This window comes from Thermoanaerobaculum aquaticum, assembly GCF_000687145.1.
In the GTDB taxonomy this organism is placed as follows: Bacteria; Acidobacteriota; Thermoanaerobaculia; order Thermoanaerobaculales; family Thermoanaerobaculaceae; genus Thermoanaerobaculum; species Thermoanaerobaculum aquaticum.
Genome location: NZ_JMFG01000010.1, coordinates 1 through 54,427, shown reverse-complemented (window position 1 = coordinate 54,427; position 54,427 = coordinate 1). Strand labels below are relative to the sequence as shown.

45 protein-coding genes and 1 other RNA gene are annotated in these 54,427 nt (G+C 62.4%); 19 read left to right on the top strand and 27 right to left on the bottom strand.

Annotated elements, in window-relative coordinates; all coding sequences use genetic code 11:
• Positions 1-325: 325 nt before the first annotated feature.
• Entirely contained in the window at positions 326-2,641 is a 2,316-nt protein-coding gene (locus EG19_RS04620) for a PAS domain-containing hybrid sensor histidine kinase/response regulator (RefSeq protein WP_053334895.1), read from the bottom strand.
• Between the two features lie 363 nt (positions 2,642-3,004).
• Entirely contained in the window at positions 3,005-4,375 is a 1,371-nt protein-coding gene (locus EG19_RS04615; RefSeq protein ID WP_038048057.1) for a tryptophanase, read from the bottom strand.
• A gap of 186 nt (positions 4,376-4,561) precedes the next feature.
• Between EG19_RS04615 and pal the strand changes: the two genes are divergently transcribed.
• From pal to EG19_RS04585, 6 genes are all read left to right on the top strand, one after another.
• Positions 4,562-5,137, top strand: a complete 576-nt coding sequence (pal, locus tag EG19_RS04610; RefSeq protein WP_038048055.1) for a peptidoglycan-associated lipoprotein Pal — start codon at positions 4,562-4,564, stop codon at positions 5,135-5,137.
• A complete protein-coding gene (gene ybgF, locus EG19_RS04605; RefSeq protein ID WP_038048054.1) occupies positions 5,134-5,931 on the top strand; it encodes a tol-pal system protein YbgF in 798 nt (265 codons plus the stop codon). Before pal ends, ybgF begins: the two co-directional genes overlap by 4 nt.
• A 12-nt stretch (positions 5,932-5,943) precedes the next feature.
• A complete protein-coding gene (rpsT, locus tag EG19_RS04600; RefSeq protein WP_038048052.1) occupies positions 5,944-6,234 on the top strand; it encodes a 30S ribosomal protein S20 in 291 nt (96 codons plus the stop codon).
• Positions 6,224-7,123, top strand: coding sequence for a phosphoribosylaminoimidazolesuccinocarboxamide synthase (locus EG19_RS04595; RefSeq protein WP_038048050.1), 900 nt, complete (start codon positions 6,224-6,226; stop codon positions 7,121-7,123). The genes rpsT and EG19_RS04595 overlap by 11 nt, the downstream gene beginning before the upstream one ends.
• Positions 7,124-7,166: 43 nt before the next feature.
• Positions 7,167-9,266: an elongation factor G gene (fusA, locus tag EG19_RS04590; RefSeq protein ID WP_038048048.1), complete on the top strand. Its 2,100-nt coding sequence runs from the start codon at positions 7,167-7,169 to the stop codon at positions 9,264-9,266.
• A 109-nt stretch (positions 9,267-9,375) separates the two neighbouring features.
• Positions 9,376-10,014: a DedA family protein gene (locus EG19_RS04585; protein ID WP_038048046.1), complete on the top strand. Its 639-nt coding sequence runs from the start codon at positions 9,376-9,378 to the stop codon at positions 10,012-10,014.
• On the opposite strand, the gene EG19_RS04580 is transcribed toward EG19_RS04585, so the two are convergent.
• Positions 9,980-10,588, bottom strand: coding sequence for a DNA-3-methyladenine glycosylase (locus tag EG19_RS04580; RefSeq protein ID WP_038048098.1), 609 nt, complete (start codon positions 10,586-10,588; stop codon positions 9,980-9,982). The genes EG19_RS04585 and EG19_RS04580 overlap by 35 nt on opposite strands.
• A 34-nt stretch (positions 10,589-10,622) precedes the next feature.
• On the opposite strand from EG19_RS04580, the gene EG19_RS04575 reads away from it, so the two are divergent.
• Both EG19_RS04575 and EG19_RS04570 read left to right on the top strand, forming a co-directional pair.
• Positions 10,623-11,558, top strand: coding sequence for an NAD-dependent epimerase/dehydratase family protein (locus EG19_RS04575; protein ID WP_038048044.1), 936 nt, complete (start codon positions 10,623-10,625; stop codon positions 11,556-11,558).
• A 28-nt stretch (positions 11,559-11,586) separates the two neighbouring features.
• Positions 11,587-12,987: a sodium:solute symporter family protein gene (locus EG19_RS04570; RefSeq protein ID WP_152543913.1), complete on the top strand. Its 1,401-nt coding sequence runs from the start codon at positions 11,587-11,589 to the stop codon at positions 12,985-12,987.
• Here the strand turns inward: EG19_RS04570 and EG19_RS04565 are convergent.
• Together EG19_RS04565 and EG19_RS04560 are read right to left on the bottom strand one after the other, a co-directional pair.
• A complete protein-coding gene (locus tag EG19_RS04565; RefSeq protein WP_081799914.1) occupies positions 12,977-13,846 on the bottom strand; it encodes an NYN domain-containing protein in 870 nt (289 codons plus the stop codon). The two genes, EG19_RS04570 and EG19_RS04565, sit on opposite strands and share 11 nt — an antisense overlap.
• 72 nt (positions 13,847-13,918) lie before the next feature.
• On the bottom strand, positions 13,919-14,254 hold the full coding sequence (locus EG19_RS04560) for a 4a-hydroxytetrahydrobiopterin dehydratase (protein ID WP_038048040.1): 336 nt from the start codon (positions 14,252-14,254) through the stop codon (positions 13,919-13,921).
• Positions 14,255-14,347: 93 nt separating this feature from the next.
• Between EG19_RS04560 and EG19_RS04555 the strand changes: the two genes are divergently transcribed.
• Positions 14,348-16,399 (top strand): ATP-dependent helicase, encoded by a 2,052-nt coding sequence (locus EG19_RS04555; RefSeq protein ID WP_200867117.1) that lies wholly within the window; start codon positions 14,348-14,350, stop codon positions 16,397-16,399.
• Between the two features lie 22 nt (positions 16,400-16,421).
• On the opposite strand, the gene EG19_RS04550 is transcribed toward EG19_RS04555, so the two are convergent.
• On the bottom strand, positions 16,422-16,913 hold the full coding sequence (locus EG19_RS04550) for a DUF2147 domain-containing protein (RefSeq protein WP_152543912.1): 492 nt from the start codon (positions 16,911-16,913) through the stop codon (positions 16,422-16,424).
• Between the two features lie 59 nt (positions 16,914-16,972).
• Here EG19_RS04550 and EG19_RS04545 point away from each other — a divergent pair, with 59 nt between their 5' ends.
• On the top strand, positions 16,973-18,301 hold the full coding sequence (locus tag EG19_RS04545) for an NAD(P)/FAD-dependent oxidoreductase (RefSeq protein WP_038048038.1): 1,329 nt from the start codon (positions 16,973-16,975) through the stop codon (positions 18,299-18,301).
• Positions 18,302-18,307: 6 nt separating this feature from the next.
• Here EG19_RS04545 and EG19_RS04540 read toward each other — a convergent pair whose 3' ends face one another.
• Both EG19_RS04540 and EG19_RS04535 read right to left on the bottom strand, forming a co-directional pair.
• The gene (locus tag EG19_RS04540; protein WP_038048089.1) at positions 18,308-18,718 is read right to left on the bottom strand and encodes a cobalamin B12-binding domain-containing protein; all 411 of its coding nucleotides are present in this window, start codon (positions 18,716-18,718) and stop codon (positions 18,308-18,310) included.
• 339 nt (positions 18,719-19,057) lie between these two features.
• Positions 19,058-19,885, bottom strand: a complete 828-nt coding sequence (locus EG19_RS04535) for an MBL fold metallo-hydrolase (protein WP_038048037.1) — start codon at positions 19,883-19,885, stop codon at positions 19,058-19,060.
• 57 nt (positions 19,886-19,942) lie between these two features.
• On the opposite strand from EG19_RS04535, the gene glmS reads away from it, so the two are divergent.
• A complete protein-coding gene (gene glmS / locus EG19_RS04530) occupies positions 19,943-21,733 on the top strand; it encodes a glutamine--fructose-6-phosphate transaminase (isomerizing) (protein WP_038048087.1) in 1,791 nt (596 codons plus the stop codon).
• A 44-nt stretch (positions 21,734-21,777) separates the two neighbouring features.
• On the opposite strand, the gene EG19_RS04525 is transcribed toward glmS, so the two are convergent.
• Entirely contained in the window at positions 21,778-23,886 is a 2,109-nt protein-coding gene (locus EG19_RS04525) for an alpha-ketoacid dehydrogenase subunit alpha/beta (RefSeq protein ID WP_038048035.1), read from the bottom strand.
• A gap of 138 nt (positions 23,887-24,024) precedes the next feature.
• Here EG19_RS04525 and EG19_RS04520 point away from each other — a divergent pair, with 138 nt between their 5' ends.
• On the top strand, positions 24,025-24,870 hold the full coding sequence (locus tag EG19_RS04520) for a universal stress protein (RefSeq protein WP_038048034.1): 846 nt from the start codon (positions 24,025-24,027) through the stop codon (positions 24,868-24,870).
• A gap of 18 nt (positions 24,871-24,888) precedes the next feature.
• Here EG19_RS04520 and EG19_RS04515 read toward each other — a convergent pair whose 3' ends face one another.
• The gene (locus EG19_RS04515) at positions 24,889-25,404 is read right to left on the bottom strand and encodes a peroxiredoxin (protein WP_161685386.1); all 516 of its coding nucleotides are present in this window, start codon (positions 25,402-25,404) and stop codon (positions 24,889-24,891) included.
• A gap of 185 nt (positions 25,405-25,589) precedes the next feature.
• Between EG19_RS04515 and EG19_RS04510 the strand changes: the two genes are divergently transcribed.
• Positions 25,590-27,044, top strand: a complete 1,455-nt coding sequence (locus EG19_RS04510) for an ATPase domain-containing protein (protein ID WP_038048032.1) — start codon at positions 25,590-25,592, stop codon at positions 27,042-27,044.
• A gap of 58 nt (positions 27,045-27,102) precedes the next feature.
• On the opposite strand, the gene EG19_RS13620 is transcribed toward EG19_RS04510, so the two are convergent.
• A complete protein-coding gene (locus EG19_RS13620) occupies positions 27,103-27,531 on the bottom strand; it encodes a hypothetical protein (RefSeq protein ID WP_161685382.1) in 429 nt (142 codons plus the stop codon).
• Here EG19_RS13620 and EG19_RS13615 point away from each other — a divergent pair.
• Both EG19_RS13615 and EG19_RS04500 read left to right on the top strand, forming a co-directional pair.
• Positions 27,415-28,188, top strand: coding sequence for a sensor histidine kinase (locus tag EG19_RS13615; RefSeq protein ID WP_327138680.1), 774 nt, complete (start codon positions 27,415-27,417; stop codon positions 28,186-28,188). The two genes, EG19_RS13620 and EG19_RS13615, sit on opposite strands and share 117 nt — an antisense overlap.
• Positions 28,185-30,653: a response regulator gene (locus EG19_RS04500; RefSeq protein WP_053334890.1), complete on the top strand. Its 2,469-nt coding sequence runs from the start codon at positions 28,185-28,187 to the stop codon at positions 30,651-30,653. The genes EG19_RS13615 and EG19_RS04500 overlap by 4 nt, the downstream gene beginning before the upstream one ends.
• A gap of 97 nt (positions 30,654-30,750) precedes the next feature.
• Here the strand turns inward: EG19_RS04500 and EG19_RS04495 are convergent, their stop codons facing one another.
• From EG19_RS04495 to EG19_RS04485, 3 genes are all read right to left on the bottom strand, one after another.
• On the bottom strand, positions 30,751-33,438 hold the full coding sequence (locus tag EG19_RS04495) for a M16 family metallopeptidase (protein ID WP_200867116.1): 2,688 nt from the start codon (positions 33,436-33,438) through the stop codon (positions 30,751-30,753).
• A gap of 120 nt (positions 33,439-33,558) precedes the next feature.
• Positions 33,559-34,278 carry a hypothetical protein gene (locus EG19_RS13610; protein ID WP_038048026.1) on the bottom strand — a complete coding sequence of 240 codons (720 nt, stop codon included), beginning with the start codon at positions 34,276-34,278 and terminating at the stop codon, positions 33,559-33,561.
• A gap of 49 nt (positions 34,279-34,327) precedes the next feature.
• A complete protein-coding gene (locus EG19_RS04485) occupies positions 34,328-35,533 on the bottom strand; it encodes a 2,3-bisphosphoglycerate-independent phosphoglycerate mutase (protein ID WP_038048024.1) in 1,206 nt (401 codons plus the stop codon).
• Positions 35,534-35,639: 106 nt separating this feature from the next.
• On the opposite strand from EG19_RS04485, the gene EG19_RS04480 reads away from it, so the two are divergent.
• The gene (locus tag EG19_RS04480; RefSeq protein WP_081799911.1) at positions 35,640-37,103 is read left to right on the top strand and encodes a PilT/PilU family type 4a pilus ATPase; all 1,464 of its coding nucleotides are present in this window, start codon (positions 35,640-35,642) and stop codon (positions 37,101-37,103) included.
• Here EG19_RS04480 and tsaE read toward each other — a convergent pair.
• Positions 37,093-37,575, bottom strand: coding sequence for a tRNA (adenosine(37)-N6)-threonylcarbamoyltransferase complex ATPase subunit type 1 TsaE (gene tsaE / locus EG19_RS04475; RefSeq protein WP_053334889.1), 483 nt, complete (start codon positions 37,573-37,575; stop codon positions 37,093-37,095). The genes EG19_RS04480 and tsaE overlap by 11 nt on opposite strands.
• Positions 37,569-39,107, bottom strand: coding sequence for a bifunctional ADP-dependent NAD(P)H-hydrate dehydratase/NAD(P)H-hydrate epimerase (locus tag EG19_RS04470; RefSeq protein ID WP_038048022.1), 1,539 nt, complete (start codon positions 39,105-39,107; stop codon positions 37,569-37,571). Before EG19_RS04470 ends, tsaE begins: the two co-directional genes overlap by 7 nt.
• Before the next feature lie 121 nt (positions 39,108-39,228).
• Here EG19_RS04470 and EG19_RS04465 point away from each other — a divergent pair, with 121 nt between their 5' ends.
• Positions 39,229-40,650: a sodium:proton antiporter gene (locus EG19_RS04465; protein ID WP_081799909.1), complete on the top strand. Its 1,422-nt coding sequence runs from the start codon at positions 39,229-39,231 to the stop codon at positions 40,648-40,650.
• A 7-nt stretch (positions 40,651-40,657) separates the two neighbouring features.
• The gene (locus EG19_RS04460; protein WP_038048019.1) at positions 40,658-41,215 is read left to right on the top strand and encodes a hypothetical protein; all 558 of its coding nucleotides are present in this window, start codon (positions 40,658-40,660) and stop codon (positions 41,213-41,215) included.
• A 16-nt stretch (positions 41,216-41,231) separates the two neighbouring features.
• Here the strand turns inward: EG19_RS04460 and EG19_RS12400 are convergent, their stop codons facing one another.
• From EG19_RS12400 to hrcA, 11 genes are all read right to left on the bottom strand, one after another.
• Positions 41,232-42,689 (bottom strand): pentapeptide repeat-containing protein, encoded by a 1,458-nt coding sequence (locus tag EG19_RS12400; RefSeq protein ID WP_053334888.1) that lies wholly within the window; start codon positions 42,687-42,689, stop codon positions 41,232-41,234.
• Positions 42,690-42,708: 19 nt separating this feature from the next.
• Positions 42,709-44,799: an ATP-dependent DNA helicase RecG gene (recG, locus tag EG19_RS04445; RefSeq protein ID WP_038048017.1), complete on the bottom strand. Its 2,091-nt coding sequence runs from the start codon at positions 44,797-44,799 to the stop codon at positions 42,709-42,711.
• Positions 44,796-45,587 carry a cyclic nucleotide-binding domain-containing protein gene (locus EG19_RS13890; protein WP_053334887.1) on the bottom strand — a complete coding sequence of 264 codons (792 nt, stop codon included), beginning with the start codon at positions 45,585-45,587 and terminating at the stop codon, positions 44,796-44,798. The genes recG and EG19_RS13890 overlap by 4 nt, the downstream gene beginning before the upstream one ends.
• Complete coding sequence (locus tag EG19_RS04435) at positions 45,580-46,494, bottom strand: S66 peptidase family protein (RefSeq protein ID WP_081799906.1); 915 nt, start codon at positions 46,492-46,494, stop codon at positions 45,580-45,582. Before EG19_RS04435 ends, EG19_RS13890 begins: the two co-directional genes overlap by 8 nt.
• Positions 46,495-46,573: 79 nt before the next feature.
• An RNA gene (gene rnpB / locus EG19_RS12405) (RNase P RNA component class A) lies at positions 46,574-47,048 on the bottom strand.
• 76 nt (positions 47,049-47,124) lie between these two features.
• Positions 47,125-47,838 (bottom strand): RsmE family RNA methyltransferase, encoded by a 714-nt coding sequence (locus EG19_RS04430; RefSeq protein ID WP_161685376.1) that lies wholly within the window; start codon positions 47,836-47,838, stop codon positions 47,125-47,127.
• Entirely contained in the window at positions 47,835-48,683 is an 849-nt protein-coding gene (locus EG19_RS12390) for a 50S ribosomal protein L11 methyltransferase (protein ID WP_053334884.1), read from the bottom strand. Before EG19_RS12390 ends, EG19_RS04430 begins: the two co-directional genes overlap by 4 nt.
• The gene (gene dnaJ, locus EG19_RS04420; RefSeq protein ID WP_038048015.1) at positions 48,680-49,789 is read right to left on the bottom strand and encodes a molecular chaperone DnaJ; all 1,110 of its coding nucleotides are present in this window, start codon (positions 49,787-49,789) and stop codon (positions 48,680-48,682) included. Before dnaJ ends, EG19_RS12390 begins: the two co-directional genes overlap by 4 nt.
• Positions 49,790-49,792: 3 nt before the next feature.
• Complete coding sequence (gene dnaK / locus EG19_RS04415; protein WP_053334883.1) at positions 49,793-51,646, bottom strand: molecular chaperone DnaK; 1,854 nt, start codon at positions 51,644-51,646, stop codon at positions 49,793-49,795.
• On the bottom strand, positions 51,634-52,287 hold the full coding sequence (grpE, locus tag EG19_RS04410) for a nucleotide exchange factor GrpE (protein WP_053334882.1): 654 nt from the start codon (positions 52,285-52,287) through the stop codon (positions 51,634-51,636). The genes dnaK and grpE overlap by 13 nt, the downstream gene beginning before the upstream one ends.
• On the bottom strand, positions 52,274-53,338 hold the full coding sequence (hrcA, locus tag EG19_RS04405) for a heat-inducible transcriptional repressor HrcA (protein WP_038048013.1): 1,065 nt from the start codon (positions 53,336-53,338) through the stop codon (positions 52,274-52,276). The genes grpE and hrcA overlap by 14 nt, the downstream gene beginning before the upstream one ends.
• Before the next feature lie 45 nt (positions 53,339-53,383).
• Here hrcA and EG19_RS14255 point away from each other — a divergent pair, with 45 nt between their 5' ends.
• Positions 53,384-54,217, top strand: a complete 834-nt coding sequence (locus EG19_RS14255; RefSeq protein ID WP_053334881.1) for a Rossmann-like and DUF2520 domain-containing protein — start codon at positions 53,384-53,386, stop codon at positions 54,215-54,217.
• Positions 54,218-54,427: the final 210 nt, after the last annotated feature.

Sequence of the window (54,427 nt, the reverse complement as noted above, 5' to 3'; positions counted from 1 at the left end):
CGGCCCCACAGCAGGAGCGCCGGCCCCACAGGAGCGCGCGTCCAGCTCTGCTGGCGCGCGCGTGGGGGTTCGGGGGGCCAAGCCGGCCACGGATGGGCGGGGGAGCGTGGCCGTGCCCCCCGCGTCAGATAGCCGGCGGTCCCACAACAAGAAAAAAAAGTGGGATTCGCGCTGAAAAATGTGGGACCCGCGCTCCGTCGCGGGTCTTTTTTCTCTAAGCCGGCGCAGGAGCGCCGGCCCCACAAGTGGAGCGGCGGCCCCACAGCAGGAGCGGCGGCCCCACATTGCCTGCGGCGGCGCCAGGATTCTGGGGTGAAAAGTTCGGCTAAATCTTCCCTTCTTTCTTTTGGTCGAGGATTTCGCGGACTTTGCGGGCGAGGGAGTCCAAACCGTAAGGTTTGGTGATGAGAAACACCCCTTCTTTTTTCTTGAAATCGACATGCACGGCGTTTTCCGAATAACCTGTGGAAAAAAGGAAACACACGTGCGGGGCTTTTTCCTGGACCTTCTGGTAAAGCTCCCAGCCGCCCATGCGGGGCATAACCACATCCGAAACCACCAGGTCCACAGCAAAACTTCTTTCCTCCAAAAGCTGCAGCGCCTCTTCTCCGTCGGCAGCGGTGAGCACCTCGTAACCCAAGGCAGCCAAGGACTCCGCGAGAACTTGCCGCACCACTTCTTCGTCTTCCACGAGCAAAATCCGTTCGCTCCCGCCCACTACCGGTCCTTCAACTTTGGGACCCACTTCTACGGCTCGACGCTCTACCACCGGGAAATAGATTTTGAAGCTGGTGCCCCTTCCGGGCTCGGAATACACGTGAATCATGCCGTCGTGTTGCTTAACGATGCCGTACACGGTTGAAAGACCCAGCCCTGTACCCTTTCCCGGCTCTTTGGTGGTGAAAAAAGGCTCGAAAATCCGCTGGCGGGTGGCTTCGTCCATGCCAACGCCGGTGTCGCTCACCGTAAGCAGGACGTAACGACCCTGTTTCGCCCACGGGTGTTGGCGAACGTACTCGCCGTTAATCAGCACGTTTTCCGTTTCAATGGTCACGGTGCCCCCATTGGGCATAGCGTCACGGGCGTTGACCAGCAAGTTCACCAAAATTTGGTCCAGTTGCCCGGGATCGGCCATGATGGTGCCCAATTGGCGGGCAGGAATGAAATCTAGGCGAACGGTTTCTGGCAACAACCGCCGGAACATTTGCAGGCTTGCCTCCAGGTGTTTGTTGAGGTCTAGTGGCTGGAGTTCAATTACTTGTCGCCGGGCGAACGCTAAAAGCTGCCGGGTTAAGGTTGCAGCGCGCTGGGCGGATTGCCGCAAGCTTTCCAAATCCTGCAAGAGGGGATCGTTGGCAGGAAGCTTTCTTTCCATGAGGTCCACCGTCCCCATCATGGCCGTAAGGAGGTTGTTGAAATCGTGGGCCACGCCGCCGGCCAGTTGCCCCAAGGCTTCCAACCGCTGCGAAAGGCGGAGTTGTTCTTCCATCTTCTTAAGGCCGGTGAGGTCCGCCATGGCTCCCACCATCCGCACTGCCTTTCCTGCCTGGTCTTTTTCCACAATACCGCGGTCGAAAACGTGGGCGTAGCTGCCATTGGCACGGGCGAAGCGGTATTCCGCCTCAAAAGGGGCACCGCTGGCCAACGATTCAGCCAAAACCCGGGTTACTCGTTCCCGATCCTCGGGATGGATGCGTTCGGTCCATTCAACGATACCACCCATCTCCTCTGGGGTTAATCCGAACGATTTGAGCACAGCGCGGCTCCAGGTAATTTCGCCAGTGCGCACGTTCCAGTCGTACACCACCTCACCGGTGGCTTCCAGGGCAGCCGCGTAGCGAAGCCGCTCCTCTTCCAAAATGCGCCGGGTTTCGTGGAGCTCGGAAATGTCCAGCAAATAGCCGTCAAACCCTATAACCCGGCCCTGGCCGTCTCTCAAGACCACCGTGCGATCCAAAACCCAACGGATTTTTCCGTCGAGGCAAACGATTCGGTACTCGTGGCTCCAGCTATTGGCCCCCTGTGAAAAGAAACGGCGCGCTTCTTCTTGCACCCGTTCCCGATCTTCTGGGTGAACCAGCTCGTGAAAAGATCGGGGGTACGCCATTAGCTGTTCCGGCTCAAACCCCCAAGCCCTGACGTTATCCGTGACAAACGACACGCTGCGCTCCGGTGCCGGTCGCCATCGAAAGAGCACCACCGGACCCTGGGAGAACAGCTGAAATATAGCTTCCCGTTGTGCCTCAGCAGCTTTGCGCTCCGAAATGTCCGCAAAAACCCAAACGGTAGCTGGTTTTTCTGCCCAAACGACGTGATGGACCCGACATCCCACCCACAGGCGGGAACCGTTGGCCCGGAGGAGCTCCAGCTCCACTCCCTGCGCCCCGTGGCTGGAGCGGCAGCCAGGATCCAACAGTTTTTCCCGATGTTCGGGGGCTACCAAATCGCGAATTGCTTGGTTTTTAAACCCAGTTTCGTCCAGGTCCACCATCCGCAAAAAAGCACTGTTCACGAAAGCAATACCCTTCTCTTGCTCCACCACCACTCCCACAGGTAGGCGCTCCAAAAGCTGCTTTAGCCTGTCCCTTTCCAGCGAAGTGAGTTCGCGAGCATGAGCAAGGTCAACTTGCTCCCGTGCCATGCGTGTAAACATTCTTCCGGAAAGAACAACACCAACCAAAAGCAAGACGCTAACTGCGAAAACAATAGTGGTCTCGGCGCCGAGATAAGGTGAACGGCTCGGTTCTGACGCCATAGACAGCTCGTACCAATGCAGAACTCGACGTACGAACATAACCGCTGCTGCGAGAGAAAAAAACATCCAAGGGCTCTTTTCATTAGTTCGTCGCATCAACCACAGCGCCCAAGCTACCGTGACTAACTGCAGTGTCACTGCAAGGAAAGCGACCCACTTCATGCCCTCACCCCCCCAGCAATTTGAGTCGCAAATCGCATTGCTCGTGGAAGCTCATGACAAGATTTTAGTCAAAGCCGGTAAGCAGCGCTAGCTCCGCAACCGGAAACGCGCGGAAAAGTGAGGCAAGACGTCAGGGCGGTAGACGAACTCCAACCCGGGGATGCTTTGGCGCTGCTGGTAAAGCTCACCGATGGCTTCCACCACGTAGTCCATGTGGCTTTGGGTGTACACACGCCGGGGAATGGCCAGGCGCACCAGGTCCAAAGCCGGCCACTGCCAGGAGCCATCGGGCAGCTTCTTGCCAAACATCACGTTGCCAATTTCGCAGGCGCGGATACCGGCGTGCTCGTACAAGGCCACCGACAAAGCCCAGCCTGGGAGCTGTTCATCAGGCAAATGCTCGCAAAAGCGGCGGCCGTCCAGGTAAATGGCGTGGCCGCCAAAGGGCTTCAAAAGCGGCACACCGAGCTCGTCCAGGTGCTGGCCCACGTAGGCTGTGGAGGCAATTCGGTAGCGCAGGTAGTCTTCCTCCAGCACTTCCTCCAGGCCAATGGCCAAAGCTTCCAGATCCCGGCCGGCAAGACCGCCGTAGGTCACAAAGCCTTCGGTGAGGATCAGAAGGGTGCGGATCTTTTCCGCCCAGGCGTCGGAGTTCAAAGAAATCACCCCGCCGATGTTGCCAAAGGCGTCCTTCTTCATGCTCATGAGCGCGCCGTCGGTGTAGGAAAACATCTCCTGGGCAATTTCCCTGGGCGTCTTGTCCTGATAACCCGGCTCCCGCAGCTTGATGAAGTAGGCGTTTTCCGCGAAGCGGGCGGCATCCAGAAACAGCGGGACGCCAAAGGCATCGCAAACCTTCTTGGCTTCCCGAAGGTTGGCCATGGAAACCGGCTGGCCCCCTCCGGAGTTGTTGGTGGCGGTGATGAGCACGAAAGGCACCCGGTGGTGTTCTTTGTTCAGCAAATCCTCGAGCTTTTGCAAATCCATGTTGCCCTTGAAGGGGTGCAGGTTTTCGGGATCCCGGGCTTCGGGAATGGGCAAATCCACCGCTTCCGCATGGGATGCTTCAATGTTGGCGCGGGTGGTGTCAAAGTGGGTGTTGCCCGGGATCACATCCCCCGGTTTGACCACCGCCGCACACAACAAGCGCTCGGACGCCCGCCCCTGGTGGGTGGGGATCACGTGCTTGTGGCCAAACACGCTTTTCACCGAAGCTTCGAAACGAAAAAAAGACCTGGCTCCAGCGTAGGACTCGTCCCCTTCCATGACCCCGGCCCACTGGTGGGTGGACATGGCGCCGGTGCCGGAATCGGTGAGCAGGTCAATGAGCACGTCTTCGGCTTTCAGGCGGAACGGGTTGTACTCGGCTTCGGCGATTTTCCTCTGGCGCTCTTCCCGGGTGGTCATGCGGATGGGTTCCACCACTTTGATCCTGAAAGGCTCAATGATGGTTTTCATCGGCCTCGCCTCCGGCCTCATGGTAGCGCAGGTGAGCGGACTGCGGGCATTTCTGGTGCGGGTTTTGGCCTCCCCACCGCCCGGAGGCCGCTCAAAGCCTGCCGGCTGGAGGGCCAAGCTTTGGTGACCCCGCGACTTGTCCCCCCCTGCAAGTTCGTGTAAGCTTGCCCAGCTTGGAGGTGGCCCATGCGCCGAGCCTGGGGTGTTGGGATGCTTGTGGTTCTCGCGTTGGCGGCTGGCTGCGCCCGGCCAAAACCGGTGGTGGCGCCGGAGGTGAGCCGTCCGTCCCAGGCTGCAGCTCCCGCGGCCGAGCCTGCGCCCAGCCGCGAGGTGGCCCCTGAGCCGGCGGTGCAGCCGGCCTCCCTCCCGGAATCCGAGGTGAGCGCTTCCGAGCTTCCCGCCGATGTGGAGGCCATTAACAAGGCGGGCTACCTCAAGGACGTGTTCTTCGATACCGACAAGTCCGAGCTGCGCCCCGATGCCCGCGATCTCCTGGCTCAAAACGCCCGTTGGCTGCAGCAGCACCCCACGGTGAAGATCCTCATCGAGGGGCACTGCGACGAGCGCAACACCAACGAGTACAATCTGGCCCTGGGCTGGCGCCGGGCCAACGCGGCCAAGGACTACCTGGTTTCCCTGGGGGTGGCTGCCGATCGCATCAGCACCATTTCCTACGGTGAGGAGCGGCCCTTTGCCACTTGCCACGACGAGAGCTGCTGGTGGCAAAACCGCCGGGCTCATTTTGTGGTGACAGGAAAATGAAATACCAATTGGGCTTTTCCGCTTTGGTTCTGGCTTCTTTTTTGGCCTACGGCTGCGTGTCCAGCGGGGATATCGAGCTTTTGCACAGGGAAATCACCGATGTGGGCAAGCGGGTGGACGATTTGGCCCGGGCCACGAGCGGCAAGGAAGACGTGGCGGCTCTTTCCCGCACCATAGGCCAGCAAACCTCGCAGCTTTTGAAGTCCAACGCCGATATCCAGCAGGAAATTCGCGCCCTGCGGGAGCAAATGGAAACCCTGCAGGCGGCTTTAGAGTCCACCAACCAGCGCCTGGGGCAGCTCTCCCAGGAGCTGGCTGCCGCACGGGAAAAGCTCCAGGCTTTGGGAGCGGCTCCCGCTGGCGCACCGGCGCCTGCGGGAACACAGCCCGCTCTGGGAACGCCAGCTTCCGAGCCGGCTCAGCTTTACAACAGCGCCTACGAAGATTACATGCGTGGCAACTACGATTTGGCCATCCAGGGGTTTTCCGAGTACCTGCGGCGCTACCCCGACACCGAGCTTTCGGACAACGCCCTGTACTGGATCGGCGAGTGCCACTACTCCAAGAAGGACTACGACAGGGCCATTGACACCTTTACCCAGCTTTTGAACAGCTACAAGACCTCAGACAAAGCAGCCGCTGCGCTGTTGAAGAAGGGCTTTGCGTACCTGGAAAAGGGCGACAAGTCGCAGGCGGTGATTAACCTGCAGTACGTGGTTTTCGAGTATCCAGCAAGCCCGGAAGCCAGCCTTGCCAAGGAGCGGCTGGCCAAGTTGGGCGTGAAAATCAAGTGAGAGGGAGCAGGAATGGCTAAAAGGATCAAGTCGGGTTTGAAGAGAAAGAGGCAAAACGAGGTCCGTCGGCTGCGCAACCGCGCGGTACGGACCAGGGTTCGCAACGCCGTCAAGGCCTTGCGGCAAGCGCTCACCAGCGGCGAGGCGAAGACCGTCAAGGAGCTTTTGCCGCGCACGGTTTCGGTGATTGACGTAGGCGTGCGGAAGGGTGTTTTCCACAAGAACACCGCCGCCCGTCTCAAGTCGCGCCTGACTTCGCAAGCGGCAGCCCTGCTGAAGGGCCAAGCTGCCCATGGCGCGTGAGCCTTATCGCGCCCCCAGCACCTTAAAACCGCACCTTCTCCGCCAGGGAAAGGTGCGGGATATTTACGGCACTGCCGACGGGAACCTGGTGCTGGTGGCCACCGACCGCATCAGCGCTTTTGATGTGGTCTTAAGCCCCGGCATTCCCGGCAAGGGGATCATCCTCACCCAGCTTTCCAACTTTTGGTTTGCCCACTTTGCCCCACTGGTGCCCAACCACCTGCTGGCCACCGAGCGGGAAAAGCTGGGCGAGCCTTTTTCCCGGGAAGAGACCCTTGCGGGAAGGGCGGTGCTGGTTAAGAAACTCACCATGGTGCCGGTGGAATGCGTGGTGCGGGGCTACCTGGTAGGGAGCGGCTGGAAGGAGTACCGGGAAACCGGCAGCGTCTGCGGTATTCCCCTGCCCGCCGGCCTCCGCCAGGCGGACGAGCTTCCAGCCCCCATCTTCACACCGGCCACCAAGGAAGAAACCGGGCACGACCAGAACATTAGCTTTGACCGCATGGTGGAGCTGGTGGGTGGGGAGCTTGCCGAAAAGCTGCGGGACCTCTCGCTAGCCATTTACCGGCAGGCAGCCGCCTACGCCCGGGAGCGGGGCATCATCATTGCCGACACCAAGTTTGAGTTTGGCCTGGATGAGCAGGGGCAAGTGGTGTGGGCGGATGAGGCGCTCACCCCGGATTCATCGCGGTTCTGGCCGGTGGAGCATTACCAGCCGGGGGGAAACCCGCCGTCTTACGACAAGCAGTTCGTGCGGGACTTTTTGGAGGGCTGCGGCTGGGACAAGAACCCACCGGCACCGGAGCTGCCGGAAGAAGTGGTGGAAGGAACGAGGGCGCGGTATTTGGAAGCCTACGCGAAGCTCACCGGACAGGTGCTGCGAATCTAAAACCGATTCCCAAGGGTGAAGCCCTTGGCAGAGGGAGGATTTGATGGCGGAAAAACCTTTTGCCACTGAAAACATCCGGAACGTCGCGGTCGTGGGTCACTCTTCCACCGGCAAAACGTCGCTGGTTTCGGCCATGCTGTTTTGCGCCAAAGAAACGCCCAAGCTGGGCAAGGTGGACAAGGGCACAGCCATCACCGATTTTGACGACGAGGCGGTGGAGCGCAAGATCACCATTGCCGCTGCTGCGGCCTTTGCCCGTCACAAGGGGTGCAAGGTGAACCTGGTGGACACCCCGGGGTACGGCATCTTCCTCACCGAAGCGCTGCAGGGCGTGAGGGTTTGTGAGGCCGCCCTCATCACCGTTTCGGCGGTGGCGGGCGTGGAAGTGCAAACCGAGAAGATGTGGAAGGTTTGCGCTGAGTCCGGTAAGCCGGTGCTTTTCGTGGTGAACCTCATGGACCGCGAGCGCGCCTCCGCCGAGCGCACCCTCGCCCAGCTGCAAAAGCGCTTTGGGCGGGAGGTGGTGCCGGTGCAGGTGCCCATTGGTGAAGAGGCGGGCTTTTCCGGGGTGGTGGACCTTCTTAGCATGAAAGCCCTCACCTCCCCCGCCGATGAGAGCGGGACGGTGACGGTGGGTGATATTCCGGCGTCAGTGGCGGAAGCCGCCGAGGCGGCCCGCTCGGCGCTTCTGGAAATGGTGGCCGAGCAGGACGAGGCGCTTTTGGAAAAGTTCTTTGCCGAAGGCACGTTGAGCTCGGAGGAGCTGGCTTCCGGCCTTAAGACCGCCTTCCGCCAGCGCAAGATCTTTCCCGTGTTTTTCACCAGCGCCACCCGCGTGCAGGCCATTACCCCGCTTCTGGATGCCCTGGTGGATCTGGTGCCTTCGCCCGCTGAGGTGGAAAACGCCTTCCTCCGGGATGACGGGCAAGAAGTCACGCTTTCGGCTTCCCTCGACCAGCCGGCGCTTTCCTACGTGTTCAAGACCATTTCCGACCCTTACGCTGGCCGCATTTCGCTCATGCGCGTGTACCTCGGCAGCTTCAACCCCGACGGCACCTACCAGAACAAGACCCGGGATGTGGCGGAGCGTTTCGGCGCGGTGAACTGGATTCAAGGCAAAGAGCTCATCCCCACCGAAAAGCTGGTGGCCGGCGACATTGGCGCAGTGGCCAAGCTCAAGGAAACCAAGACCGGCGACACGCTAGCGGCCAAGGAATCGGCGCTCAAGGTGCCTCCGGTGCGTATCCCCGAGCCCACCATTTCCTTTGCCATCACCCCCAAATCCAAGGGTGACGAGGACAAGATTGCCGGGGCCCTGGCCAAGATCCAGGACGAGGACCCCTCCCTGCAGGTTTCCCGCGACCCCCAAACCAAAGAGCTGTTGCTTTCCGGTTCGGCACAACTGCACGTGGAAATTGCGGTGGCCCGCCTTTCCAAGCGCTACAAGGTGGAAGTCACCCTCCAGCCGCCCAAGGTGCCCTACCGGGAAACCATCACCAAGACCGCCGAAGTCACCACCCGGCACAAGAAGCAAACTGGCGGCCACGGGCAATTTGCCGAAGCCAAGATCCGCCTGGAGCCTCTGCCCCGGGGGTCTGGCTACGAGTTCGTGGACAAGATCTTTGGCGGTGCCATCTCGCAAAACTACCGCCCCTCGGTGGACAAGGGCATCCAGCATGCGGCGCAAACCGGTCCCCTCGCCGGTTACCCGGTGGTGGACTTCCGGGTGGTGTTGCTGGACGGAAAAGAACACCCGGTGGACTCCTCGGACATGGCGTTCCAGATTTGCGGCCGCAAGGCCTTCCGGGAAGCGGTGAAGCTGGCCGGCCCCACGCTTTTGGAACCGGTCATGCAGGTGGAGATCACCACCCCCGATGAGTTCCTGGGCGACGTCATGGGCGACCTCAACTCCCGCCGGGGTCGGGTGCAGGGGATGGAGCCTTCGGACGGGCAAACGGTGGTGAAGGCCCAGGTACCTCTGGCGGAAATGCTCACCTACTCCCAGACCCTCCGCTCCATCACCGGCGGGCGCGGCGATTTCCACATGGAGTTTTCCCACTACGACGAGGTGCCCAAGCAACTGCAGGAAAAGATCATTGCTGCCGCGGGGGCGGTGGCTGCGGAAGAGGAGGAAGAGGAGTAATTACAAGGGCAAACTGCAGCTTGCGGGCGGTTGGGGTGCGAGCTTCCGTCCCAGACCGCCCGCAGTTTGCCAGTAGCGGAAGGCGGCTCCTCCCCGGGGGAAAAACGGCATGAGCTACATTCTGAAGTTCTTCGATTTCCTGCTGCACCTGGACGTGCACCTGGACACGCTCATTCAAACCCACGGCAGCTGGGTGCACGGCATCCTCTTCGTCATTGTCTTTTGCGAGACCGGCTTTGTGGTGACGCCCTTTCTCCCCGGTGATTCTTTGCTCTTTGCAGTGGGCACCTTTGCCGCCCGGGGAAGCCTGGATCTCATTACCGCCCTGGTGGTGCTTTCTGCGGCCGCCATCCTCGGGGACACCGTCAATTACTGGATTGGCCACTTCGTGGGGCCCCGGGTGTTCCACCGCGACGATGTGCGCTGGCTTAACCGCAAGCACCTGGACCGCACCCACGAGTTTTTTGAAAAGTACGGGGCAAAAACCATTATCCTGGCGCGCTTTGTGCCCATCGTCCGCACCTTCGCCCCGTTTGTGGCTGGTATTGGCGCCATGACCTACGGCAAGTTCCTGCTTTACAACGTGGTGGGTGGCTTGCTCTGGGTGCTTTCCATAACCCTGGCCGGCTACTTCTTTGGCAACATCCCGGTGGTGCGCCGTCACTTTACCCTGGTGATCATCGGCATCATTGTTGTTTCGGTGCTACCCGCCATCACTGAGACCCTCCGCCACCGCCGGAAATCCTGACCCCCACTGCAGGAAACCCCCGCACCACCCAGCGCAAAGGCCAGAAAGCCGCTTCCCCCGCGTAGGCCACGCCCACCCGGGGGAGCTGCAGGACTTCCTCCTCCGCAAAGGAAAACCCGTCATCGGCAATAAACACCGCTTCTCCGGTGGTGAGGTCGTAGCCGTTTTCTTCCCGCCCCAACCCCAGGGCCTGGCAGAGCTTGGCAGGACCGTTGCAGTCCAGGCGGCCCCCCCGGCGCCTCCTGACCACCTCCTCGCCCAAAACCACCACACCTCCGCGCAGCAAAACAGCTTGCGGGTCCCCGGGCCTTCTGGTCACCACGTTGGCGCAGTAATGCATGCCGTAGGTGAAGTACACGTACAGGTGGCCCGCTTCCCCCCACATGACCTCGTTTCTGGGGGTCCGCCGCCCACCGGCGGTGTGTGCTGCCGGATCCCCCACCCCCAGGTAGGCTTCCACCTCCATAAGCCGCAGCACCACCATTCCTTCCGGCAGCCGTCGCACCAGCAGCTTCCCCAGAAGCTCCCGGGCCACGGTTTCCGTATCCCGCTGGTAAAATGCCCGCGGCAGCACGGCGTGGTGCAACTTTTCCCAAAGGAGGTCAGAAGTGGAGCTTTCCAAAGCTTGTGTGACGGGTGGTGCAGGTTTCATCGGTTCTCACGTGGCCGAGGCGCTTTTAGCCCGCGGCTTCGAAGTACTTATTGTGGACGACCTCTCCACCGGGCGCAAGGAGAACATCCCCGCCGGAGCCCGCTTTTTCCAGATGGACATCCGCTCTCCGCAAGCGGGCCAGCTTCTCGCTGACGAAAGGGTGGAGCTTCTGGTGCACCACGCCGCGCAAATGGACGTGCGCAAAAGCGTCGCCGATCCCCTCTTTGACGCCGACGTCAACATCCTCGGCACCTTGAACTTACTGGAATCAGGGCGGCGTTCGCGCTTGAAGCAGGTGATCTTTGCCTCCACCGGCGGCGCCATGTACGGGGAGCAGGAGGCGTTTCCCGCCACCGAGACGCACCCGGCGCGCCCAGTTTCCCCCTACGGTGTTTCCAAGCTTTCGGTGGAGCGCTACCTGTACTTTTACTGGAGCGAGTACCGGCTTTCCGCTACCTGTTTGCGGTACGCCAACGTGTACGGGCCCCGGCAAAACCCCCACGGCGAAGCGGGCGTGGTGGCTATCTTTTTGAACCGCCTGCTCAGCGGAGAGCCCTGCGTCATCAACGGCGACGGCCTGCAAACCCGGGATTACGTGTACGTGGGCGATGTGGTGGCCGCCAATCTCGCCAGCATCGGTAGGAAGGGCTTTTTCGTGTACAACGTGGGCACCGGTCGGGAAACCAGCGTGGTGGAGCTTTACTGGCTCCTGGCCAAAGCGGTAGGGGTAGAAAAACCGCCGGTGCATGGGCCGGAAAAACCCGGGGAACAACGCCGATCGGCCATCTCCTCGGAGCTCATGCGCCGGGAACTGGGGGTTTACCCCTCGGTTTCGCTGGAAGAAGGGTTGGCCATCACCGCCCGGTGGTTTGCGGAAAGGGAAACGGCGTAGGGTTGCCATCCTTGTTTAAAATGTGACCATGGATCTTTTAGCCTGGTTGGGGGGAACGCTTCTTGCCCTGGGCATGCTGGCCTTAGGCCTGTGGGCCGGCATTGCCGAGCGCCGGCACGGCGCCGATAGCGAGGGCTTTTGGACCGCCCACCGCTCGCTTTCGGGCTGGAGCCTGGGCATGAGCCTTTCCGCCTCCATGCTTTCGGTGTCCTGGTCGCTGGTTTACGGGGTGGAGCTCCTGTACCGCTACGGCTGGGGTGGGCTCTGGCTTTTGGCGATTCCCTGGCTTGTGACCTTGGGGCTTTTTTACCTTTTGGTACCGCGTTTGCGTGCCTTCGGTGCTTTTTCCCAGGGGGAGCTCTTTGGCCAGGTGCACGGCCGAAAGCTCCAGCTTTTGACGGCTCTGGTGTTGAGCGTGGTGTTTTTAGCCTGGTGCGGCGCGGAAATTGCCGCCGCTGGCGAGCTGCTGGCCCCCATGCTGCAAGCGCCAGCCCCGCTGGTGATGGCGGGGCTGGCACTTCTTGTGGCGGCTTACTCCTGGGCTGGCGGTTTTCGAGCGGTGGTGCTCACCGACGTGGCCCAGTTCCTGCTCATTGCGGTGTTTTTGGTTTTTTTGGCGGTGAGGTCCTGGCAACCCCAGGGTTTATCCCCGCTGGCGCCCATTCCAGCCCCTTCCTTGTGGCTTGTGCTGGTCACGCTTTTGGTGTACGTCACGGGTTGGCTTTCGGAAGCCGACATCTGGCTGCGCTTCACCGCCGCCAAAAGCGACACCCACGCCCGCCTGGCCATGGCCTTTACCGCCGGCGTTTCCCTGGTGCTGGTCATTGGGGTGCCGGCGCTATTAGCGGCGGCAGCCCGGACGCTTTTGCCCCAAAGCCAGGACCTGGTGTTTCCCAGGCTTCTCGCCCACCTTCTCCCCCCTCAGCTGCACATCCTGGTTTTGGGGGGCTTTGCGGCGGTAGCCCTGTCCACCATTTCCACCACCGCCAACGTGGTGGCGGTCACCTGGGCCCGGGATTGGCCCCGGGAAAAAGCCCATAGCAGCAACTTGAGCTGGGCACGATGGGCTTCCGCTCTGGCGGTGTTTGCGGCGCTGGTGGTGGCCTGGCTTTCCCGCTCGCTTTCCGAGCTTTTTTACCTTTCGGCAGGGTTGTTGTCCGCCGGGCTTTTCTGGCCGACCCTGGGCCTCTTTTACCCGAGCCTGCGGGAAGCCGCACGTGTCGCAGCGTGGGTTGGCTTTTTTGCGGTTTTGGCTAGCTTCCTTTTGGAGCGCTCAGGGCTTTTCCGCTTTGCCGCCGATCCCGGGCTTAATGAGCTCGCCATTGGCTACATTCCGCCGGCGCTGGCGGTGGGTGTCCTGGCGCTGGCGGGAAGCTGGCTGTGGATGAAGGTCAAGAAGCCGCAGGAAGCACCGCAGCCTAGGCAGTAGTGGACGACGACTCCCCTTCGGCGCTTGTGGTCTTCCGCCGCCGCCGCCGGCGCTTGGCCGCGGGCTTGGGGGCTTCCTCGGCCACTGCTGTCTCACCACCCGAACCGGTATCAAAGCCGGTCACCACGTAGGTTCCCGAGCGCTCGTCCTTGCGCAGCTTGACGATGTGGTGGGTTTCGGCGTCCTTGAGGAGTGCGGTGAATGTGGGATAGCCGTAGTACTCCTCGTTGAACTCCGGCTTTTTTCGCTGCATGGTTTGCTTGATCATGGAGCCCCAGAGCACCTCTTTGCCGTCCCGCATGAGCGCCTTAATGGCATCCACCAGCAAAGCAAAGCACTCCTGCTTTTTTTCCGGGAGACCGGCAAGGGAGGGGGTGGTTTCCGCCAGCGAGCGGATGAGGTCCTCGTAAAAGATGAACTCGTCGCAGTTGGAAATCAAAAGCTCCGAGGTGGAGTTCTTCACGCCAATGCCAATAACGTACTTATCGTTTTCCCGCAGCTTGGAAACCAGCGGCGAAAAGTCGGAATCCCCGGAGCAAAGGGCGAAGGTGGTGACGAACTCCTTGGCGTAGCACAAATCCAAAGCATCCACCACCATGCGGATATCCGCCGAGTTCTTCCCCGAGTAGGCTTTCAGGGGAACGTCTATGAGCTCAATGGCCGCTTCGTGAAATGCGCGCTTGTACTGACCGTAGCGCTCCCAATCGGCGTAAGCCCGGCGCACCACCACCTTCCCCTTTTCCAAGAGCCGGGCCAAAACCAGGTTGATGTCGAACTGCTTGTACCCGGATTCCCGCAGGCCCAGGGCGATGTTTTCAAAGTCAATGAACAGGGCAATTTTGTGTTCTTCAATGGGCATCCGCCTTCTGCCTCCGGGCAGATGCTACCGCTTCTTTACCACCGGGCGCAAATGAAGCCGGGAAAAGCGAGATCAGGGGCCAGGCAAAAGCCCGCTGACCCTGGCAGCGCAAATGAAGTCGTTTTCCGAAAGACCACTGATGGCGTGCGTCCAGTACACCACCCTTACGGTTTTGTACCCCACTTCCATAAGCGGGTGATGGTCCTGCTGGTGGGAAATCCACGCTACAGCGTTGACGAAAGCAATGGCCTGGTAGTGGTCGCGGAACACGAAGGTGCGCTCCAGCTTGCCGTCCTTCAGGGCCCAGCCCGGAAGCTGGGCCAACAACCCCGTAGCTTGCTCCCGCGAAAGGGGAAGGGTTCCCCCTTCACATGGCACACAGCGCTTAGCGGCAAGGTCTTCCGGCACCGTTCTGTTCCCTCTTGGTTAAATCCAAACACCCCTCCCGTTATTCCCGGTGCTGGAGCCTGCAAGCGCCAAATTTTTCTGTATGCTGAAGCCGTGAGCGAGGGTTCGAAGCCGGTGAGGCTTTCGCCGGAAAAAGCTGTGACCAAGCGGGTGGACTACGCCTCGGCCCTAAACCCCGAGCAGCTGGCGGTGGTGATGCACCCCGGCGGCCCCATGCTGGTGCTGGCGGGAGCGGGTTCAGGAAAAACGCGAACTGTGGTGTACCGCGTGGCCCGGCTTCTGGAGGACGGGGTGGAGCCCTCGTCCATTTTGATGCTCACCTTCACCAACCGCGCTGCCCGGGAGATGCTCACCCGAGTGGAAACCCTGCTGGGGCGTGACGCCTCCCGGGTCATGGGCGGCACGTTTCACTCGGTGGGCAACCGCATCCTGCGCCGCTACGGGGAAAGGCTGGGCTATCCCAGCAACTACGGCATCCTTGACCGGGAGGATGCCCAGGAGCTCATGGGGCAGGCGGCCAGCGACGTACTGCCGCAGGTGCCGGACAAGAGGCTGCCGGGAGCGGCCGTGCTTTTGGAGGTGTACTCCTTCGTCATCAACACCGGCCGCAGCCTGGAAGAGGTGGTTTCCTGGAAGTACCCGCAGTTTTTGACCGATCAGGAGTTTATGCAGGCGGTCTTCCGCCGCTACCTGGAGCGCAAAAGACAGGCCCACCTCATGGACTACGACGACCTCTTGCTCAACTGGCTGCTGCTGCTGCGCCAACACCCCGAGGTGCGGCAGGCACTGGCCACCCGCTTCCGCCACATCCTGGTGGACGAGTACCAGGACACCAACAAGCTGCAAGCGGAAATCGTGGATTTAATGCTGGGGGCCGAGCGCAACCTCATGGTGGTGGGCGACGACGCCCAATCCATTTACGCCTTCCGCGGGGCCGAGTACGCCAACATCCTCACCTTTCCCCAGCGCTACCCGGATTGCACGGTTTTTCACCTCAACACCAACTACCGCTCGCTACCCCCCATCCTGGAGTTGGCCAACGCTTCCATTGCCCACAACCAGAAGCAGTTCCCCAAACACCTGCAACCGGTGCGACAAGGGGGGGAAAAGCCGGCGGTGGTGGCGGCCCCTTCCCCGGAGCTCCAGGCGGCCTTCGTGGCCCAGCGCATCCTGGAGCTTTTGGACGAAGGTGTGCCCTTAGGTGAGATTGGCGTTTTGTACCGCAACCACTCCCACTCTTTGGAGCTGGAAGTGGAGCTCACCCGCCGCTCCATCCCTTACGAGGTGCGCTCGGGCTTGCGGTTTTTCGAGCAGCGGCACGTGAAGGACGTGCTCGCCCACCTGCGCTTTGTGGCCAACCCTCGGGATGAGGTGGCCTTTTTCCGGATGGCCAAGCTGCGGCCGCGCCTGGGCCAGCGCTTGGTGGCCCGGGTTTGGGAGGCGTTTCACACCTCCCCCGAGCCCCTGACCGCTTTCCTGCAGCTGGATCCTGCTAGCTTGAGTTTGCCCCAGGCTGCCGCCCACTCCCTCCAGGAGCTCCAGGGGCTGGTAGGCAAGCTCACGCGATTGCAGCAGCGCCCCGGGGAGATGATCCGCGAGGTGCTGGCCTCCGGCTACCGGGAGTACGTGCGCTCGCAGCTGGACAACGCGGCTTCTCGTCTTGACGACCTGGAACAGCTGGCCATCTTTGCCGATGGTTACGACAGCCTGCCGGCCTTCTTGGACGAAGTGACGCTCATGAACGAGCTTTCCGGTGAAGACGTGGCGGCCCTGGAGGGCGAGCGGGAGCGGGTCACGCTTTCCACCGTGCACCAGGCCAAGGGCCTGGAGTGGCGGGTGGTTTTCGTCATTTGGCTTTCGGAGGGGCGCTTCCCCACCGCCCGCGCCGAGGATGTGGAAGAAGAACGGCGCCTGTTTTACGTGGCCTGCACCCGCGCCAAGGACGAGCTTTACCTCTGCTACCCGCTGGTGGCCCGGGACCGCTACCGGATGGACATCATCACCGAACCGTCCCGCTTCTTGCAGGAGCTGCCCGAGGAGCTGTACCAGCGCTTGCTGGTGGAAGCCCCGCAGGAAAACCTGGAGCTGGAAGCCGGCGGGAACTACGAGCTGCCGGCGTTCTTAAAGCCGCAAAAACCCAATTAAGCGGGCTGCCGTGTGTTCTTCTTCACGGAGAAGAACCGGGAGCGGTCTGGCTTTCCGGCACGCCCGGCACCCGGGTCCAGACCTCGGTGCGACCCAAAAGCGGAATGCCCACGTAACCCCGCAACCGCAAGCGGTCCTGGCCTTCCAGGGTGATGGTGGCGCGGTAGGTGTTGCCACTGACCGGATCGTAAATCTCCCCGTCTACCCACCGCTTCCCGTCCCAGCGGAATCCGGTGAGGATCTCCAGGCCCATAACCGGCCGGGTGCGCAGGTTGGGGTCGGGGTTTTCCCGATCCACCTTGGGTTTTCCCGCGGCCGGATGATCCGGCGGATAGACCGGCTTTTCCAGCCACACGATCCGCCCGGAAAGGCCCTCCCCCTTTTGCCGGATTTCCACGATGGCCGCACCGTTTTTTGCATCCGGGGGTGTGTGCCAAAAGCCCAGCACCGCTTCCCTTTCCCCTGCTCCCACCACGCTGGCGCACAGGAACAAGCCCACCAACACGCGCTTCATGGTGCCCTCCGGCTCCAGTGTAGCGTTTTCCACCGACGACCTGCGTGTAAGCTACCGCCATGGCAGAAGCGACGACTCCCAAGGTAGCCATGGTAGGTGCGGGCTTAACCGGCCTGGTGGCCGCCTGGCGGCTGGTGCAAGAAGGCGTGCCGGTGACCATCTTCGAGCGCTACCCCCAGGCCGGAGGCCTGGTGGCCACCTTTCGCGTGGGCGGTGAGGAACTGGAGTGCTTCTACCACCACCTGTTCACCACCGACCGCGACTACGTGGCCTTGGCGGAGGAGCTGGGGCTTGGAGATAGCATCCGCTGGCTTGCCTCCAGCATGGGCATTTACACCGCCGGCAAACTCTATCCCTTTGGCACGCCGCTTTCGCTTTTGCGGTTTTCTCCTTTTTCGCTGGCGGACAAGCTGCGCTTTGCCCTTTCGGTGCTTTACCTGGGGAGGGTTAAAAGCCCCCAGCGGTTTACCGGCGTTCCCGCCTGGCAGTGGATCCGCCGCTTTGCGGGCAAAAGGGTTCTGGATTTGGTGTGGGGGCCGCTTCTGGAGCAAAAGTTTGCCGAACGAAAGCATGAGGTTTCCATGGCCTGGCTCTGGAAGAAGGTGCAGCTCCGGGGCCAGTCCCGGGGCGCCGGGGGTTTCAAGGAAGCCTTAGGCTACATGGACGGCTCCTTTGGCCGCCTGGTGCGGCTTTTGGAAGCAAAACTGCGGGAACGGGGGGTGGTCTTTCGTTACGGGGAGCCTGCTTTGAAGCTTGAAGCTACGGAAAAAGGCCTGGCGCTGCGCACCCGCAAGGGGGTAGAGCTTTTCCCCTACGTGCTCTTTACCGCATCCCCCAGGGAGCTGGTCCGGGTTGATTCCGGCGCTTTCCCCGGTTGGTACCGGCAAAAGCTGGAAGCCCTGGAGGCCACCAACGCGCTTTGCCTGGTCCTGGAGCTGGACCGGGCCTTCTTGCCCTTTTACTGGACCAACGTGGCCGATCCCTCGTTCCCCTTTGGCGGCGTCATCGAGCACACCAATTTGGTGGAAAAGGAACGCTACGGGGGTCGGCACGTGGTTTACCTTTCGAAATACCTTTTTGCCAGCCACCCCCTCTGGCAGGCCAGCCCCAAAGAGGTGTACGACGCCTTCGTTCCCCACCTCTCCCGCCTCAACCCGGCTTTTTCCGAAAGGTTTATTTTGGACTGGCACCTGTTCAAGGCCGCCGACGCTCAACCCCTGGTCACCTGTCACTACGAAGAGAAGCTGCCACCGGTGGAAACCCCCATCCCCGGGCTTTTCCACTGCTCCATGGCCCACATTTACCCGGAAGATCGGGGGCAAAACTACGCGGTACGGGAAGCCAACCGGGTGGCCAAGCTGATCCTCCAGCGGCTGCGGGCCAGCTAAAGGGCTCTAGGCTTTTTGTCCTGCGCGAGCCGCCAGCGTTTCCTTGAGGTAGTCCACGATTTCGCTGGTCGTGGCACCGGGGAGAAACAGGCGATCGATCCCCGCCGCCAAAAGCGCGGGGATGTCCTCCTGGGGGATGATGCCCCCGCCAAAAACCAAAATATCGCCGGCATCGCGTTTTCTGAGCTCTTCCACCACGGCGGGAAAAAGCGTCATGTGCGCCCCGGAAAGGGACGAAAGCCCCACCGCATCCACGTCTTCCTGCACCGCCGCATCCGCCACCATGGCCGGGGTTTGGCGCAGGCCGGTGTAAATCACTTCAAACCCCGCATCCCGCAGCGCCCGGGCGATGACCTTGACACCCCGGTCGTGCCCGTCCAACCCCACCTTGGCCAGCAAAATCCGGTACGGTCGCATCAAGCGCAGTATGCCCCAGCGCAAGCCGCTCCTCAAGAGCGGGGCCAGACGAGGACCGGGATTGAGAAAAGAAATGTCGGAGCGGCGCTCCATTGCCCATGCTAAGCCGCCGCGGAGCGGCGGCCCCACATCTCACGCGGGGGGTCGCTCGCACTCCGCCCACCTTTCCGCTCGCTTACCCCCCGCAACCCCCACCGCTCGCACCGGCAAAGCCGGATGCTCGCTTGTCTTGCCCGCCCCCGCCGCCGCAGGAGCGGCGGCCCCACAAACAAGAATGTGCAACGCGCGCTGCAAATGTGGGACCCGCGCTCCTGCGCGGGTCTTTTTCTTTCAGCCCGATTAAGCCTCCTCCGCCGGGGCTGGCCGTGTGCTTTGCGATGGCAGAGAAAAAACCGCAAGCTGGCCGGGGAAAGCATTTTGCAGGCGGTCAAGCAGCGTTGGCTCGCCCAGGCCTCCCTCGGGAAGGTGCGCCAAAACCAGAACGTCGCAGGCAAGCTGCGGAGCTAACTCGATCCAGTCCAGGATATGGGCGTGGCGGGCCATCCGAGCTGCCAGGCGGCGGTTTTCCCCCGAAAGCGAACACTCCACCACCGCCACCTGGGCGTCCAGAAGCTGAGGTTTCTTAGCAAAATGCCAGGGATCCCCGTCCCCGGCAATAACCAAAAACGGCCGGGAGCTGTCTTTCTGGTAAAACGCCCAGCCCAGAGAAGGCACGCCGTGATCGGTGGCAAAGGCCCGGGCGTGGCCCCACGGGAGGCTCACTTCGGTACCATCCCAAGCTGGCAGCAGCACCTCCTCAAGAGCTGTTCGCTTGCGCACCGAGTGCATGCCGGGGAGCACAGCAAAAGCCGCAAGGAAGTCCTCCCGCAGGGGCTCGGGAACCCAAACGGCAGTTTTTTCTTCGCGGAAAAAACGGGCCCGGGTGTTGAGGTAAGCGGCTAAAGCCGAGCTGTGGTCCAGGTGGGCGTGGGTCAAGAACACCGTGGGCTGCTGCATGATGACGGGTGTGAGGCGACCCAGGTCCAAAGCAAAGCCAAGCTCCGGCACGGCCAGGGCAGTAGCTCGGGAAGCAATGGAGGTTCCCATGAGCGTGCCAAAGGGAAAGGAAAGGCGCAGCTCCGGCGGCAGGTGGTTGGGGCAAGGATCGGCAAAGCGGGGGCCTTCCATGCCCCCATTCTAGCGGGAAGCTTGTGCCTTTCCGGTACAATGCCCCTGGAGGTGGGGATGTGCGGGATTTTCGGGATTGTGTTTGAGAACGACCGGCCTTTGGGTGAGATCCTCACGGGTGCTGCCAAGAGGCTTTCCTACCGCGGGTACGACTCGGTAGGTGCTGCAGCCATTGATTCCCAGGGCCGAATTGATTTGCGCAAGGCCCCCGGCAAGGTGGAGGAGGTGGCGGAAAAGCTCAAGTTTTCGGAACTTACCGGCTCACGCGGCATCTGCCAGCTGCGCTGGGCCACCTTTGGCGCCCCTTCCTACGAAAACGCCCAGCCCCATTTGGACTCCGACGGGGATCTGGTGGGCGCCCACAACGGCAACGTGGTGAACAACGCCGAGCTGCGTCGGCAGTTTATTGCCGAAGGCATGACGGTGCGGGGCACCAACGACGGGGAATCCTGCGTGCACGCGGTGGAGCGCTACGTCAACCGCGGTTTGAGCTTGCCCGAAGCGGTCCGGGCCGCCTACCGTGATTTGGCCGGGGATTTTGCCTTTGTCATCGGCAACAACAGGGAAAACATCCTGGTGGCGGTGAAAAAAGGCTCGGGGTTGGTGGTGGGGGTGGGTCCCGACTTTACCTGCTGTTCTTCCGACCTGCCCTCGGTCTTGCCGCTCACCCGCCGGGTGATCCCCATGGAAGACGGGGAAATGGTGGTGCTGCGGCCTCACTCCGTGGAGCTTTACCGGGTGGAGGACGGCGCCCCCATTGCCCGGGAGCCCAAGGAAGTGGGCGAGGACATGGGGGTCCCGGAAAAAGGCGGCTTTCCCCACTTCATGCTCAAGGAAATCCACGAGCAGGCGGCTGCGGCCCGGGAGCTTTACCACCTTCTGGAGCATTCGGAGCACCTGCCGCAAATCGCCCAGGAAGTGGCTAAAGCCCGGAGGGTTTTCCTGGTGGGCTCCGGCTCTTCCTACCACGCTTGCCTCATCGGCTCTCACTTTTTTTCCTCGCTGGCCGGGATTCTGGCCATTCCGGTGTTGCCCCAGCAGTTCGTGGAGCAATTCGGTCCGGCTCTGGGGGCCGACGATGTGGCGGTGTACGTATCCCAGTCCGGGGAAACCAAGGACGTGCTTAACGCCCTCAACTACGCCACCGCCAAGGGAGTAAAGGCCTTGGGCCTGGTGAACGTGCTGGGCTCCACGCTCACCAGGAAGGTGGAGCGATACCTGCCGCTGGCCTGCGGGTGGGAAATTTCCGTGCCGGCCACCAAGACGTACACAAACCAGGTCATCGCCCTCATTGCCTTAGCCGCCCGCAGCGGCGGTCGTGATTTGGGGCCGCTGGCAGCCGCTTCTTCTTGGCTTGAAAAAGCGGTGCGGGAAATGGACGGCACCGCCCGCGCCCTGGCCAAGCAGCTGGCCAAGGTCCAGAAGCTCTTCATCCTGGGTTACGGCCTGGGGCACGGGGTGGCTCTGGAGGGGGCGCTGAAGATCAAAGAGGTGACCGGTATCCCCTGCGAGGGCATGTTTTCCTCGGAGTTCAAGCACGGGCCGCTGGCCATGGTGGAGCAAGGCACGCCGGTGCTTTTCACCGCCTCCCCGGCCGGCTGCCACATGCTCACCAACCACGTCACCGAGGTAACCTGCCGCGGCGGCTACGCCATCGTTATCGCTCCGGAACACGAAAACCTGCGGGCGGAAGCCAGCCTCTTCATCCCTCTGCCGGTGGGCTCGGAGGTGGAGTACGCGGTGGTGGGGGCCGTGCCGTTCCAGTTGTTTGCTTACCACCTGGCGGTGACGTTGGGCTTTGATCCGGATTACCCGCGCAACCTCTCGAAGACGTTGACGGTGGATTAGCCTGTAGGTCCCGCCGCCATTAAAGCGGGCCGAACCTCTCGCACCTAAAAGGCCAACAGGTCCTTGGCCGCGCGGTAAACGTCCTCCACCTGGGGGAGCACCACGTCCTCCAGCTCGGGGGCGTAAGGCACAAAGCTGTCCTTGGCCGCGACCCGCCGGACGGGGGCGTCCAGGTAAGCAAAGAGCTCGTCGGCAATGCGGGCGGCAATTTCCGCTCCGTAGCCGAAGGACAGGCAATCCTCGTGCACCACCAGGGCGCGGTTGGTCTTCTTCACCGAACGGGCAATGGCCTCCCAGTCGTAGGGAGCCAGGGACCGCAGGTCCAGGATTTCCACCTCAACCCCCTCTTCGGCCAACAGCTTGGCTGCTGCCAGGCTGCGCACAACGGTTGCGCCGTAGGTGATGATGGTGAGGTCCTCCCCTTCCCGCACCGCTGCCGCCTTGCCAAAGGGGATCATGAAATCGGGGCCCGGGTACGGGGCTTTGTTGTGGGTTTGGCGGTAGAGGTGCTTGTGCTCCAGGAAGATCACCGGGTCATCGCAACGCAGGGCGGTGCGCAGGAGGCCGTTGGCATCCAAAGCGTTGGAGGGCATCACCACCCGCAAACCGGGGATGTGGGTGAAAAGCACCTCCCCCGATTGGGAATGGTACGGTCCGCCGCCCTTCAGGTAGCCGCCAATGGGGACGCGCACCACCACCGGCGCCGACCAATCGCCTCCGGAACGCCAGCGCATGGTGGCCAGCTCGTTGCGGAGCTGCATGTACGCCGGCCAGATGTAGTCGAAGAACTGAATTTCCGCCACCGGCTTCAAGCCGCGCATGGCCATGCCAATGGCCCGGCCAATGATGTTGGCCTCAGCCAGCGGGGTGTTAAACACCCGCCGGGAGCCGTAAAGCCGCTGCAAACCGTAGGTCACCTTAAAGACGCCGCCCTTGCCCTTAACCTCGCTCAGCACCTCATCGCGGGAGGCATCGGCCACGTCCTCGCCAAAAACCACGATGCGCTCGTTTCTGGCCATTTCGTCCCGCAAGCAGGCGTTGAGCAGGTCCACCATGGTCTTGGGGGCGTAGTCCTCAAACTTGGGTTCGGTGGCAAAAGCCTCGCTGGTGGGGTCCACCTCGGGCGAGTAAATCCACAGCGGCCAGGACTCCGGCGGCGGCTGCTTTTCGGCCAGAGCCGCTTCGGCGGCGGCGTTGACCTCGCGGTTGACCTCCTCCTCCAGTTGCGAAAGCTCCTCGGCGCTCACCCCGTAGGCTTCCTGCAACAGCTTGGCGGTGCGGCGCAGGGGGTCTTTTTGCGCTTCCTGCTCCCGCTCCCACTCCGGCCGGTAGAGGCGCTCATCGTCGGAAAGGGAATGGGAGTAGGGCCGCACCACGTGGGCATGTACCAGCACCGGCCCCTCCCCCGAGCGCACCCGGGCCACGGCTTCCGCCAGGGTGGCGTAAGAGGCAAGGAAATCACAGCCGTCCACCTCGTACACACCCAGGTTGGGGAAGCTTCGAACCAACTTAGAGATGGAGCCACCGGCGGTTTGCACGTCCACGGTCACGGAAATGGCGTAGCCGTTGTCCTGAATGAGGTATAGAAGCGGCAGCTTCTTGTTGCAGGCGGTGTTCAAAGACTCCCAGAACTCCCCTTCAGAAGTGGTGCCATCCCCCAGGGAGACGTACACCACCTCGTCTTCCGCCACCTCGGCGCAGCGGATGCCCTGCTCCAAAGCCAGAAAGTAACGCCCGGCTTCGGCAAAACCCACGGCCTGCAAGCACTGGGTGCCGGTGGGCGAAGAGGAGGAAGCCACGTGCAGGGCCCGCATCCCCCAGTGGGAAGGCATTTGCCGGCCTTTGGAGTCCGGCCCGCTTTCGGCGCCGATGCTGCCCAAAAACATCTGGTACGGGGTCATGCCCAGCGTGAGCATCAACGCGCGGTCGCGGTAGTAAGGGAAAAACCAGTCCTTCCTGGGCGAAAGGTGCAGGCCGGCGGCTACCTGCACCGCCTCGTGGCCGGCACCGGAAATTTGAAAGAACACCAGGTTATGCTGCTTGAGCTGGATTTCCTTGTCATCCACCCGCCGCGAGGTGAGCATCAGGCGGTAGGCGGAAAGCACTTCCTCCCGGGTCAACAAGCTTGCCAAAGTGGTCAATTCTTGCGCCATCCCCCCCTCCCCACGAAAATGCATCCGAGACGCATTCTACCGCAGCTTGCCGAATAGGAAGTCCGGACGCACATTAGAGGTGAGCGGCATGGCACTTTGACAGGTTGGAGACTCAGGGCGAAAGCCCGGGAGGTGCCTATGATCAAGCATATTGTGGTTGGCCTCGACGGCTCCACCTGTGGAGCCGCTGCCGAGCAACTGGCCATCCAGTTGGCGGCCAAGCTGGGGGCCTGCGCACGCGGTGTCCACATTCTTGATGCGGCGTTCCTCCAGGGTGCTTTCGTCAGTGACATTTCCGGCGCCATGGGGTTTGAGCCTTTTCTCCGCTTGCAAGCGCAGGTGGAGCAATCGCTGCAAGAGCTCGGCAACTTGCTGAAGGACCGGTTCACGAATTTTTGCGAGCAAGCCGGAGTCAAACACCGCTTCGTGTTGCTCCACGGGGGCGTGGTGGAGAAGCTCTGTGAGGAAGCGCAAACCGCCGATCTCCTGGTGCTCGGGCAGAAAGGCGTGGGTGCCCCCCAGCACCCGCAGTTCCTCGGACCCAACACCGGCCGCTTGCTCCGCCGCTGCCCGGTGCCGGTGCTCATCGTTCCCGAACATGGAAGCCTCCCGCAGAAGCCGCTGGCTGCTTTTGACGGCAGCCCCAAGGCCTTCCGCGCCTTGCACCTGGCCGGGGAAATCTGCGGTGCGCTGGCCGTGCCACTCAAGGTCGTGACCCTGGGAACCGACGAAGCCGCTGCTTCCTCCCTGCTGGAGCGGGCGGCCAGCTTCCTGGAGCCCTTTGCGGTGAAAGCCAGCTTTTCCTGGGAGCGAGGGGAAGCGGTGGAACAGGTGCTCCTTTCCATGCTGGACCCCGCCGAGCACGACTTTCTCTTCATGGGCGCCCACGGCCACAGCCGCGTCATCGAAACGGTTTTGGGTTCCACCACCGAGTACGTCACCCGACGCTCTCCGGTGCCGGTGCTTTGCGCCACCAGAGCTTAGGATCCAGGTTTTTACGAGCTACTTGAGGCTCTGAAGGTCTTTCAGGACCTCTTGCGCGTGGGTGGCGGGGTCCACCTTCGGGTACACCTTAAGAACCCGGCCGTCCCCACCCACCAGGAAGGACACCCGCTTGGGATAAGAAGCCTCCGGCGAATCCGCCGCCCCTACCTGCACCGCCAGCTGGCGGCTCGAATCCGAAAGCAGGCGGAAGGGAAAGCGCTGCTCGGCAGCAAAGCGGGCGTTGTCGGCAGGGGTATCGAAGGAAACCCCAAGGATCTCCACCCCCAGCTTGCGAAACTCCGCGTAGTGATCCCTCAGCTCACAGCCTTCCCGGGTGCAACCGGAGGTCATGGCCTTGGGGTAAAACCACAGCAAGTAGGTCTTCCCTGCCAGGTCCTTGGAGCTGACCTTTTGCCCCTGCTGGTCCACCAGCTCCCACTGGGGAAACGGGCTGCCTTCCGTCAAAGGACCGGCTGCCCCCGCCCCAAAAGCAAACAACACCAAAAACACAACCGAAAACACTTCCCACGACATACGAAACCCTCCCCGAGGCAAGAACAACCCCGCACCCAAGCTCATTCCCCTGAGTTTAGCGCCGCTTGACAAACGGTCACTGTGGGGCAATATTGGGTAATGATGATACATGAGGAAGTAACCAACGATCGGTCTCCTTGCCTTCCTCAGTTCCTCAATGAAAGCCGCTAGGGTGGGAAACAACCATGAATAAAGACGAGAAGTTACGCCGCTTGTCCACCGGAATTCCCGGGTTGGACGAGATTCTGGGTGGTGGCATGCTCAAAGAGCGCGCCTATTTGGTGCGAGGGGGGCCGGGGACCGGGAAAACCACCTTCTGCGCTCACTTTGCCAAGGCGGGGATCGATCGGGGAGAATCCGTGGCTTGGGTGACTCTCTCCGAGCCCCCTGGTCGGGTAAAGGAGAGCACCTCGGCAATTGGGCTCGACCTTTCAAAAGTGACTTTCTTAGACCTAACGCCGGGACCTGCCTTCTTCCGAGACCAAAAGAGCTACGACATCTTTCCACCGGAAGAAGTGGAGTCAGCGCCCCTCGCAGCAAAGATCCGCGACGTTGTTGAAAAGACAAAACCCACTAGAATCGTGGTTGATTCGGTGAGCCAACTCCAGTTCTTGTCATCGACCCCGCAAAATTTCCACAAACAGCTCCTGTCGCTGCTCGCGTACCTCACGTCAAACCATGCCACGGTTTTACTGACTTCTGAAGCAAGCCCCCAGGCTCCAGACGACGAGGTGCAGTTTTTGGTGGACGGCGTGGTAGAGCTCGAAGTTTCCGCGAACGACCGGCACCTCCGGGTGAAGAAATGGCGTGGTTCCGAACACAGCGCCGGTTGGCATTCCTACCAGATCACGCGCACGGGTCTTCAGGTTTTTCCCCGGCTGGATCCTCAGCGCGAACCCAGGGAGTTCCCGCTAGAGCTCATTTCTTCGGGTATCCCGGCGTTGGATGAGCTGCTGCAAGGGGGAATTTCGCGGGGTACGATCACGCTGATTTCCGGCCCGTCAGGCGTTGGCAAAACCACCCTGGGTTTGCAATTTATGAAAGAAGCCGCCAGCCGCGGCGAGCGGTCGGTGGTTTTTCATTTTGAAGAAGCCAGGCGCACCATCATTGGCCGGGGTGAGCGGGTCAACATCCCCATTTCCCAAATGCTGGAGCAAGGTTCACTTGAGCTAAAGCGCATCGAGCCGCTGCAGTTCAGTGCAGATCAGTTCGCTCATATGGTTCGAGAGGAGGTGGAACAACGCGGCACGAAAATGGTGATGATTGATTCCGTTGCGGGTTATCGGCTCTCGCTGCGCGGTAACGACTTGGGCGCATCCCTCCACGCCTTAACCCAGTATCTCGGGAATAAAGGAGTCACCACTCTTGTTTGCGCCGAAGTGGAAAAAATTACTGGGGACTTCCAAATCACCGAAGTGGGCATAAGCTACTTGGCCGACAACATTATCTTCATGCGCTACTTTGAAGCGGGCGGTCAGTTGCGCAAGGCTATTGGTGTATTGAAAAAGCGGCTTTCCGACTTTGAGAAATCGGTGCGTGAAATTGAAATTACCCGCTACGGCATTAAGGTGGGCCAGCCACTCACCAGCTTCAGCGGAATCTTGACCGGTACTCCTGAATTTCGAGGTTCGAGCAGCTGACGAGATCTTTCAAGCCATGTCTGCCCCCTTCGACCCAAGGGCTGAAATCACGCCCGGTTCACCAGCGCAGGAGCAGGCGAGCCTGCTGCTCTGCCTTCAAGAGGATGAAAATGCCCGGCTTCTGGGCGATTTTTTGCGCCAACACCTTGTCGTACACCACGCCTCGACCCCAGCCGACGTGGACGGTCCCTGGGACCTGTTGATCTTCGATCTTTCCTGGTTTTCCAGCTTGGGAGAAGACAACGCCCGCAAAAGAAAACTCCTTGAAGAACCGCTGCTCCTCCCCTACGTTCTTTTGGTTAGACAGGACCAATACGCCCAGCTTACAACCCGGGTTTGGAGCGTTTTCGACGAGGTCCTGCTGATACCCATGCACAGGGCGGAGCTCCTGACCAGGATTTTCCGCTGGGTTAAGATCCGCCGGCTCACGCAACGCTTGGAAGCCCAACGGGCGGACATGGAAATCTTTTCCCAAGCCATTGCCCACGAAATGCGGGCCCCTCTCCGCGCCATTTCGGGATTTGCCTCCATGCTGGTGGAGTCTCTGGATGGAGGGATTACCCCAGATTTCAAGAAAGACCTGAATACGATTGAAGATCTCTGTTCCCACGCCAACCACCTGGCTTCCCACCTCCTGGAGCTGGCGCAACTGGGAGAAGGGGGCGTACACCTGGAAGTATGGCCAGCTCGCCTTTTGGCTGAAGGCGCGGTCAAGGACTGTGAAGAGCAGATCGCCCGAACAAAGGCGCGGGTGGATGTTTGCGGCGAGGCGCCGGACGTTTTGGCCGACGCCGTGCTGGTAAATGTGGTTTTGACCAACTTTTTGCGCAACGCCTTGAAGTTCCAAAAACCCAGGGGCACTCCGGTTGTTTCCCTGCGCGTTGAAGCCCTGGGGCGGTGGTGCCGTTTTTCCGTGGAAGATAATGGCATCGGGATTCCTTCACAAGATTTGAGTAAGCTTTTCCAGCCGTTTTCCCGCTTGCATCGCAGCGATGTTTATCCCGGTTTCGGTCTGGGGCTAGCCACGGCGGCTAAAGCGGCGCAGTTAACCAGCGGGCGGGTGGGTGCCTCCTCAATCGCCGGCAAGGGAAGCATATTTAGGCTGGAAGTGCCTTGTGTGGACGCAACCGAGGATTCACCATGAGAATAATCCTGGTAGACGACAACCCGTTTGACCGTGAGCTCGTGACCCGCATGCTGCAACGGACGTTTTCAGAGGCAGACTTGTGGTCCTGTGGCTCCCTTGAGGAATTTCGCGCAGCGCTCGATAAGGGTGAACCCGATGTGGTGGTAACTGATTTTAGGCTGCAAGACACCGACGGGCTGCAAATACTTGCCGCGACCAAAGAGCGTTTTCCCCACTGTCCGGTGGTAATGTTCACCGATTCAGGGAGCGAAGAGCTGGTGGTCAAGGCCATGCGGGCGGGTCTTAGCGACTACATTCTCAAACGCCATCTTCGTACCTTGCCTCAGGTTGTTATGCGCTGTTTGGAAGAAGCTCAAGTCCGGAAAGAGCGAGATCAAGCGGTAACAGAACTCGAAGAATCAGAGCGAAGGTTTCGGGCTATTGCCAATTTGGTAAGCGACTACGCGTTTGGCTTCCTCTTTGATGAGCAAAACCTACCGAGGGTCACGTGGATTTCGCCGTCTTTTTCCCGCCGCTTGGGCTACACCCTTGAGGACTTTCGCGAACGAAACCTCCCGCTGTTGGCTATCGCCCACCCTGACGACTCACCGCTTTTGCAACAAGCCATGGAAAAGGTACGCAAGGGTGAAAGCGCCACGTTTATTCACAGGGTGCTCACCAAGACCCAGGAAGTGCGGTGGGTTCGACATTTTTGCAGCCCCCGCTTCGACAAAGACGGCCAACGCGTCATTGGTGGCGACGGCGCCGCCCAGGACATAACCGAACAAAAGGCTGCCGAAGATGCGCTGCGAGCGCGGATGGCGCAATTAGCGCTCCTCAACCAGGTGGCCCAGGCGGTTCTGGAACGCCACGACCTGGCTTCCATGTTTCACGCGGTGCTCAGCCAAATTGAGCAACACCTCCCCGTGGATCTGGCCTGGATTGGCAAAGTAGAGGCTGAGAAAGTGCAAACCCTTTGCATTACCCAACGGGGGGTCGAGGCCCTGGCCGGGTGCCTAGAAGAGAACGCCCGTCTGGCTTTGCAACCCAGGACTCTGGAGCTCTTGGCTGCGGGGCAGACTGTCACGATCAATGAAACGGAAACCCTCACCCGGGAATTGTGCCTCGATAGCACCGCCCACACTTGCAGCTCGCTGGTGATGGCGCCGATGGTCTTGCAGGAAAAGCTAGAGGGAGTGCTTTTTGCTGGACGCAAGAAGCCGCACGCGTTCCTAGCCGAAGAAGCTTCCTTTTTGAGGAGCGTGGCCGAACACCTGGCGTTGGCCTGGCGGCACGCCAAGCTTTTTGAAAGCCTGGAGATGGCCTACCGCGATTTGCAGCAAACGCAAGCAGCCATGATGCAACAAGGGCGGCTTCGGGCCTTAGGACAAATGGCTTCGGGCATCGCTCACGACATTAACAACGCGCTTTCCCCGGTGTCCCTTTACGCCAGCGTAATGCTGCGCGATCCCACCCTTCCCGAAAAGCACCGTCGCGCCGCCGAGGTTATCTTGAAAGCCGTGGAATCGGCCAGCGAAACGCTGCGCCGCCTGAAGAGCTTTTACCGCACGGCCCCGGCCACCTCCAACCTCGAGCCGCTGGACGTTGCCAATTTGGTAACCCAGGTGGTGGAGCTCACCAAGCCCAAATGGAGCGCCCTGCCTCAGCAACAGGGGGTGGTCATCGATGTGGTCACCGAAGTGGAACCCAATCTACCGCCTTTCCCCGCCGTGGAAAACGAGCTGCGGGACGCACTCACCAACTTGATCCTCAACGCCGTGGATGCTTTGCCCCAAGGGGGAACCATCACCATACGTGCCTTTACCCATGGAGCCCCAAAAGCCGGCGGCTATTTGATCCTAGAGGTGAAGGACAACGGCGTAGGCATGGGTGAGGAAACACGCCTGCACGCGTTGGAGCCGTTCTTTACCACCAAGGAGAGCGGCACCGGCATGGGCTTGGCCACCGTTTACGGCGTGGTGCAACGGCACGATGGCACCGTGGAGATTGAAAGCGAACCGGGAAAAGGCACCACCGTTCGACTGGTGCTTCCCTGGCGAGAGGTTGGGCCAGATAAAGCCGCGAGCGTAGCGCCTGTCACCTTGCCCCCGCTGCGCGTTCTCTTTGTGGATGATGAGCTGCTCATCCGTGAGAGCTTGCGCCACGCGCTGGAACAGGAAGGCCATACCCTCATCGCCTGCGAATCCGGCGAAAAAGCCCTGGAGGTTTTCCGGGATTCGCTGCATAAGGATCAAAAGTTTGACGTGGTCATCACCGATTTGGGTATGCCGGGGATGAGCGGACGCCAGCTCGCTGCGGTTCTCAAAGAGATTTCACCAACGACCCCGATTATCCTGCTGAGCGGTTGGGGAATGATGCTTCAGGCGGACACAGAACCCTACGTGGACGCGGTGCTCAGCAAGCCCCCCAACCTCAACGTGCTTAAGGCCACCATAGCGCGCTTGCTGAAGCTTGAAAACTAGCAGCTCGCGGCAGGTCAAGGAATTTCTCCAAAAGAACTGCCAAACAAAAAGGGGGTAGCCGGTGGCCACCCCCGGGCTGAATTCCTCTGCTTTTTTGCTATTGAACCGGCCTGCCGTCGCTGTCCAGGAACTTCACCGGACCCAGGTTGAGCTCGCGAATGCCGGCTTCGATCTTGCTGCGGTCCCCCACCACCACGTAAACCATGCGGGCAGGTTGAATGACCTCCGAAGCCACCCGCTGAGCCACCGGCAGCTCCACCGCGCGGATGCGCTGGGCGTAGGTCTTGTAGTAATCCAAAGGCAAGCCGAACTGCACCACCTCAAAAAGCGAGCGCAGAACTGCCTCGTTGGTTTCCCACCGGCCCGGCAGGGTGAGCGTCAGGTTGCCTTTGGCCTTGGCAAGCTCCTCGGCAGCAATGGGCTTGGCGCCCACGATGTGCTCAAACTCCTTGACGGTTTCCAAAAGCGCTTCTTTGGTTTTGTCCCCCTGCACCGGCGCCATGGCAAAAAACGGCCGCTGCCCGCGAGCGTCGGGGAACACCACCCGCGCCCCGTAGGACCAGTGCTTGTCTTCCCGCAAGTTCATGTTGAGCCGGGAGGTAAAGGAGCCGCCCAGAACCTCATGGACCAGCTTCAGCGCTTCCTCCCACGGGTCGTTCTTGGGGGGAGCCAGAAGCCCCGCCAGGATCACCGATTGCTGAGAGCCCGGCCGATCCAGGATGTACACCTCCCGGGCCTGCGGACCACCAGCCGCTTGCAACGTCTTAGCCCGGACCTCCCCCGGCTTCCAGCCACCAAACAGCTTCTCCAGGTGAGCTTTAAGCTCGGCAAGGCTCACGTCCCCCACCACCACCAGCGTGGCGTTGTTGGGTTTGAAGTAGCTCTGGTGGAAGCGAACCAAATCCTCCCGGGTCAGCTTGGCCACTGTGGCTTCGGTGCCGGAGCCGGTAAAGGGCACCGCGTACGGGTGGCCTTCCCCGTACAAAAGCGCGGGCAGCACCCGCAAGCCCATGGCCACCGGCGTCACCTTTTCCCGGGCGATGGCCGCCAGCTGCTGCTTCTTCAGCCGCTGGAAGTCCTGTTCGGGGAAGGTGGGGTTGAGGACCACGTCGGCAAACAGAGCGAGCGAGTCGGCAAGCTTTTCGGTCAATGCCGAAAGGCTCACGTAGGAGCTGTCCAGCGTGGAGCCAGTGGCCAGCTCCGCCCCCAGCTTTTGCAGCTCATCGGAAATTTGCAGGGCGGTGCGGGTCTTGGTGCCCTCGTCCAGCATGGCCATGGCCAGGCTGGCCCGCCCCAGGGTCTCGGGGGTATCGGAAGCAAACCCCGCATCAAAAACCAGCTCCATTTCCACCAGCGGCACCGCCCGCCGTTCGGCCAATACCACCTTCAAGCCGTTGGCCAGGGTGGCCGTTTGCAGCTCGGGGAAGGCCGGTTCAGGCAGCTCCCCCACCGCCGGCAAAGCCGAACGATCCACGCCCTGGCCTTTGGCTTCCAGCTTGGGGAACGGGTGAACCTCCAGGACAAAAAGCCCATCGGAAAGCCATTTTTGGGCGACCTTTTGCAGGGAGCCTGGGGATGCCTGCTGCACCGTGGCCCACTGCTTCTTGTACGCCCCGGGGTCCTTGTAAAACACCTCACCCGTGGCCAGCACGTCGGATTTGCCGCCAAAGCCGCCGATGCGCTCGATGCCACGCAGGAAATCCGCCCGCCAGGTGAGCTTGGCGCGCTCCACCTCGTCAGGCGTAGGCCCCTGCGCCAAAAGCTTTTGCAGCTCTTCGCGGATTTCCTTTTCCACCGTGGCCAAATCGCCCCCAGGCTTAGCGGTGGCGACAATCATGAACTGGCTGCCCAGCTCCTTGCCCCAGACGTAAGCGCTTACATCGGTGGCAATTTGCTCGTCGTAAACCAGCCGCTTGTAGAGCCTCGAGGTTTTGCCGTTGGTAAGAACGGAAGCCACCAGGTCCAAAAGGTCGGCTTCGGGATCGGTGAGAGGGGGCACGTTCCACACCATGTACACCCGCGCCTGCGGCACCCGATCCTGGGCCCAGGCCCGCCGTTCGCCGGTCATCTTGGCAATCCACGCGGTTTGCTTGGCAATGGGCGGTCCCGGCGGAATGTCCCCAAAGTACTTTTCCACTTTGGCCTTGACCTCCTGGGGGTTCACGTCCCCGGCCACCACCAACACCGCGTTGTTGGGGCCGTAGTAGGTCTTAAACCAGTTGTGCACGTCCTCCAGGGAAGCGGCGTTGAGGTCCTCCATGGAGCCAATGGTGGTCCAGGAGTAGGGGTGGCCAGCGGGGTAGGTGTACTCCGCCAGGAGCTGGCGCACCAGGCCGTAGGGTTGGTTTTCCCCTTGCCTCTTTTCGTTTTGCACTACGCCGCGCTGCTCGTCCAGCTTGGCCTGGTCAATGGCACCCAGGAGGTGCCCCATGCGGTCGGACTCCAAGAACAGCACGTAGTCCAGAGCGGAAGAGGGCACGTTTTGGAAGTAGTTGGTGCGGTCCGTGTTGGTAGTGCCGTTGAGGTCTGTGGCTCCCACCTTTTCCAAAGCCTTGAAGTAGTCGTCGTTGAAGTGCTCGGAGCCGTTGAACATCAAGTGCTCGAAGAGGTGGGCAAAGCCTGTCTTTCCGGGCTTTTCGTTTTTTGAACCCACGTGGTACCAAACGTTCACCGCCACGATGGGGGCTTTGTGGTCCTCGTGGATGATGAGCGTAAGCCCGTTAGGAAGCACGTGCTTTTCAAAGGGAATTTCCGGAACTGTCTGGGCAAAAGCCGTGGTGCTCATCAACACAAGCCCTCCCAGCAAAACACGCCAAGGCATTGTTCGCTCCTTTCCGGGCCGACCGGAAACGGCTTTTCCTCGCCGGTCCGCCCATTTGCCTTCCCTTTTACGTGACGAAAGCGCTTAAAGTTCACCATGGCCGGGATAGCGTACCACCTGGCCGCGGATGACCTCTCCGGGCTCGAGAGGTCGAAGGAGGTGACGAAAAGCAAGCCAGCGTCCGTCCAGGGTTTGCTCCACCCGCGCCACCACGTAAAGCTCCCCGTTGAGGTCCACCACCCGCCCGGGCTCCCAGGGGTAGCGGCGACGGCTGAGCACCTCCACGCGCCCATCCACCAGCGTTTTGAGCGTGTCCGGACGCTCCGGGCCCAAGCGCTTTTCCAGGTCCGCCTGGGACTTTTTTGCCCGCAGCCTGGAGGCTACCCGCACCAGCAGCACCACCGGACCCACCCCCGGCATGGTGCCGTGGTAAACGGCTTCCAAGGCCCGCAGCGCACCCTCCACCATGGCGTAAAGGCAAAGCCAGGCAAAGGGGGTCAAGAGGAAGCTCAGGTAGCCTATAAGCCCCGGGGCCGCCAGGTAGCGCGCGCCACTGCCCGGAACCACCGGCGGGGCGGTGAAGTAAAGCCACCCAGGCCCCACGAGGAAGCCCTGGACGTAACGCATAAAGCCCCAGAAGATCAGCAGGGCTCCAGCCGCGGTTTCCAGAATGCCGGAAACCACGTGCCAGCCCGGCGTGGCGTAGGCCTGATACGGGGGCCGCCTCTTCACGTCAGCGGGCAAAAGGGAAACGAGAAGCGACAGAAACCCGTCCAGGCCCAAAGGCAACGTCGCCAGCTTCACGAGGTCCACCTCCAGCGCTTCGCTATGGTTCCCCCACCGGGAAAACCCCTTACGCCCCGAATTTGGCGAGCTTTCCGGCGCAGGCTAACGCTTCCGCCAAAAGGAAACGCAGGGGCAACCGGCCGAGAGCGCCGGCGATGCAGGCCTTTTCCGAGAACTCCACCACGTCGTCGGCAAAAACCCTGCCCGGAGCCCACAAAAGCGCCGGTACCGGGTGCCAGGAGTGGCTCGCCAAGGCCACCGGCGTGGAGTGGTCGGCGGTCACCACCACCACATCGAACCTTGCAGCTAAAAGCTCCGGGAGCAGCCGATCCATCTCTTCCACCACGGCTTTCTTGCGCTCAAAGTCCCCATCCTCCCCGGCTTTGTCGGTGTACTTCACGTGGACGAAGGCAAAATCGTGGCCTTCCACGTGCCGGGTCAGCACCCGGGGGATGTCCGCCAATCCTTCCGGCGGTTCCACCACCTCCATCCCCACCAACCGGGCCAGGCCCCGGTACATGGGGTAGGTGGCCACGCACAGGGGGCGCAACCGAAACCGCTCCTGCATCGAGGGGATCCTGGGCAGCGAGTCAAAGCCCCGCAAAAGCAAACCCGAAGCCTGCGGCTCCCCGGCCAAAATCCTCTGGGCTTGGCTCACGAACTGGGCCACCAGGGCGGCGGTCCTTTCCGCTTCGGGGACCAGGGCGCGCACCGGCAGCGGCCGCACGCCGGTCTTTTGCGGGTCGGTGTCGGCAATCCTTGGGGAAAGACCTTCGCCCCGGAGGACCAGCACCCCGCGGTGCTCGGATTCGGTTTCCACAAAGACCTGCACGCCGGGCAGCTGAACTTCCCTGAGCTTGGCCACCAGCCGGCGGTTTTCCTCTGTGGGGATGCGGCCGGCCCGGCGATCCACGATGTGGCCCTGGGCGTCCAGGGTGCAGAAGTTGAAGCGGGCAGCCACGTCGCCGGCCTGCAGCGGAAAGTCAATCCCCACCGCCGAGAGCACCCCCCGGCCAATTTCGTACTGGGCGGGGTCGTAGCCAAACAAAGCCAAATGCCCGGGGCCAGAACCGGGGGTAATCCCCGGGCCCACCGGATCGAAGCGGCCGCAACACCCTTCCCGGGCCAGCCGGTCCAGGTTGGGCTTGCGAGCTGCCGAAAGCGGCGTTTGCCCCTGGGCGTTGGGGATATCGCCCAGGCCGTCCATGACCAACAGCAGGATGCGCGAGTCGGTTTGCTGCGCTTGCCGTTCCACCACCTGCATGGGGTCCATGCTTGCCTCCCGAGTCCGTCCGCCGCCCGATTCTAACCGAAGCCCCTTGACCTGGGTTTTAAAAACCGGGCTCCCTGGGCCTCGGGCTTGTGGTAAAGTCAAAGGGATGGAAACCGCGCTGTCCCTGGATGACCTCTTGCGCTTCATGACCAAGAAGGGCGCCTCGGACCTTCACCTGAAGCCCATGCGCCCGCCCATGGTTCGCATTGACGGCAAGCTCATGCCCATTAAATCCCCGCCGCTGAAGCCGGCGGAGGTGGAAAGCATGGTGCTGCCGCTTTTGACCCCGGCGCAAAAGCAAAAGTTCGACGAGCGCCAGTCGGTGGACATCGGCTACGGGGTGCCCGGGGTGGCGCGTTTCAGGTGCAACATCTTCCAGCAGCGCGGCTCCATTGCTGCGGTTTTCCGCCGCATCCCCTTTGAAATCAAAAACTACGACGATCTCAACCTGCCTAAAGTGGTGGCCAGCTTTGCCCAGTACCCGGCGGGGTTGGTGCTCATCACCGGACCCACGGGCTCGGGCAAATCCACGACGCTGGCGGCCATCATTCAGGACATCATTAAAACCCGCCCCTGCCACGTGGTGACCATCGAGGATCCCATTGAGTTTTTGTTTGCGGATCATCTGGCCACGGTTTCCCAGCGGGAGGTAGGCACCGACACCCCCTCCTTCCGGGAAGCCCTGCGCAACGCCATGCGCCAGGACCCCGACGTGATCATGGTGGGGGAAATGCGGGATTTGGAAACCATTGCCACGGTGATCACCGCTGCCGAAACCGGGCATCTGGTGTTTTCCACGCTGCACACCAACTCCGCCAGCCAAACGGTGGACCGCATCATTGACGCCTTCCCCCCTGAGCAGCAGGAGCAGGTGCGCTCGCAGCTAGCCCAGGTGCTGCGGGCGGTGATGTCCATGCAGCTGGTGCCGCGCAAGGACGGGCAGGGTTTGGTGCCGGCGGTGGAGGTGCTTATCAACTCGCCGAAAGTGGCCAAGCACATCGAAGCCGGTGAAATCAAGGAAATCCACGAGGAAATCGAATCGTCCGTGGCTTACTACCGCATGCAGTCCATGAACCAAAGCCTTTTGGCGCTTTTGGTCAATAACGTCATTGATTACCGCGTGGCCATGGAGAAGTCTTTGGACCCCGAAGACCTCTCCTTGAAGCTGCGCAAGATGTTCCCCAACATTGAGGAGAAGTACCGGGAGGAAGGTATGGCGCCGTCGCCCGCTGACTTTGCTGAAATCATGGAGCTCATGGAGGTCAAGAGGCTCTACGAAGAGCAAGAGGAAAGGTGGCGGCAGCGCATGCAGGAAAAGGACGAGCTCATTGCCGACCTGCAGGCGCAAATTACAAGCCTCCGCCAGGAGATGAGCTCCAACACCACGTTAGCTGCCGAGCTGCGCAACCAGCTAGAAGCCCTGCGCGCGGAAAAGGCGCGCATTGAAGCGGAAAACGCGGAAACCATCAAGCGATTGCAGGAACGCATCAAGGAGCTGAACCAGCAAATTGCTTCCCTCGGGGGGCGGGCCACTCCAGATAAGCCAACCACCGGCTTTTTCAAGCGCTAAAGGACGGGCAAGGCACCGTTTCCCACTGGGCTTCCAGCTCCCTCCCCTCCCCTTGCCAGCGCAAACGGAGGTGCAGCACCCGCGGGGCCAAACCCGCAGGGGGCAGGTCGTCCGGCCACTCCACGGCGGTGACCGCCGCCGGGTCATCCAGAAGCTCGTCCAAGCCCAGCTCGTGCCAGGGGCTTTGCTTTTTACCGCGGAGACGGTAAAGGTCCAAGTGGTGCAGCCGGCGAATGCCACCTGGTCCTGCCACCGCGTAGGTTTCCCTGAGGATAAAGGTGGGCGAGCAAACCTCCCCGGGATCCCCACCCAGGCCGCGCACCAGCCCGCGGATAAGCGTGGTTTTTCCGGCTCCCAAGGGACCCTCCAGCAAAAGCAGGTCCCCGGGGCGCAGCTCTGACGCCAAACGCTCCCCCGCAAGCTCGGTGGCCTCGGGGTCCGGGAGGAAAAGCCAACCGCCCGCCGTCACCACACCAGCTCCCGTAGCTCGGCTTCGGCCCTGGGGATCATCCGCGCCACCACCGAGGCCGGCACTGCCCCTGGGAAACGCTTGCCGGCAAGCTCGGCAGCGCGCCCGTGCAAAAACACACCCAGAGCTGCCGCCTGCTTTGCCGGCAACCCCTGCGCCAGGAAAGAGCCAATTAACCCTGTGAGCACATCCCCGGCGCCGCCGCTGGCCAGGCCCGGGGAACCCGTTGGGTTGATCCAAAGGGGGCCTTCGGCTTCCGCCACCAGGGTGTGAAAGCCCTTCAAAACCACCGTGCCACCGCAAAGCTCGGCAGCCTTCCGTGCCCAGGCCGGGCGGTCCTCCTGCACTTGCGCGGAGGTAACTCCCAAAAGCCGCGCCAGCTCCCCGGGGTGTGGGGTTAAAACGGTAGGTGCGGTTCTCCCTTTTAGCTTTTCCAGCTGGCCGGCGAGAAGCGTTAGCGCATCGGCGTCCAAAACCAGCGGCCCCGACCAGAGCTCGAGGATGCGCGAAAGCAAGCGGCGGGGACCCTCGCCCAAGCCCAACCCCGGCCCAACGGCCACCGCCGTGGCCTTGCCTAAGCTTTCCTCGATGCCCTCCCCGCTGACGCTGCCGTCTTCTCCGGTGGGCAAGGGGTCCACCATGGCCTCGGGCACCTGCGCTTGAATGGGGCTCACCGCGTCCACCGCCGTGGCAACGGTTACCAAGCCCGCCCCACCCCTCACCCCGGCTTTGGCTGCCAGCGCAGCCGCCCCGGCTCTCCCTCGCCGCCCAGCCACCAGCAGCAAATGGCCGAAGTGCCCCTTGTGGGCATCGGGGGCGCGGTGGGGAAGGAAATCCGCCACGTCCTGGTCTTCCAGGACAAAGCCGCTGGCCACCTTTTCCACGGCCGCCTGGGGGATGCCAATGTCGGCCACCACCACATCCCCGCAGCAGAGGGCCGCGGGAGAAAGCACGTGCACCCACTTCAGCGCCCCAAAGGTCACCGTGAGGTCGGCTTCCACCGCCGGGCCCAAAAGCACCCCGCTGTTGCCCGAAAGACCCGAGGGGATGTCCACCGCCACCACCTCGCCCTCCACGGTGTTGATGAGCTCCACGACCTGGGCGGGAAGGCCGGAAAGGGCCCGGTCCAAGCCAGTGCCGTAAAGGGCATCCACCACCACTGCGGCCTTCGTCAAAAGCTCCTCCAGCGCCGGTAACCCTTCCTCGGTGAGCACCCGGCGGGGTACCCCAAAACGACCCGCCAGCTCCCACTGCACGGCCGCGTCCTGGGAAAGCTCCCCGGGGTCCGCCACCAGCACCGCTTCCACCAGGCCCCCGCTGGCGTGGCGCTGACGGGCCATGGCCAGGCCGTCGCCGCCGTTGTTGCCCCGCCCGCACAGCACCACCACCAGGTCTGTGCTTTCGCATCGCTCCTCCACCGCCGCGTTCACCGCAGCGGCCGCTTGCTCCATGAGCACCAGGCTGGGCAAACCCAGCTCCTCAATGGTGTGGCGGTCGGCGGCCCGCATCCCCAGGTTATCCACCACCGGAACCATGCTTCCCTCCCCCTTTATCCTGCGCCAAAGCACAACCCTAAGCAAGCGGAAAGAGCTTTGGAAAGACGGACGGGCGGGTGTTAAGCTTTGCATCTCCGCCCTAAGGCGGAGGGAGGTGGGCATGGGGCGAATTGTGGGTTTGGTTGGTGGGTGCCTGTTGTTCTTCCCTGGGGTTCTGGCGGCCGCCGAGGGCGGTGTGGATTTGGGCACGGTGCTGCCCGCCTGGAGCGGCTTGCCCTTTGCGGGAATCTTGCTTTCCATTGCCCTTTTTCCGCTGTTGGCACCCCACTTTTGGCATCACCATTACCCGAAAGTGGCGGCTTTTTGGGCTCTCATCCTGCTGGTGCCGTTTGTAGGCACCTACGGGGCACCGGCCATCCACGAGGTGCTGCACATGGCCATCGTGGACTACATCCCCTTCATCATCCTCATTGGCACGCTTTTCACCATTGGCGGCGGCATTTACGTGCGTGGTTCGCTGCGGGGCACTCCGGCGGTGAACGCCGCCATCATGCTCATTGGCACGGTGCTTGCCTCGTGGATCGGCACCACCGGCGCGGCCATGCTGCTCATTCGCCCGCTTTTGCGCGCCAACAAACACCGCCGGTACCGTTCCCACACGGTGGTTTTCTTTATTTTCCTGGTGGCCAACATTGGCGGCGCATTGACTCCGCTTGGTGACCCACCGCTGTTTTTGGGCTTCCTTCACGGGGTGCCGTTCTTCTGGACGCTCACCATCTGGAAGGAGATGCTTCTGGTGGCCGCCATCGTTTTGGGGACCTACATCGCTCTGGACCGCTACCTTTGGTCGCGGGAAACGCCGGAAGTGCGGGAAAAGCACATGGGTGAAGAAAAGCTCCGCATTGAGGGCTGGCATAACTTCTTCTTTTTGGCCGGGGTCTTGGCTGCGGTCATCGCTTCCGGCGTTCTGCGTCTGGGCGAGGTGAACATCCTTGGGGTTCATCAGCACGTACAGAACTTGCTGCGGGACGCTTTTCTTTTGGCGATGTTTGCTGGCTCTTGGCTCACCACGCCGCGCCAGGTTCGGAAGGAAAACGAGTTCTCCTGGGAACCCATCCGCGAAGTGGCCATCCTTTTTGCCGGCATTTTTGCCACGATCATCCCTGCTCTCGCGATGCTCCGCGCCGGTGAGCACGGGGCTTTAGCCTTCATCATCAAAGCGGTGCAAACGCCGGCTCACTTTTTCTGGGCCGCCGGGAGCCTCTCCTCGTTCTTGGATAACGCCCCCACCTACTTGACCTTCCTCTCCACAGCTTTGGGCCGGCTTTATCCGGGCGTTCCGGAGCGGCAGGCCATCCTCCAGCTCATTTCCGAAAACCACGCCTACCTGCAAGCCATCGCCACCGGAGCGGTGTTCATGGGGGCGAACACCTACATCGGCAACGCTCCCAACTTCATGGTGAAGTCCATTGCCGAAGAGCAAGGGGTGCCCATGCCTTCGTTCTTCGGTTACATCTTCAAGTACACGTTGCCGGTTTTGATCCCCACCTTCATCTTGGCAACGCTGGTGTTCTTCGGGTGAGGTGCTTATGAGCTGGGAACTTTTTGTGGTCAAGGGCGACAAAGAAATCGTACGGGGCTTCGTCCACGGTTTTGTGTGGGGCGCCGGGGACCCCCAGGGCGTTTTTTGCGAAGCCGAGCTCGATTTGGAACGTGAGTCTTTGGCGAGCCTTCTGAAGCTGGGCCCTCACCAGAGGCTTTTGGTGCGGGCTAATCTCGCAAACCGTTTGGCGGAAGCGCTGGAGAAAGCCCACCAGGAGCTGCGGCTGGAGCTTAAAGAGAGGAAAACCATCGTCGAGCTCCTGTTTGAGGCCAGGGCCCGGGTTTTTTCACCCGAACTTGCCGGGCAAATCAAGAAGAGCTTCTTTTCCGAGCTACCACCAGGGGTGGAGGTCCGCAACAAGGAAGAAGAGCAGGCCCAAGACAACGCCGCCAGGGGACCCGAACTTTATGCACCGGTGCACCACTTTGAATACCGCGCGACCTGCACTTTTGCCGGGCCGGTGGAGGCCATTGTGGCCCTGCATCGCCAGCTTGCCGGTCTGGATTTCGTAGAGGTGGGACCCCTCCGTATTGGCGCTCGGTAGCGCTTCGTAGCTAGCGTCACTTCCGGGGCACGCCCGCCCGGCGAAGGATCGGGTCTTTTTCCTCCATTTCCCGCACCAGCTTGACGGTTTCCCGAATGCGCCGCTGGTGCTCCTTCTGGAGGGACTCCTGCCGCTTCCTGCGGGCGGCTACCACGAGACCGGCAAAAAACAGGAGGAAGCGCCAGTAAAAGGCCGAGGCTGGCAACTTGGTCCCCCGCACCCGACAACCCCACAGGTTGGCCCCGGACATCACCGCTTTCGAGAAATCCGCATGGCGGAGGTCCGCCCACTGCATGTGAGCGTGGCGACAGTCAGCCCCCACCAAGCGGGAAAACCGCAAGTCCGCCCGCAAAAGGTCAGCACCGGAAAGGTCCGCCAGCACCAAATCGCAGCCGGAAAGATCGGCGTCGTCCGCCTGCACCCGGGAAAGCCTGGCTTGCCGCAGCTTGGCGCCCCGCAGGGTGGCACCGGATAAAACCGCCTCGTCCAGCACCGCCGCTTCCAGGTCGGCCTCCCTGAGGTCGGCGCCCTCCAGGCGCGCTTGCTCCAAACGCATCTTGCTGAGGGTGAGGCCACGCAGCACCGCCCCGGTGAGCACCGCCCGCACCAGCACCACACCTTCAAGCTTCGGCAAGCGCAGGTCCTGCCCTGCCAGGTTGGAAGCCGCCAGTTGCACCGCGGTGAGTGAGGCGTCTCGCAGGTTGGCCTTGCGCAGGTCGCACGCCTGCATGTCGCAGGCGGTGATGCGAGCCCCCTGCAAATCGGCCTCCAGCCACGAGCTCTTGTTGGCGTCGCACTTTTCCAGCAGGGCCCCGGTAAGCTCAGCGCCCAGGAAGCTGGCCTCCCGCAGGGTGGCTTCGCGAAACACCGCTCCTTCCAGATTGGCGCGGTTGAAGTTGGCCCGCACGCCGTAAAACCCCACAAAGCTTGCGCCGGCAAGACGAAGACCGGAAAAATCCACACCCTCCGCCCACGCCTTGTCCAGGCAAGCGCCGCTTAAGTCCGCCTCCTCCAGGGAAGCCCCCCGCAAGGTGGCGCCGGCCAGGTTGGCTTTGACGAGCTTGGCCCCCCGCAACACCGCCCCTTCCAGGTTGGCCTGGGAAAGGTCGGCCTCGGAAAGGTCGGCACCGGAAAAGTCGGTGCCCCGGAAGCTGGCCTGCCGGAAGGTGGCCCGGCGGAGGCAGCACTGGCGCAGGGCGATGAGGTCCAAGCGCACGCCGGTGAAATCCACCCCTTCCAGGTTGGCCCCTTCCAGCAGGGCGCCGTCCACCACCGAAAGGCTCAGGTTGGCGCCGCTGAGGTTGGCACCCCGGAGATCGGCGTTGCGCAACACCGCCCGGGAAAGGTCCCGGCCGCTTAAATCCTGCCCCCGCAGGTCGGCACCGGTGAGGTCGGGAACGATACGGGGGTTTTGCTTGCGAAACGCTTCCCAGGAAGCGGAAAGCAGGAGGTTTACGTGTTCCGTATTCGCCACGGGCAAATTGTAGCGAACTTTACGCCGGTGGGATCTCCTGTCCCAGGGAGGGGGGAAGCAGCAGCCCCCGCTCCAGCTCCTGCTGTCGGCCCTGGGAAAAGAGCGTCCGCACCAGGCGACGGGCCAGCTCCAGCTCCTGCTGATGGACAAAGAAGCTGGCCGCCCGAAACTCCGGTCGCCCCCACTGGCGCAGGCCGGTAAACTCCCCGGGCCCGCGCAAGCGGAAGTCCTCCTCGGCCACCGCAAAACCATCGTTGGTGGCAGCGAAAAACTCCAGCCGCTTACGGGCCTCTGGGCTGACGTTTTCACCCAAAAGCAAAACGCAAAAAGAACGCCTTCGCCCCCGGCCCACCCGCCCGCGGAGCTGGTGGAGCTGGGCCAGGCCAAAACGCTCGGGGTTTTCAATGACCATGAGGCTGGCTTCCGGCACATCCACGCCCACTTCAATGACGGTGGTGGCAAAAAGCACGGAAACCTCGCCGGCGGCAAAGGCCCGCATCACCCGATCGCGGTCGGCCGCGGCCATGCGGCCATGCACCGTGCCGCAGGGGATTTCCGGCAGCAACCGCTTGAGGGCGCGTTCGTGGGCCTTGAGGGCTTTCAGGGAAAGGGCCTCGGACTCCTCAATCACCGGGAAAACCCAGTACACCCGCCCCCCTTCCGCCACTTCCCTGCGGATGAAGTCCAAAAGGCGCGGCAGCGCGTCCCGCTCCCGGATGACCGTGCGCACCGGCTTCCGGCCAGGGGGCAGCTCATCCAGGACCGAGACCTCCAGGTCCCCGTAAAGGCTCAAGGCCAAAGAGCGGGGAATGGGCGTGGCGGTCATCACCAACAGGTGTGGGGAGGCCCCCTTTTCCACCAGCTTCTGCCGCTGGCTGGTGCCAAAGCGGTGCTGCTCGTCCACCACCGCCATGCCCAGGCGCGGGAAAGCCACCGTTTCCTCCAGCAACGCATGGGTCCCCACCACCAGCGCCGGCTGGCCCTGGGCCAAAACCTCCCGCACCTCCGCCTTTTCAGCCGCGAACATGGAACCGGTGAGCACCAGCACGGGAAAGGGGGTGGGCGAAAAGAGCCGGGAAAGCGTGGCAAAGTGCTGCTGGGCCAGCACCTCGGTGGGGGCCAAAAAGGCCACCTGGTACCCCGAGGCCAACACCACCAGGCAAGCCAAGGCCGCCACCACGGTTTTGCCGGAGCCCACGTCCCCCTGCAGCAGCCGCGCCATGGGCGTGGGCTTTTGCAGGTCGGCCACGATTTCCGCCACCGCCCGCTTTTGCGCGGCCGTCAGGGGAAAGGGCAGCATGGCCCGGGCCCAGGCCCGCTCCCGATCGCTCACCTGGCAAACCGGGGCGGGGATTCGCTCCCGGGCGGCGCGAGTTTTTTCCAAAACCAGGGCCAAACCCGCAAACTCCTCCAGCGCCAGGCGACGGTGAAAGGGGGAGGTGCGCCGGGCCAGCTCCTGCCACAGGCGGGTCGCCTCGTCTTGCCCACCGGTGAGCTCGGGGAAGTGAACCCGGGCGAAGGCCTGGGCCAGCGGCGGGTATCCCGGGGGAAGCACCTCGTCCAGAAGCGACGGCCCAATATCCACCCGCTGCAGGATCCTGGCCGCCAGACTGCGCAGGAACCGGCCTCCCAGCGGACCCAAACGGCGGTATACCGGCACCACCCGTCCCAGGTGCAGGGGCTCTTTGTCCTCCTCCACCTCCCACTCCGGGGAAACCAGCTGCAAACCCCAGCCGCTTTTGGCCAGGCGAACCGTGCCGTAAAGCCACAGGCGGGTTCCGGGTTTGAGGCTTTTGGCCACGTAGGGCTGGTTAAACCACACCACCGGAATGGCGCCGGTGTGGTCCTGGACCAGCGCCTCCACCAGATGGAGGTTGCGGGTGCGGGCCCTTCGCTCCCGCACATCGCAAACCTCCCCCACCACCGTAACCGCCACATCGGGGACCGTCAGGCTCCCGATGGGTGTGGGGTTGGAGCGGTCTTCGTAGCGGTAGGGGAGGTACCAAAGCACATCGGCCACCGTAAAAAGCCCGTGTTGCCGGAGCTGTCGGGCGCGGGCCGGGCCGATGCCCGGAAGGCTTACAAGCTCGCTGGTAAGTGAAAGGCTCATGCCGCCGGCGGGCGGGGGTTGGCCAAGATGCGCACCTGCAGCAGCACGTTCCCCACCTGCACCCAATCCGCCTCCATCACCTTGTAGGGCTTGTGGGTTTCCAACCGCAGCGTGTTGAGAAACGTCCCGTTTGTATGGGGGTTTATCTCCACCAGATAAAGCCCATCGTTTTCGGCTCTGATAACCGCATGACGACGGGAAACGGAAGCCTGAGGGTCAAGGCTGGAGAGGTCCACATCCGGCGTCACCCCGGTCACCGAGTCGTGCCGTCCAATGGTGGTTTCCCCCACCGGCCGCAGCGGGAAGAATCGCCCGGAGGGCTCGTGCACCAGCACCGCCCACCCTTCAATCCCCTGACTGGCGGGCAACGGCGGCAAAAACGAGCTGGCCGGCGTGCGGGTGAGCTTGGCCAAGCGCTCGGTGGTTTCCCGCAAACGGGCGGAAAGGCGCTCCAAAAGCCCCAAGGCCGCCTTTTGGTTTTTTAAAAACTCCAAAAGCTCGGCCTTCCCCAGGCGCAAAACCTCCACCTCGGTTACGGCCTGGGCGGTGGCCGAGCGCTGGGGGTAGTCCTCTAGCACCGCCATTTCCCCGAAGAAATCGCCCTTTTTGAGCTTGGCCAGCTCCTCCTCAGCGCCAGCCACGGTGCGGGAAATGCGCACCGTTCCCGAAAAGATGATGAACATCTCGTAGCCGGGGTCGCCTTCTTTAAAAATCGTCGCCCCTGCCGGAAAGCGCTCGAGCTTTGCCTTCAAAGGTTCGGAAAGCTGCGTGGGTTTGACCTTAAGCACAGGCACCCTCCATGGTGAGCACACCTTTTTCGGTATCTAAAACCACCCCAACCCCCAGCGGGAAGGCCAGGTTGCGGCGCACGTGGCCGAAGGGCAAATCCACGACCACCGGGCAGCCCTCGGGAACCACTTCCAGCAAACGCCGGTGCCAGGCCTCGCGGAAACTTGCTTCCCCGCGTCCGCAGCGGGCCATCTTCCCCACCACCACCGCTGCCACCCGTTCCCACCTGCCGGCTAACGCCAGCTGCGTGAGCATGCGGTCCAGCCGGTACCCCGGCTCCTCCACGTCCTCCAACGCCACCACCGCCCCTTCCCAGGGGGGCTCGAAAGGTGTTCCCACCAGCGAGGCTAAGAGCGAAAGGTTGCCCCCCATGAGGAAGCCCCTGGCCACACCGGCGCGGAGGACTTTTTGTTGCGAAAAACGGAAGAGCACCGAAGGGACCTGGCCCTGCAGAAAGCCCAAGACCCGCGCGGTGGCCTCCGCTGAACGACCCAGCGAGGTAATCATAGGGCCGTGAAGGGTAGCGTAAGGAAGCCTTTCAAGCGCTGCGGCGTGGAGGGCGGTGATGTCTGAATAGCCAATGAGAAAACCGCCCCAGCCGGCCAGCACGTCCCACGGGATGGCAGGCAACAAGCGCATAACCCCGTAGCCACCCCGCACCGCCCACAGCGCTTTGCAGCCTGAGTCCAGAAGCTCGGAAAGCCCCCCAAGCCTTTCCCCGTCGCTTCCCGCCAGGTAGCCGGTTTTGGTGCCCACGTTGGCGGCCAGCTTCACCATAAAACCGGCGCGGCGCAACACCTCCACCCCCCGCTCCACCTCCTCCCACCGGGGAGCGCTGGCGGGCGCCCATACCCCGATCCCATCGCCGGGGACCAGAGGCGGAGGCAACGGCTTACTCAGGTTCACGCCGGCATTGTACCGTGAGTCCCTGGGCCGGACGGGACCAGCGCCAGAACACCACGAAGAGGCAAGAAAAAACGGCGTCGGGGAGGGCTGTAAGCCGAATTCTGTCGAGGGCACCCATTCCTCTGGGCTGGCAGTTACCTGCCAGCTCAAGCGGCCTACCCGGGGACCCGGCGCTTTTGGCGCCACCGGGGGTGGGGCCCGTTGGTCCCCCTATTTGGCCTTGCTCCGCACGGGGTTTGCCATGCCCCGGCCGTCACCGGCCGAGCGGTGGGCTCTTACCCCACCTTTTCACCCTTACCCCGCACCACTTCCCCAAGGGACGGCGGCCTCGCAGGTTTTGGCCCAGGAGGCCTTCCCTGGCGTGGTGGCCCCTTTTGGGGAAGTGGTGCGGGGCGGTATGTTTTCTGTGGCACTTTCCCTCGCGTTACCGCGGCTGGGCGTTACCCAGCGTGCTCCCACCTGGAGTTCGGACTTTCCTCCCAGCACCAACTTGACCATGCTTGGCCTAAAGCGTAGCCGGTTGCAATTTCGGCTTTGTGCCGCTGCCCTGCCCCGGCGAAACATCGTCAAGTTGGTGCTGGGCGGGCGCCTACCCTCCCCGACACCAATTCCTAAGGTAACGCCTCCCCGCTACTTTGTCCACCAACCCAGGGCCGACTGCACGAGCACCAGAGCGCTCATGGCTGCGGTTTCCGCACGCAAGGTACGGGGCCCCAGGTACACGCGGGAAAAGCCCGCTTCGACAATGGCCGCGCGCTCTTGCTCACTAAAGCCCCCTTCCGGACCCACCAGCACCACAACCCCTTCCGCATCGGCGGGGCCCAGGCGAGATACCGCTTGCCCTGCAAAATCCGCCACGAGCTTTAACCCCCGGGCTTCCGCCAGGAAGCTGCCCAGAGGCTGCGGGGCCCGCACCTGGGGGGCCAGCGAGCGCCCGCACTGGGCCACCGCAGCGCAGGCCACCCGTTGCCAGCGGGCCACCCTTTTTTCGTGGTTGCGGCCCTGCACCCTCTCCGTGAGCACCGGCACCACCGCCGTGGCCCCCAGCTCCGTGGCCTTTTCCACCGCCCAGTCGAAGGCTTGGGTATGGAGCACAGCTAAAGCCAAGGTGAGCGGCAGCGGAGGTTCCCCCCGTCCGCTCACCAGCTCAAAAACCTCCACCCAGCAGGAGCCATCGGGGTTCCAGCGGGAAAGCTTTCCCACGGCGATACGCCCGGCCAGGTCCAAAAGCTCCACCGGTTCCCCCGGGAGCACCCGGTTGACCCGGGCGTGGTGGGCCACACTGCGGGGAACCAGGGTTTCCCCCACAGCTAAAGAAGCCCCAGGGAGAACCAGCCGGGTCACCGCGGTGAGGCCACCACCGCCGCCCACTCCCCCAGCTGCTTTTCCCCCACCAGCGCAAAGCCGCTGGCCGCCAGCTCCCCTGCCACCGCTTCCTTCTGGCTCACCAGAAGACCGGAAAGGAAAAGCGTTCCCCCGGGGTGTACGAGCCGACGCAGGCGGGGCAAAAGCGGCACAAACTGCTCCACCAGCATGTTGGCCAGGATCAAATCAAAAGCCGGTCGCGGGGCCAAAGCCCGGCTGGGCCCAGCAAAAAGTGCCACCGGCCATTGCGGATGAAGATGGGCGGTTTCGCAAGCCACGAAAACCGCATCGGCGTCCACATCGAACCCCAAAACCCAGCGGGCTCCCAGGGCCCTGGCCGCCAACGCCAAAACCCCCGAACCGGTGCCCACGTCTAAAACCCGCGCCCCTACCGGCGGACGATCCTCCAACAGCAGCAGCATGAGCTGGGTGGACTCGTGGCTGCCAGTGCCAAAGGCCTGGCGGGGCTCGATGAGCAGGTGGATGCACCCCGCCGGGGGCGGGGTTGGGGTGTCGGGGTGGGGGTCAATCCAGAAGCGGTGGCCCACCCGGAAGGGGCGGGCCAGCTGCCGGTACTCGCCAATCCAGTCCAGGTCCGGCTGTGTGCCTTCCGCCAAATCCAGAGCACCGAAGCTCTTCAGGGCACCTTTCAGTTGCGGAAGCAGGGCCCGGGCCTGGTTTTGCAAAAACACCGTCACTTCCACCTCGGCGTTTACCTCCCGCACCTCGCAGCCCAGGACCGGCCAGGGGGTAAGCAGCTCCGGCAGGCTCTCCTCCTGGTGCTTGGGCAAACGGAAGGAAAGCGTCAAGAAGTGCTCCCTCACCCGTTGCCCTCCAGGAAATCCCGCACCTTGCGGAACACCGAGCTTTCCTTGCTCTGGTCTTCGGCCAGAAGCTGCCGCAGCAGCTCCCGCTGCTTTCCGGAAAGTTTCTTCGGCACCACCACCTTGAGGTGCACCACCAGGTCGCCCCGTCCCCCTCTGCCCACCCGCGGCAAGCCTTCCCCCCGCAGGATCACCGTGTCACCCGGCTGGGACCCCTCGGGGAGACGCACCGTTTGCGTCCCGGAAAGCGTGGGGACCTCGATTTCCCCACCCAGAGCGGCAAGGAAGGCAGAAACCTCCACTTCCACGTGGATGTCCGCACCCTGACGCACAAACACGTCGTGGGGTTCCACCTGAATTTGCACGTAAAGGTCCCCGGGCGGGCCTCCCCTCACCCCCTCCTCCCCCTGGCCCACCAACCGCAGGCGGGTGCCGTTTTCCACGCCGGCGGGAATGGAAAACCGCACCTCCCGCCGCCGTTCCACCCGCCCGCTGCCGTTGCATTCCCGGCAGGGTGAGGTGATCACCCGCCCGCTGCCGTCGCACTGGGGGCAGGTCCTCACCAGGGAGAAGAAGCCCTGGTTCAGGCGCACCTGCCCCCGCCCGCCGCAAACCCGGCAGGTCACCGGCTGACTCCCCGGGGCGGCCCCGGTTCCACCGCAGGTGGAGCAGTTTTCCTCCCGCGGGACGTGCAGCACCTTTTCCACGCCCGAGGCCATTTCCTCAAAGGAAATCCGCACCACGGTGCGGAGGTCTGCGCCCCGCTGGGGACCGGAAGAGGACCGGCGCCCGAAGATCCCCTCAAAGCCAAAGAAGCTGCCGAGGATGTCGGCAAAGTCTGCGAAGATATCGGGAGAAAAGCCGGTGAAGGGCTGCTCACCAACCCCGGCGTGGCCAAAGCGATCGTAATGGGCCCGCTTTTCCGGGTCGGAAAGCACCGCGTAGGCTTCGGCCGCTTCTTTGAACTTTTCCTCCGCCTCCTTGTTGCCGGGGTTCCGGTCGGGGTGGTATTTGAGCGCCAGTTGGCGGTAAGCCTTTTTGATTTCCTCCTGGGTGGCGTTGCGGCTCACCCCCAAGACCTCGTAGTAGTCCCGCTTGGCCGCCATACCCTAGCTTTCCTCCGAGCTGGACCCGGAAAGTCCGGAAAGCAGCCTGGTGGGATCCGCCATCATGAGATGGGTAAACCAACGGGAGACCTCTTGCATAGCAGCAATGGCTTCCTGGATGGCCGCCTTGTCTTCGGAAGCCAGCACCCGCTTGGCCCGTTGCAAGGTTTCCTGGGCTTCCTTGCGCTTGTCCGGCTCCAGGGCGTCGCCAAACTGCTTGAACACCTTTTCGCTGTTGTACACCAGGCCCTCCAAGCGGTTGCGCAGCAGGCGGATTTCCTTGCGTTCCTGGTCCTGGCGGCGGAAACGGTCGGCTTCCGCAATCATGCGGTCAATTTCCTCCCGGCTCAAACCCCCGGCCGGGTTCACGCGGATGGACTGCTCCTTACCGGAAGCCACATCCCGCGCCGTCACCTGCACGATGCCGTTGGAGTCAATGGCAAAGGTCACCTCGATTTGCGGCACCCCCCGGGGCGCCGGGGGAATGCCCACCAGCTCGAACTTGCCCAGGGAGCGGTTTTCCGCCGCCAGCTCCCGTTCCCCCTGCAAAACGTGGATTTCCACCGCCCTTTGGTTGTCGGCCACGGTGGTGAAAATTTGCGTGGCACGGGTGGGGATGGTGGAGTTACGCTCGATGAGCTTGGTGAAAAGCCCGCCACGAGTTTCGATCCCCAGAGACAGCGGCGTCACATCCAAAAGCACCAGGTCCTTAACTTCTCCTTGAATGATGCCGGCTTGAATGGCCGCCCCCACAGCCACGACCTCATCGGGGTTGATATCCCGGCACGGCTCACGGCGGAAAAACTCAGCAACCGTCCGGGTCACCAAGGGCATGCGGGTTTGTCCTCCCACCAAGATGACCTGATTGATTTGCTCGGGACTCACCCTGGCAGCTTCCAGCGCATTGCGACAGGGCTCGAGGGTCTTAAGCACCAAATCGCGCACCAGGTCTTCCAGCTGTTCGCGGGTGAGCGAGTAGTTGAGGTGCAGCGCCTTGGAGCCCGCCTGGGCAATGAACGGCAAGGAAATGGTGGCCACCTCTGCCGAAGAAAGCTGGCATTTGGCCTGCTCCGCCGCTTCCTTGAGCCGCTGCATGGCCATGGGATCCGAGGACAAATCCACACCGGTTTCCTTTTTGAAGTGGTCCAAAAGCAGCTCGATGATGCGGGCGTCAAAGTCCTCACCCCCCAGGAAGGTATCACCGGAGGTGGACTTGACCTCGTAAAGCCCCTCGCCAATTTCCAGAATCGAAATATCGAAGGTGCCGCCGCCCAAATCGTAAACGGCCACCAGCTCGGTGCCGCCTCCGCGGCCAAAACCGTAGGCGAGAGCGGCGGCCGTGGGCTCGTTGATGATGCGCAGCACGTTAAGGCCCGCCAACGTGCCGGCGTCCTTGGTGGCCTGCCGCTGGGCATCGTCGAAATAAGCCGGAACCGTGATGATGGCCTCGGTAATTTGCGTCTCCAGAGCTTGCTCGGAAAACTCCTTGATTTCCCGCAGGATGAAGGAAAAAATTTCCTGGGGAGAAAAGGTCTTTCCGCCAATGCTCACGTACGCATCGCCGTTGGGTGCCTCTACGATGGCGTAGGGCACCAGCTCCCGCGCCCGGTGCACTTCCGGGGAATTGAACTTTCGGCCCATCAGGCGCTTGACCGCGTAGACCGTGTTTTTGGCGTTGGTCACCGCTTGCCGACGGGCAATTTGCCCCACCAAAAGCTCACCGTCCGCCGCCAGCGCCACCACCGAGGGGGTGGTGCGGGCCCCTTCGCGGTTGGGGATCACCACCGGGCGGGCCCCTTCTACCACCGCCGCGCACGAGTTGGTGGTACCAAGGTCAATGCCAATCACGGCGCCCATGGGTCACCTCGGCTCCCGTCGGCTTCTCCTGAGCCCGGCTCTTCGCTTCCCTCTGAGCTTTCGCCCTTTTTGGGGACACCCACCACCACCAGCGCGGGACGCAGGAGCTTGCCGCGAAGCGTATAGCCTTTCTGCAAAACCTCCAACACCTGATCGCACTGCAGGTCCTCCCGCTCCTGGCGGGCAATGGCCTCATGGTACCGGGGGTCAAAAGCCTCCGCCAGCGGGTTCAGCTCCACCAAACCGTAGCGGGTGAGGACGTCCTTAAGCTGGCGCAGCACCAGCTCCACGCCGGCGCGGATCCCCGAACCGTCCCCTTCCGGAACCGCCAGCGCCCTTTCCAGGTTGTCCAAGACCGGCAGCACATCGCGCACCAGATCGGCGTGGGCCGCCGCGCGAAAGTCCTCCACTTCCTTTTCCTTGCGCTTGCGGAAGTTTTCAAAATCGGCCAGCTTGCGCAGGTAAAGCTCGCGAAAGCGGTTCAGCTCGTCCTGGAGTCGCGCCAGCTCCTCCTGCAGGGCTTGGTCCACACTCTCCCCGGCAACCTCGGCAGCTTCTTCTGGAGGTGATTCCTCCGCCGGAGACGAGGCCTCGCCCTCGTCTTGCACCTCCTGGATGCCCTTTTCCTCATGCTCGTTCATACTGGTAAAGCCTCCTCATACCCATGGCCGTGATGAACCGACCCACAAAATCCACAATGGGCACAATGCGTGGGTAGTCCATCCGCTTAAAGCCCACCACCCCCACCAAACCCTCTTCCCCGCTTTCCAAGTGGAACGAGGTCACGATCAGCGAGAGCTTACCTTCAGCGTCAAAAGAAAGCTCCGGTCCAAAGATCACCCGTGGCCCGGGGGCTTCCAGGTAGGCGTCCAAAAGCTGGAGCAGCGACGCCTTATCTGCCAGGGCGCGGAAGAAATCCCGCACCGCCACCAGCTCCTTGGGGCCCGCTTTGGCCAGAAGGTGCTCGGTGCCGTGGGTAAAAAGCTCGCCGCCGGTTTCCAGCTCACCTTCCAGGGCCTTTTGGGTCAACGCCAAAACCCCGGCCAGAAGCGCGTCCCCCCGCGCCCGCTCTTCCGCCACCACCCCCTGCAGCCTAGTCCGCACCTCCGAAAGCCGCAAACCGCGAAACTCCTGGGTGCAGTAGTTGGAAATGCGCTCCAGGTCCTCGGGGGTGTACTCCCGGTCGGTGGGCAAAAGCCGGGAGTCCACCAGCCCACCCTGGGTGACCACAACCGCCATCACCCGATCCCGGGAAACCCTTACAAAGTGCATGGCCTCCAGGGCAGCTTCCCGCGGTGCCGGCGCCGCCGCCAGGCCCACCTCCGCCGTGGTTTCCGCCAAAACCCCACTCACCCGCTGCAAAAGCTCGTCCAGCGAGCCTTCCCGGGGAAGACGAGCGGCGAGGATTTGCGCTTCCCCTTCCGGCAGCGCCGCCTCCTGGGCCAGGGTCTCCACGTAAACCTTGAGCGCCCGGTCGGTGGGGATGCGGCCGGCCGAGGGGTGGGGCTGGACCAGCAGCCCCTTTTCTTCCAGGGCCGCCATGATGTTGCGAAGCGAGGCCGAGGACAGGCCGGTGCGGGAAACCTGGGCCAGCACCCCCGAAGCCACAGGCTCTCCGCTCTGGAGGTAGAGCGAGACTACCTCACAAACGATCAAGCGCTCCCGAGCGGAAAGTTCCCCACGGTCCCCCATAGCCGTTCCTGCCGCGTATCAAGTTTACCTTATCATGAACAAGCTATGGAACCTTGGCTCATTGTGGGAGCAGGGCGGCTGGGATTGCAGCTGGCGCGGGGCCTTTCTCAACGCGACGTGCCGTTAGCTGGCATCCTTTGCCGTTCTCCGGAAAGCCGTGCCAACGCGGGAAAGGTGCTCCCGGAACAACTTCTGCTTGATGCCGACGATCCGCTCCCGGTGGTCGCGCGGGTGCTTCTGGCCGTTCGCGACCGCGAAATAGAAGAAACCGCCCGGGCGCTGGCGCCGGGGCTGGCATCCCAAGCGGTGATCCTCCACTGCTCGGGCGCGCTGGGCCCCGCCGTGCTGGAGCCCCTGGCCCAGGGCGGATTCGCCACGGGGGTGTTCCACCCGATGCTGGCCTTCCCTCACCCCCTGGAGCCGCCGGTGGATTTCCGGGGCGCGGTGGTCACCCTCGCTGGCCACCCGGTGGCGGTGGCGGCCGCCCGCGAGCTGGCCCAAGCCCTGGGGATGCTGCCGGTAGAGGTCAGTAACCTGACATGGCCCCTGTACCATGCCGCCGCTGCCCTGGCCGGGCCACTGGTCTACGCCCTTTTGCAGGCCGCCCGGGAAGAGCTGCAACGGGCCGGTTTTCCTGCGGAAAAAGCACCTCAGGCCGTGGCCAACCTTGCCAAAACTGCGGCCGAGCACGCCCACCGCGCGGGGGGTTGGGGTTTTCTCACCGGGCCCCTGGTACGCGGGGATTGGGAAACCGTTCGTGCCCACCGCAGCGCTTTGCAGCCTGAGGTGCGGGCCATGTACGACGCCATCACCGCCTTTACCCGCGCCCGTCTCGGCAGAGAGTTGCCTCTGGAAGAAGGAGAACGCGAGGATGAGTAAGCGCTTTTCGAAAACCGCAGGCGGCACTCAACGGGCGATGGCCAGCCGGAGTTTTTTCGGAAAAGCCGCCGCGGAGCGGCGGCCCCACACCGTGAAAACACGTGGGACCTGCGCAAAAAATGTGGGACCCGCGCTCCGTCGCGGGTCGCTTCTTTTCTTAGCCGGCGCGGAGCGGCGGCCCCACACACAGAAAGCGAGCATCCGGCTTTG

What these genes read in the sequence shown, in the direction of transcription:
- EG19_RS04620 (WP_053334895.1), bottom strand. Translation starts at nt 2,641, where the DNA reads ATGGCACGGGAGCAAGTTGACCTTGCTCATGCTCGCGAACTCACTTCG.
- EG19_RS04615 (WP_038048057.1), bottom strand. Translation starts at nt 4,375, where the DNA reads ATGAAAACCATCATTGAGCCTTTCAGGATCAAAGTGGTGGAACCCATC.
- pal (WP_038048055.1), top strand. Translation starts at nt 4,562, where the DNA reads ATGCGCCGAGCCTGGGGTGTTGGGATGCTTGTGGTTCTCGCGTTGGCG.
- ybgF (WP_038048054.1), top strand. Translation starts at nt 5,134, where the DNA reads ATGAAATACCAATTGGGCTTTTCCGCTTTGGTTCTGGCTTCTTTTTTG.
- rpsT (WP_038048052.1), top strand. Translation starts at nt 5,944, where the DNA reads ATGGCTAAAAGGATCAAGTCGGGTTTGAAGAGAAAGAGGCAAAACGAG.
- EG19_RS04595 (WP_038048050.1), top strand. Translation starts at nt 6,224, where the DNA reads ATGGCGCGTGAGCCTTATCGCGCCCCCAGCACCTTAAAACCGCACCTT.
- fusA (WP_038048048.1), top strand. Translation starts at nt 7,167, where the DNA reads ATGGCGGAAAAACCTTTTGCCACTGAAAACATCCGGAACGTCGCGGTC.
- EG19_RS04585 (WP_038048046.1), top strand. Translation starts at nt 9,376, where the DNA reads ATGAGCTACATTCTGAAGTTCTTCGATTTCCTGCTGCACCTGGACGTG.
- EG19_RS04570 (WP_152543913.1), top strand. Translation starts at nt 11,587, where the DNA reads ATGGATCTTTTAGCCTGGTTGGGGGGAACGCTTCTTGCCCTGGGCATG.
- EG19_RS04565 (WP_081799914.1), bottom strand. Translation starts at nt 13,846, where the DNA reads ATGCCCATTGAAGAACACAAAATTGCCCTGTTCATTGACTTTGAAAAC.
- EG19_RS04550 (WP_152543912.1), bottom strand. Translation starts at nt 16,913, where the DNA reads ATGAAGCGCGTGTTGGTGGGCTTGTTCCTGTGCGCCAGCGTGGTGGGA.
- EG19_RS04545 (WP_038048038.1), top strand. Translation starts at nt 16,973, where the DNA reads ATGGCAGAAGCGACGACTCCCAAGGTAGCCATGGTAGGTGCGGGCTTA.
- EG19_RS04540 (WP_038048089.1), bottom strand. Translation starts at nt 18,718, where the DNA reads ATGCGACCGTACCGGATTTTGCTGGCCAAGGTGGGGTTGGACGGGCAC.
- EG19_RS04535 (WP_038048037.1), bottom strand. Translation starts at nt 19,885, where the DNA reads ATGGAAGGCCCCCGCTTTGCCGATCCTTGCCCCAACCACCTGCCGCCG.
- glmS (WP_038048087.1), top strand. Translation starts at nt 19,943, where the DNA reads ATGTGCGGGATTTTCGGGATTGTGTTTGAGAACGACCGGCCTTTGGGT.
- EG19_RS04525 (WP_038048035.1), bottom strand. Translation starts at nt 23,886, where the DNA reads ATGGCGCAAGAATTGACCACTTTGGCAAGCTTGTTGACCCGGGAGGAA.
- EG19_RS04520 (WP_038048034.1), top strand. Translation starts at nt 24,025, where the DNA reads ATGATCAAGCATATTGTGGTTGGCCTCGACGGCTCCACCTGTGGAGCC.
- EG19_RS04515 (WP_161685386.1), bottom strand. Translation starts at nt 25,404, where the DNA reads ATGTCGTGGGAAGTGTTTTCGGTTGTGTTTTTGGTGTTGTTTGCTTTT.
- EG19_RS04510 (WP_038048032.1), top strand. Translation starts at nt 25,590, where the DNA reads ATGAATAAAGACGAGAAGTTACGCCGCTTGTCCACCGGAATTCCCGGG.
- EG19_RS13615 (WP_327138680.1), top strand. Translation starts at nt 27,415, where the DNA reads ATGCACAGGGCGGAGCTCCTGACCAGGATTTTCCGCTGGGTTAAGATC.
- EG19_RS04500 (WP_053334890.1), top strand. Translation starts at nt 28,185, where the DNA reads ATGAGAATAATCCTGGTAGACGACAACCCGTTTGACCGTGAGCTCGTG.
- EG19_RS04495 (WP_200867116.1), bottom strand. Translation starts at nt 33,438, where the DNA reads ATGAGCACCACGGCTTTTGCCCAGACAGTTCCGGAAATTCCCTTTGAA.
- EG19_RS04485 (WP_038048024.1), bottom strand. Translation starts at nt 35,533, where the DNA reads ATGGACCCCATGCAGGTGGTGGAACGGCAAGCGCAGCAAACCGACTCG.
- EG19_RS04480 (WP_081799911.1), top strand. Translation starts at nt 35,640, where the DNA reads ATGGAAACCGCGCTGTCCCTGGATGACCTCTTGCGCTTCATGACCAAG.
- EG19_RS04470 (WP_038048022.1), bottom strand. Translation starts at nt 39,107, where the DNA reads ATGGTTCCGGTGGTGGATAACCTGGGGATGCGGGCCGCCGACCGCCAC.
- EG19_RS04465 (WP_081799909.1), top strand. Translation starts at nt 39,229, where the DNA reads ATGGGGCGAATTGTGGGTTTGGTTGGTGGGTGCCTGTTGTTCTTCCCT.
- EG19_RS04460 (WP_038048019.1), top strand. Translation starts at nt 40,658, where the DNA reads ATGAGCTGGGAACTTTTTGTGGTCAAGGGCGACAAAGAAATCGTACGG.
- recG (WP_038048017.1), bottom strand. Translation starts at nt 44,799, where the DNA reads ATGAGCCTTTCACTTACCAGCGAGCTTGTAAGCCTTCCGGGCATCGGC.
- dnaJ (WP_038048015.1), bottom strand. Translation starts at nt 49,789, where the DNA reads ATGGCGGCCAAGCGGGACTACTACGAGGTCTTGGGGGTGAGCCGCAAC.
- dnaK (WP_053334883.1), bottom strand. Translation starts at nt 51,646, where the DNA reads ATGGGCGCCGTGATTGGCATTGACCTTGGTACCACCAACTCGTGCGCG.
- grpE (WP_053334882.1), bottom strand. Translation starts at nt 52,287, where the DNA reads ATGAACGAGCATGAGGAAAAGGGCATCCAGGAGGTGCAAGACGAGGGC.
- hrcA (WP_038048013.1), bottom strand. Translation starts at nt 53,338, where the DNA reads ATGGGGGACCGTGGGGAACTTTCCGCTCGGGAGCGCTTGATCGTTTGT.
- EG19_RS14255 (WP_053334881.1), top strand. Translation starts at nt 53,384, where the DNA reads ATGGAACCTTGGCTCATTGTGGGAGCAGGGCGGCTGGGATTGCAGCTG.